Below are 56,957 nucleotides of genomic sequence, written 5' to 3'. Positions count from 1 at the left end.
AGAGGTTCAGACATCATGCGCCTTCAGGGCAAAGTCGCCATCGTGACCGGGGCGGCGTCCGGCATCGGGCGCGCGACCGCCGTCGCCTTCGCACGCGAAGGCGCGCGGGTCGGCGTCACCGACATCAATCTCACGGGCGCCGAGGCGACCGCGGCCACGATCGGCGAGGCGGCGCTCGCGCTTCGGCTCGACGTGACGGACGAAGCGGCGTGGGCGCAGGCGACCGCCGCCACGATCAAGCGCTTCGGCAAGCTCGACAGCCTCGCGAACGTGGCGGGCATCGGCTTTCCCGGCACGATCATGGACCTGACGATCGACCACTGGAACAAGATGATCGCGGTGAACCTGACCGGCGTAATGCTGGGGTGCCAAGCGGCGATCCGGGCGATCTCGGAGACGGGCGGTTCCGGCGCGATCGTCAACGTCTCGTCGCTCGCGGGGCTGGTCGGCATTTCGGACGTCGCGGGGTACTGCGCTTCGAAGGGCGGAGTGACCACGCTCTCGAAATCGGTCGCGCTTTACTGCGCGGAACGAAGGCTGCCGATACGGTGCGTGTCGGTGCATCCGACGTATGTGGACAGCGAGATGCTGGATCCGATCGCCGACGCAATCGGAGACCGCGCGGCGATGGTGGCGGCGATGGCGAGCCTTGTGCCGATGGGCCGGATCGCGAAACCCGAGGACATTGCAAACGCCATTCTCTTCGCGGTTTCCGACGAAGCCGCCATGCTGAGCGGGTCGCCGCTGATCATCGACGGGGCGCAACTCGCCGGCCCCTCCAGCGCGCATACGAAAGGCTGAACATCATGGGACGTGTTTCAACCAAGGTCATCATCGTCACCGGCGCGGCGGCGGGCCTCGGCGCGGCGATCGCAGAGCGTCTGACGGAAGAAGGCGCCACCGTGATCCGCACCGACATCGCGGACGGAGAGGGCATCATCCGGCAGGACGTCGCCGACGAAGCGGGCTGGAAGGCGCTGATCACCGAGACGATGGCGAAACACGGCCGCATCGACGGGCTCGTCAACAATGCGGGCATCTCGTCGAGCAAGAGCCCGATGGACCCGGAAGGCGCCGAGCTTGAAGACTGGCGCCGCATCAACACGGTGAACGTGGAAAGCGTGTTCCTGGGGTGCAAATACGCGATGCCCGCCATCGCGAAGGGCGGCGGCGGCGCGATTGTCAACATGTCGTCGATCGGTGCGCTCGTCCCCACGCCGTTCATCGCGGCCTACGGCGCATCGAAGGCGGCGGTGGCGCAGTTCACGCGCTCGCTCGCGCTGCACTGCTGCGAAAAGAACTACGCGATCCGCTGCAACAGCGTTCACCCGGGTCAGGTGCGAACGCCGATGCACGACGTGCTGATCGCGCGCACCGCCGCCGAACACGGCATCAGCGCGGAGGATGCCGCGCAGGCCTTTCTCACCAAGGTGCCGATGAAGACGTGGCAGGAGGCCGTGGATATCGCGAACGCCGTGCTGTTCCTGGTGTCGGACGAGGCGCGCTTCATCACCGGCACCGCCGTCATCGTCGACGGCGGCATGAGCCTGACCAATTAGGAGAACTGCCGTGAGAACTCTCGACTTCGGCCAGCCGATGGGCGGCATCATGCAGATCGCCTACATCGTGCCCGACATCACCGCCGCGATGAAACACTACATGCCGCGCCTCAACTGCGGCCCGTGGTTCGTGATCGAACATTTCCCCCTGCTCGACGCGCAGTATCGCGGCGCGCCAACCGAACTCGACATCACGCTCGCGATCGGCTTTTCGGGTTCGATGAGCTTCGAGCTCATTCAGCAGAACAATTGGGAGACGCCTTCGGTCTACACCGAAGTGCAGCAGAAGCGCGGCTGGGGCTTCCACCACTTCGCGGTCTCGTGCGCGGATTTCGACGCGGACGTTGCGAAATACAAGGCGCTTGGCCACGAGATGGCGCTGTACGGCGTCGCGGGCGTCGGCGCGCGCGCGGCCTATATGGATACGTCGGACGTGCTGCCGGGCATGATCGAGCTCATCGAGATGACCGACCAGACCGAGGCCTTCTTCACGATGATGAAGACCGCGTCGGAAAACTGGGACGGCAGCGACCCGATCCGCGTGTTGCAGCCCCCGGCCGAATAAGGGCACATTGAACCCATGACAGACAAGGTTGGTCTCGACGCCATTGAGATGGCGAGCCGGGACGAGATATCGGCGCTGCAGCTTGAGCGTCTGCGCGGGAGCCTTGCCCATGCGTATGCGGGGAACCCCGCGTACCGCGCGAAGTTCGACGCGGCGGGTGTGCATCCTGACGACCTGAAATCGCTCGGCGACCTCGCGAAGTTCCCGTTCACGACGAAGGCGGATTTGCGCGACGCGTACCCGTTCGGCTTCTTCGCAGTGCCGCAGGAGAAGCTCTCCCGCATCCACGCCTCTTCGGGGACGACGGGGAAGGCCACTGTGGTGGGCTACACGAAAGCCGACATCGCGACATGGTCGGGGCTCGTCGCGCGGTCGATCCACGCGGCGGGCGGACGCCCGGGGATGAAGGTGCACGTCGCCTATGGCTACGGCCTGTTCACCGGCGGTCTCGGCGCGCACTACGGCGCGGAGGCGCTGGGCTGTACGGTGATCCCGATGTCGGGCGGGCAGACCGAGAAGCAGGTGCAGCTGATCACGGACTTTGCGCCGGAAATCATCATGGTGACGCCGAGCTACATGCTGGCGATCCTCGACGAGTTCCGGCGGCAGGGCATCGACCCGGCGAAGTGTTCGCTGAAGACGGGCATCTTCGGCGCCGAGCCGTGGACCGAGGCGATGCGCGCCGAGATCGAGAGCGCGTTCGCGATCGATGCCGTCGACATCTACGGCCTCTCCGAGGTGATGGGCCCCGGCGTGGCGCAGGAGTGCGTGGAGACCAAGGACGGTCTCACGATCTGGGAGGATCATTTCTACCCTGAGGTGATCGACCCCGAAACGGGGGCGGTGCTTCCCGACGGCGAAGAGGGCGAGCTCGTGTTCACCTCGCTCACCAAGGAGGCGATGCCGATCGTGCGCTACCGCACGCGCGACCTCACCCGGCTTCTGCCCGGCACGGCGCGATCCATGCGCCGCATGGCGAAGATCACGGGCCGCAGCGACGACATGATGATCATCCGGGGCGTCAACGTGTTCCCAAGCCAGATCGAAGAGCACATCCTTTCCGTCCCCGCACTGGCGCCGCACTTCCTGATCGAGCTGACCCGCCCGGACCGGATGGACATGGTGCGCCTCTCGGTCGAGGCGCGCGAGGACACCGACCAGAACACCCACGCCGAGCACGCCTACACGCTCGCCCACCGCATCAAGACCATGGTCGGCATCAGCGTGAAGATCGACGTTCAGCCTGCGGGGTCGCTCCCGCGGTCACAGGGTAAAGCAGCACGGGTGGTCGACAAGCGGTCGCGTTAAGGTCGCGTGCAGTTACAGAAGTCTCTTCAAAGTCTGCCGTGCGGATCACAACATCGGGACGTGCCATTGGGTTTCGGGAGAGTTGCGGGTAGGATATCCCTATGGCGAAGCTCGTCTATGCCCTGAACCAATCGCTAAACGGCTATGTCGACCACACGGCGTTTGCGCCCGATCCTGTGCTTTTCCGTCATTTCATCGACGACGTTCGTGGACTGGCCGCCACGGTCTACGGTCGCCGCATGTACGAGACGATGCGGTACTGGGACGAAGACCATTCCGATTGGGATGACGCACGGCGAGACTATGCGGCGGCGTGGCGTAGCCTGCCGAAGTGGGTGGTGTCGCGCACATTGAACTCTGTCGGTCCGAACGCCATGCTTGTCGACAATGACGTAGAGACGACGATCCGTGCGCTGAAAGATCGGTTTGACGGAGAGATCGAAGTCGCCGGGCCGGAACTGGCCGCGAGCCTGACCGAACTGCGTCTTATCGACGAATATCGCGTTTACGTTCATCCCGTCGTGATCGGCGAGGGAAAAACGTTCTTTGCCGGATCGCGGCCGTCGCTGCGGCTCTTGGCGCACGACCGTATCAGCGAGCAGGTGGTCAGGCTGACGTACGCTCCGGCATAGCCACGGCGTTGTCATACGGGCGGAAATTCACCAGACGAACCCGTTGCGGGCACCGCGCGCACCGCCTAGACACGAACGCTCTGTTATTCCCGAACGAAAGGCACGTGAGTGGCCCGGACACAGGCGGCGGATTATGACGAGCGGCGGATGGCCGTGCTCGACAAGGCTGCCGAGCTTTATGCGCATTCGGGGTTTCACGGCTGCTCGATCGCCGACCTTGCCGCCGCGTGTGGCATGTCGAAGTCGCTGCTGTATCATTATTTCGCGTCCAAAGAGGACATCCTGTTCGAGATCATGGACGGGCACATCGGCGCGCTTGCTGAGGTGGCGGACGCGTATCGGGGCGAGGCCGATCCCGTCGCTCGGTTCGGCAAGCTGACGCACGGCTTCCTTGAGCTTTATGCCGACGCTTCGGCGCGGCACCGCGTGCTGGTGAACGATCTCGACAAGCTGCCCGAAGAGCGGCGGCGGCATATCGTGGATACCGAGCGGATGCTGGTCGACCTTGTCGCGCACACGATCGGCGAGATCGCGCCCGCGCTTTCGAAGCAGGACGCCCGCGTGCGCGCCATGCTCTATTTCGGCATGATCAACTGGTCGCACACGTGGTTCCGCCCCACGGGCCGCTTCACTGTGGAGGCGCTGGCCGGGACGGTGATCGACCAGATGCTGGACGGGCTTCGCTGACAGGAGCGCCCCTGTCATCAGAGCTAATGACAGACGCTTGCCTGCGCTTCCGCTAAACTTCTCCTCAAGGTCCGCGAATGCGGCATGACATTTGAGGAGGTTTACCTGTGGCAAAACCATTCGCGTCGTCGGCGGACACCGCCGAGAAGACGGAGACGCTGGAGATCCTGGCGGACGGCGTTTACGCGCTGACCGCCGAGGGCGACCCGAATGTGGGCGCGTTCGAAGGCGAGGATTTCGTTGTCGCCATCGAGGCGCGGGCGACGCCGGTCGCCGCGCGCGACTGGCTGGCGAAGCTGCGCGAGCACACCGACAAGCCGGTGAAATACCTGATCCTGACGCACTATCACGCCGTGCGCGTTCTGGGCGCGAGCGCGTTCGAGGCGGAGCACATCATCGCGAGCGAAATGACGCGGAAGCTGATCGAGGAACGCGGCATGGAGGACTGGGCGAGCGAGTTCGGCCGGATGCCGCGCCTGTTCAAGGAGCCGGATTCGGTGCCGGGGCTCACCTGGCCGACGCAGACCTTCACCGATACGTTCAGCATCGAGCTTGGCGGAAATCGCGGCAAGCTCGATCTCGCCTTCTGCGGGCGCGGGCACACGGCGGGCGACATCGTGGTGTGGCATGAGAAATCGAAAACGCTGTTCGCGGGCGATCTCGTGGAGGCGGAAGCCGCTCTCTACACGGGCGATGCCTTCCACATGGACTGGGCGGCGGACACGCTCGACAAGGTGAAGGCGTACCGCGCGGAGAACCTTGTGGGCGGACGCGGGCGCGTGCCGCGGGGCCTCACCGAAACCGATGCCGCGATCGAGCAGACGCGCGAGTTCCTGAAGACCATGATCGAAAAGGTCGGCACCGTGCACCGCGCGGGCGGCACGCTGAAGCAGGCGTTCGAGGCGACGCACGAGGCGCTGTTCCCGAAATTCGGCCGCTGGCCGATCTTCGAGCACTGCCTGCCCTTCGACGTGCAACGGCTGTGGGACGAATTCGAGGGTATCGACTGGCCGCGCATCTGGACGATGGAGCGCGACCGCGAGGTTTGGGCTGAACTTCAGGACTGACACCATGACGACAGCAATTCCGGTCCACCGCCCCATCGGCGCTTCGCCGGTGGGGACGGATGGCGCACATCTTGAAACATTGATCGTCGGCGCAGGCCCGGTGGGGCTTTCGATGGCGCTCGACCTCGCGCGGCGGGGGCGCAAGGTGACGGTGCTGAGCCGGCTGGACTTCATCGCCGCCGGCTCCAAGGGCATCTGCTATTCGAAGCGCAGCCTCGACATCTGGGACCGGCTCGGCGTCGGGCAGGCGATGGTGGACCGGGGCGTCGTGTGGAACCTCGGCAAGGTATTCTGGGGCGAGAACACCACGCCGATCTATGAATTCGACCTGCTGCCGGTGAAGGACCAGCGGCGGCCGGCATTCATCAACCTGCAGCAGTATCATGTGGAAGCGATCCTGGTGGATGCGCTTGCCGCCTATCCCAACGTCGACATCCGCTGGGGGCACGAGGTGACCGGGCTCGATGTGCGCGCTGACGGCGTCAGCGTCACCGTGGAGACGCCGGACGGGCGCTATACGCTCAACACGGATTGGCTGATCGCGTGCGACGGCAACAAGTCCACCGTGCGTGGGCTGATGGGCCTCGATTTCGAAGGGCGCGTGTTCGAGGACAATTTCCTCATCGCCGACATCAAAATGAAGGGCGAGCACCCGGCCGAGCGCTGGTTCTGGTTCGATCCGCCCTTCAATCCCGGCCAGTCCGCGCTGATGCACAAGCAGCCCGACGACGTGTGGCGGCTCGATTTCCAGCTCGGCTGGAACATCGACCGCGAGGCGGCGATGCGCCCCGAGAATGTCGAGCCGCTGGTGCGCGCAATGCTGGGCGACCAGATCGAATTCGAGCGCGAGTGGTACAGCGTCTACACCTTCCAGTGCCGCCGGATGCAGCGCTTCGTGCACGGGCGCGTGCTCTTCGCTGGAGACAGCGCACACCTGGTGTCGCCATTCGGCGCGCGCGGGGCGAACGGGGGCCTCGCCGACATCGACAACCTCGGCTGGAAGCTGGAGCGGGTGCTGGAGGGCAAGGCGCCCGAGAGCTTCCTTGAAAGCTACAACCACGAGGCGATCACGACCGCGGACGAGAATATCCTGAATTCGACGCGCTCGACCGATTTCCTGACGCCGAAATCGACTGCGAGCGCGGCCTATCGCGACGCGGTGCTGAGCCTTGCGGGCGAGTATCCGTTCGCACGGCCGTTCGTGAACAGCGGGCGGCTTTCGACGGCGGTGTCCTATCCGGCGAGCCCGCTTTCGACGCCCGACGAGGATGGGGATTGGGACGGTGTCGCGCCGGGATCGCCCGCGCTCGATGCGCCCATCGGAGAGGACTGGCTGCTCGGCAGGCTCGGCGGCGGCTTCCGGCTGATCGCGAACGGCTGGCAGGGCGAGGCGCCCGTGCCGGTGATCGACGTGACGGGCGAGGCGCTGATCGTGGACCGCTATGACCTTGCGCCCGGCAGCGCCTGCCTGATCCGGCCCGACCAGTATGTCACGGCGCGCTGGCGCAAGCCCACGCCGCAGAAGATCAGCGCCGCGATCGCGCGCGCCGAAGGAGCCGCCGCATGAGCCTTGAAACGAAGCCGAACGTCGCGCGGCCCGACGACATCTACGAGGCGCTGATCGCCGCGCAGGCGGGCATGAGCGAGGCGGAAAGCCTGCGCTTTTCGGCGCGGCTCATCCTGCTGCTCATCAATCAGATCGGCAATGACGCGCTGGTGAAGGACGCGATCAGAGCGGCTCGGGCTCAGGCTCAGGCAGCGGGATCGGGTCGGCGAGCGTAACCGTATCGAGGACGCGCGCCGTCTCGTCGCGCACCATCACCATCAGGCGGTGCAGGCGGCATTCCGTTTCGGTGACGCAGTTCTCGCAGGGCTTGTAGTCGAAACGGCTGGCGCAGGGCACGAGCGCGAGCGAACCGCGCGTCAGCCGCACGATATCGCCGTAGCGCACGTCCACCGGCGGCACCGCGAGCCAGTAGCCGCCATCTGGCCCCCGCTTGGTGCCGACGATGCCGAGCCGGGCGAACTCCGACAGGATCACGGTCAGGAACTTTTTCGGGATGTTCTGCGCCTCGGCGATGTCGAAAAGACGGATCGGCCCCTCGCCGTAATGGTCAGCAAGGTGCTGGAGCGCGCGAATTGTATACCGCGTCCGTTGAGAAAGCATATTCCTCCTATGACGGCGCAATGCGGCAATGCAAGGGCAGACGAGAATTGACATGCGCTTGCTGCGTGCGTCTTGTTGCCGCCCATGCGTATCCTGTTGATCGAAGACGATGAACGCGTCGCCGCCTATGTGGTGAAGGGCCTCGGCGAAGCGGGCCACATCGCCGAACATATCGCCGACGGGCGCGAGGGGCTCTACCGCGTGGCGGGCGAAGCCTATGACGTTGTCATCCTCGACCGGATGCTGCCCGGCGTCGACGGGCTCACCATCCTGCAGACGATGCGCGCGGCGGGAAACCGCACGCCGGTGATCATCCTCTCCGCGCTCGGCGAGGTGGACGAGCGCGTGCGGGGGCTTCGCGCCGGATCGGACGATTATCTGACGAAACCGTTCGCGATGTCGGAACTGCTCGCGCGGATCGATGCGCTCGGGCGGCGGCCCGCCGCGGCGCCTTCGAAATCGACGCTTGTCGTCGCCGACCTTGAAATCGATCTTCTCGCGCGCACCGTGGCGCGCGGCGGCAGGCGCATCCCGCTCAGCACGCTCGAGTTCCGCCTGCTCGAATACATGGCGCGGCACGCCGGGCACGTGCTGACCCGCACCATGATCCTGGAGGCCGTGTGGGATTATAATTTCGACCCGCAGACCAACATCGTCGACCAGCATGTGAGCCACCTGCGCCAGAAGATCGACAAGGGCTTCGACGTGCCGCTGATCGAAACCGTGCGCGGCGCTGGTTACAGCCTGCGGCGGCCCCAGTGATACAGCACCCGGCCCTTCGCTTCACGCGCGGCATGACGTTCCGCCTCGCGCTCGCCTACAGCGCGTGGTTCGTGGTGTCCTACGCGGCAATGGGGGCGATCGCGTGGCGGATATTCGTGACCGCGCCGCTTGCCGAGGTGCGGGCGACCGTTCTTGCCGAGGTGCGCACGCTCTCCGCTCTCCACGAAAAGCATGGCGACGATGCGCTGGTCGATGCGCTCGACGTCCGCCGGGAGAGCCCCTCCAGACGGCGGGCCTTTCATGCCCTCGTCGCGCCCGACGGCGAATGGATCACGGCCAACATGCCCGCGCCGCCACCGCTCGTCCAAAGCCCGTGGTTCCGCTTCGAGTTCGAAACCTTCGACGGCGGCGTCGCGCGGGAAAACGAGGCCTACACCTATGAGCAGCGCTTCCCCGACGGCACCCGCCTGCTGATCGCGCGCGACACCGAGGATGTCGATGAGCGCGAGGAGCTGATCGGGCAGGCGATCGGCTGGGGCACCGCCGTAGCGCTGGCGCTGGGGCTCATCGGCGGCGTGCTGACGAGCCGCGCGGTCGGCCGCCGCATCGATGCCATCGCCGGAACGGCGGAGCGCGTGATGGCGGGCGACCTCACCGGACGCGTGGCGCTTCGCGGCACCGGCGACGACTTCGATCACCTCGCCGAAACGCTGAACGCGATGCTGGATCGGATCGAGAACCTGATCCAGTCCGTGGCGCGCGTTTCCGACAGTATCGCGCACGAACTCCGCACGCCGCTTGCACGCATCCGCGCGGATCTGGAGGAGCTGGACAGCGCGGACGATGCCGCGACCCGGGAAACGCTGATCGCGCAGGCGAACGAAAGCGCCGCACGCCTGCAAGCGACGTTCGATGCGCTGCTGCGCATCGCGCGCATCGAGGCCGGGCGTCACACGCTTGCGGCGGAGAGCGTCAACCTTTCGGCGCTCGTCAGCGACGCCGCCGAACTTTATGCCCCCGCCACCGAAGTGGGTGCGTTGCACCTCGCCACCGACATCGCGCCAGGCATCCGCGCGCGCGGCGACCGCGACCTTCTGTTCCAGGCGGTGACGAACCTGATCGACAACGCCGTGAAATACACGCCGCCGGGCGGCACCGTGCGCGTCGCTCTGGCCCGCGAGACAGCGAGCGCGCGGATCGACGTGACGGACGACGGACCGGGCGTCGACGCCGCCGACCTGCCGCGCATCACCGAGCGCTTCTTTCGCGCGCCCGCGCAGGCCGCCGCCGCCGGACAAGGCCTTGGCCTCGCGCTCGTGGAGGCCGTGGCGCGCTGCCACCATGCCGAGCTTGGCTTCCAGAACAGGAGTCCCGGTCTCGCCGCCACACTGCGGCTGCCCATCGCCAACTGAACACGCGCGGCGCCCGCGCCGCCGCAACATGGACATATCCAAATCTTCGGCCAACGCCGCCGCCATCCCCGTCGCGCAGGGGGTCTCCGTAGCTTTCGGAGACCCTTATGCAGAGTGCCGGCACCCTTCGCCGCGTGGAGACCGACACATGGCGTCCGCTGCGCGCGCCCGATGCCCCGGTTCGCCGCAGCACGGTCGCGGTTCAGGCGGCGATCCTCGTTTATGACCTGCGCGCAAGCGGTGTCGTTCGCAATGCGATCAGGATCGCCAGAGCCGCCGCCGCATCGGGGCTTGCCGCCGAACTGTGGGTGGTGCGCCGCAGCGGCGCCTTCGCCGAGGATACGGGCAGCCTGCCCGTGCGCGTGATCGCGGGAGGCCCGCCGCGCCTCTCACGCGCTGCCGACAGTCTCCGGGCGGTGCCGGCGCTCGCCGCGGCGATCCGGCGGCTCCGGCCCGTCGTGCTGTTTTCCTCGGGGAACCACATGCACGCCTTCGCCTGCGCCGCGCACCGCCTGTCCGGCGCTTCCGGGACGCGGCTGGTGGCGCGCGCGAGCAACGCCCTCGCCGCAGCCACGCCGCCGAAGCGCGCCGGTCTGGCGGCGGGGCTGATCCGGCGAAGCGCCGCCGCGCTCGAACGCGCGCAGTACGGCATGATGGACGGCGTGATCGCCGTATCGCGCGAGCTGGGAGACGATCTGCAATCGCAGGGCGTTTCGCCCGAGCGGCTGGCCGTGATCCCGAACGGCGTCGATATCGACGCGATCGTGCGGGAGGCGCAGGCGCCCGTCGATCACCCGTGGTTCGCCGCCGGCGCGCCGCCCGTCGTGATCGCCGTGGGTCGGCTGAGCCCGCAAAAGGATTTCGCCACGCTGATCCGCGCCTTCGCTGCCGCACGGCAAGTGCGCCCGATGCGGCTCGTCATCCTCGGCGACGGCCCCGCCGCGGAACGCGCGCGGCTCAAGACGCTTGCCGGAGCGCTCGGCATCGGCGGCGACCTGTGGCTCGGCGGCTATCAGGCGAACCCGCACGCCTTCGTCGCGCGCGCAGCGCTTTCAGTGCTGTCGTCGCGCTGGGAAGGCGCGAGCAACGTGCTGATTGAAGCGCTTGCCTGCGGCACGCCGGTCGTCGCCACCGCCTGCCCCACCGGTGTGCGCGAGGTGCTGACCGAACGCTGCGGCACCCTGGTGCCCGTGGGGGACGCCGCCGCGATGGCCCGCGCGATGCTGGCGCGCCTCGCAGGCCCGCGCGGCGAAACCGCGTGCCGGTCGCGCGCCGCCGATTTCAGCCTGCGCGCGATGATGGATGGATACGCCGCGTACCTACACGCGGCCGTTCGGGAGACAGTGCAATGAAGCACGAATATTCGAAGCAGTTCTACACGCGCCGCGCCGATCGCGCCGCCCGCTCCGCGCAGGCGCTGGTGCCGCTTGTCGTCGATCTGATCGGCCCATCGTCGGTGGTCGATATCGGCTGCGGCGACGGCATCTGGCTGAACGGATTCCGCGCCGAGGGCGTGGAGACGGCGATCGGCCTTGACGGTCCATGGGTGCCCGCGAAAAGCCTGCGGATCGCCGAAAGCGACTTCGTGCGCTTCGACCTCGGCAGCGCGCCGACACCATTCCGTCCGCCGCTGCCGCAGGCGCGTTTCGACCTTGCCATGTCGTTCGAGGTCGCCGAGCATCTGGATGAAACGCGCGCCGACGCCTTCGCGGACCTGATGGCTTCGCTTTCGGACACGCTGCTGATTTCCGCCGCCGCGCCGCATCAGGGCGGCACCGGCCATGTCAACGAGCGCTGGCCCGAATACTGGGCGGAAAAATTCCGCGCGCGCGGCTACCGGCCGTTCGACTTCCTGCGCTACGCGCTGTGGACCGACGCGCGCATCGCGCCGTGGTATCGCCAGAACCTGATCGGCTATTTCCGCGGCGAGATTCCCGAGGCCGTACAGCGCTTCGGCGAGGCCTCGCTGCGCGGCCTGCTCGAACGGCCACTGCCGCTCTCCCACCCGGGCGTCCATGCCTACAAGCTCGGCAAGCTGCGCGGCTGGCTGACGCGCCCCATCGCCACGGGCCTTGCCGAATATCGCCGCCGGCGCGGCTGAAGGTTCATTCGTGGCGGAGCGCGTCGATAGGGTTGAGCGACGCCGCGCGGCGCGCGGGGAAATAGCCGAACACCACGCCGATTGCCGCCGAGAAGATGAACGCAAGCACGTTGATCTTCGGATCGAAGATGAAGGGCACCTGCATCAGGGGCGCGATCGCGATCGAGGCGAACAGCGCGATGACGAGGCCGATGAGCCCGCCGAGGCACGAGAGCACCACGGCTTCGACGAGGAACTGCATCAGCACCTCGCGCGCCACCGCACCGATCGCGAGGCGGATGCCGATCTCGCGCGTGCGCTCCGTCACCGACACCAGCATGATGTTCATGATACCGATGCCCCCGACGAGCAGCGAGATCGCGGCGACCGCGCCGACGATCTGCGTGAGAATCGTGGTGGTGCCGGTCAGCGTGTCCGAAATCTGCTTGGTATCGAACACGTTGAAGTTGTCGGGATCGCCCGGCTTGATCTTGCGCCGCTCGCGCATCAGGTCTTCGAGCGAGGCCTGCACGGTCTGCGTATCATAGGCATCGTCCACCGCGACCATGATCTGGCCGATCTCGCGGTCGCCCGTGAACCGCCGCTGCACGAACTTGATCGGCATGACGACGACATCGTCCTGATCCTGACCGAAGCCGCCCTGCCCGCGCGTGCCGAGTACGCCGATTACCTGGCAGGAAACGCCCTTGATGCGGAAGCGCTTGCCGAGCGGGTCGGTCTGCCGGAACAGGTTGTTCTTCAGCGTGTTGCCGATGATGCAGACGGGCTTACCCGCCTGCTCCTCTTCCGGCATGAACAGGCGGCCACTGTTCAGCGGCCACTGCTGCGCCTCGAAATAGGAGGCGGAGGTGCCGTTCACGGTCGTGTTCCAGTTGTTGCCTTCGTAGATCGCGGTGCCCGAACTTTGCGCCATCGGCGCGACCGCACGCACGCCGGTGAGCTGGTTCGCGATCGCGGTGACATCCTCGGGTTTGAAGTCCGGCGGGCGCGGCCCGCCGCCGCCACGGCCGAAGCCCTGACCGGGGCGAAGCTGCAGGATGTTCGCGCCGAGGCTTGCGATCTGCTCGCGCACCGCGGCGGTCGCGCCGTTGCCGAGCGTCGTCATGGTGACGACCGCGGCGACGCCGATGATGATGCCGAGCGTGGTGAGGAACGAGCGCAATTTGTGGCGCATGATGGCGCGGAAGGCGAGCGTGATCGTGGTGCCGAGCATCGGTTACACCCCCGCCTTTCCAGTGTTTTCGACGCGTTCGACGAGGCCGTCGCGGAAATGCACGATGGTGCGCGCGTAGGCGGCCATGTCGGGCTCGTGCGTCACCATCAGCACGGTGATGCCGCTGCGGTTCAAATCGGTGAGCAGCTCCATGATCTCGAACGAGCGCTCCGTATCGAGGTTGCCGGTCGGTTCATCGGCGAGCAGCACGTCGGGGCTCGTCACGATCGCGCGTGCGATCGCAACACGCTGCTGCTGGCCGCCCGATAGCTCGGCGGGCGTGTGGTCCCACCACGGCTTGAGCCCCACCTTGTCGAGCGCCGCCATGCCGCGTTCGTAGCGTGTCCGCCGGTCCTCGCCGCGGTAAAGCAGCGGCAGCTCGACGTTTTCGAGCGCGGTGGTACGCGACAGCAGGTTGAAGCCCTGGAACACGAAGCCGAAATAGCGGCGGCGGAGCAGCGCGCGCTGATCGCGGTCCAGCGTTTCGACGTGGTGGCCGCGGAACAGATATTCACCGCTCGTCGGCACATCGAGGCAGCCGAGGATGTTCATCGCCGTCGACTTGCCCGATCCCGACGGGCCCATCACCGCGACGAAATCGCCGCGCGTGATATCGAGATCGATGCTTTTCAGCGCCTGAAAGGCGGTCGCGCCTGTGCCGTAGGTTTTGGTGATCCCGCGCAGGCGAATGATCGGATCATCGGCCATTGCCGGCCTTTTCCGCCGAACGCCGGTTGCCCCGCGCAGGCGGCGCTTCCTGCCCGGCGACGAGCTGGCCGACGATGACCTTCATGCCTTCCTTGATATCGCCGCTCAGGATCGCCGTGTTGGCCCCGTCGCTGTCGCCGACGACGACCTCGACCGATTTGGGCTGGCCGTCCGCGCCGACGACATGAACGGTCTGCGTGCTGCCCGCGCCGAAGCCCACCGACTTCTGCGCATTGCCGCCGCGGCGCGGGCGCATGACCAGCTGGCTGGTGATGCCGCCGCCCTGCGACGCGCCCGCTTGCGTCGCCGGATTGAAGCGCAGCGCAGCATTCGGCACGAGCAGCACGTTTTCCACGCGGCTCGCGACAATGTCCGCCGTCGCGGTCATGCCGGGGCGGAGCGTTTCGTCGCGGTTGTCAACATTGAGCACCGCCGTATAGGCGACGACGGTGTTGGTGCTGGCACCCGAGGACGAGGACGACGAACCGCTGCTGCTCGAACTCGCGTTCGAACCGACGTTCACGCGGGTCACCTTCGCCGGAAACGTGCGGCCAGGAAACGCATCGACACTGAAATTCGCGCTCTGGCCGTCCTTCACCTGGCCGACGTCCGCCTCGTCGACGGAGACCTCGACCTCCATCTGCCGCAGATCCTCGGCAATGGTGAACAGCACCGGCGCGTTGAACGAGGCGGCGACGGTCTGGCCGGGCTCGATATCGCGCGAGAGCACGACGCCGGTGACCGGCGAGACGATGCGCGCCTTGGAAAGATTGGTTTCCGCCGAAGACAGCTGCGCGCGCGCGACGAGAAGCTGGGCTTCCGCCGAGCGCAGACTCGCGATGGACTGACTGTAACTCGCCCGCGCGCTGTCCAGCTCTGTCTTCGAGGGCACACGGCCGCCCGACAGGCGGGAGACCTCTTCCTGCCGATCGAGCGTCGCTTTCGAAAGCGAGACGCTCGCCTTCGCCTGCGCGATGCCGGCTTCGGCGGACGCGACCTGCGCGCGCGCCTGCGCCACCGCGTCCTGAAGCCGCGAGGGATCGAGTTCGGCAAGCTGCTGGCCGCGCGTGACGCGGTCGTTCACGTCGACGAACACCTTGGTGATGAGACCCGACTGTTCGGAACCGACATCGACCTGGTTGATCGGCTTCAGGTTTCCCGTCGCCGCGACGGTGACGGTGAGGTCGCCGCGCTCGACAGGCCGCGTGTCGTATTGCGGCGTGTCGTCGGAGAGGAAGTTGCGGATGACGAGGACAAGAACGACCAGCGCCACGGCCACGCCCGCGTAGATCGCCCATTTGCGCCACGGCTTTTCCGGCTGTGCGCCCAGGAAGTCATCGAGTGACTGGGTGTTCGTGTCGTTCATTCGGGCTGCCATCCGTCGATCGTGTTCATTGTCTGCCATCCGCCCCCGAGCGCGCTGTAAAGCTGCGCCGCCGCGAACACCTCGTCCGCGTCCGCATCGGCAAGACCCTGCCGCGCCGACAGCAGCGACTGTTCGGCGCTGAGCAGCGTCCGGAAATCGGTGAGACCCGCCTGATACTGGCTGCGCGCCAGAATGGCGCTGTTGTTCGCCGCGTCATACGCGTCGGCGAACTGCACTTGCCGCTCCCGCGCGGCGCGGAGCGCAACGAGCGCGTTCTCCACGTCTTCAAGCGCGCCGAGCACCGAGCCCTTGTAGGCCGCGAACGCGCCTTCCGCCGCCGCTTCCTGCGCGCGGACACGCGAAGCCGTGGCGCCGCCGTCGAAGATGAGCTGGCCGATCGAGGCGAACAGGCCGCCCGTGATGACATCGCCGAGACCGCCAAGCGAGAGCGCGCTGGTGCCCACGTCGCCGCTGATGCGAAGCGACGGGTAAAGCGCGGACTCCGCGACGCCGATGCGCGCCGTGGCGGCCGCGAGCGCGCGCTCCGCCTGCCGCACATCGGGCCGCTGACGGAGCGTATTGGCGGGGATGCCCACGGTGATCGTATCGGGCGCATCCGGGATCGGCGCGGCGGTTTCAAGTGCGCGCGTCGCCTCGCCGGGCGCATCGCCCGTCAGGACCGCGATGCGGTTGAGCGCGCCTGCGAGGCTCTGTTCGATCGACGGGATCGAGGCGCGGTTCTGCGCAAGCTGGGCGCGCGCCTGTTCCTCGTCGAGCGACGAGACAAGACCCGCCTGCACGCGCCAGCGCGCGATATCGTAGTTGTCCTCGACCGTTTTCAGCGTGTCGCGCGCGATGCGCAGCCGTTCCTGCGCCAGGCGCGCGGTGACATAGTTGCGCACCGTTTCCGCGACGATCGCCGCGCGCACGTTCGCAAGGCTGTAGCCGGCGGATTGAAGATCGGCGCGCGAGGCTTCCACCGAACGGCGGGTGCCGCCGAAGAGGTCGATCTCCCACGACGCATCGGCGCCAAGCGAATAGCTGCTGTTGTCGGACGAGCCTTCGCGGAAATTGCGCCCGCCCCTGCCCGATGCGCTGACCGATGGCAGGAAATCGGCCTGCGCCTGCCGAAGCGATTCGCGCGCCTGCCGCAGCCGCGATGCCGCCTGCGCGATATCGAGGTTGCTTTCGACGGCGCGCGCGACGAGCCCATCGAGCACCGGATCATTGTAGACGCGCCACCATTCGGCAAGCGCGGCATCGCCCTCCGGCGCGGCACTGCCGTCGCTCCATGCGGCGGGCACGCCGAGCGCTGTTGGGACGGGCGCCCGGTAGTCCGGCCCGGCCGCGCACGCGGCGAGCGCCAGCCCGGAAAGGAGGGGAAACAGCTTCTTCACGCGCACCTTTTCGATATTCGGCGGCAACGGAGCATCGCCACAGACGCCATACGTGCGACGTACAGCGTATTCCCTGCAGCCCACATGAATATATTGAAGAAATCTCTGGAAAAGCGGCCGCCCCGTTTCACGGTCGGTAGTGGCGGAGCATCACGTCGCGGCAATGCTCGGCGAGCGCCTTGCGCGTTTCAAACGCGGAAGGCGCGACCGGCTCGTGGAAATGGAGAACGATACCGGCGCGTTGACGCGCAAGCGCGAGCGCATTGGGCAGCATGTCCTCGTCACCGATCCACGCGATCGCATCAAGCGCCGCCGGATCGAGCGGCGCACCGCCCGGCGCGGTATACCGGATCGTGACGGGCTGCACGGCGACAGCCGCATCCGCCGCCGCAAAGAGGCTGCTGCGGAACGGCAGCAGCCCGCGCCCGTCGGACGTCGTGCCTTCCGGGAACATGAGCACGCGCCGCCCGGCGAGCAGACGCTCGCGGATCGCCTCCATCTGGCTTCCGGCCTGCGATCGCCGCTCGCGCTCGACGAAGATCGTGCCCGTGCGCCCCGCGAGCGCACCGATGCCGGGATAGGCGGCGACGTCCGCCTTCGCTACGAAATCCGTATCCACCACCGCCGCGACGCTGATGATATCCGCCCAGCTGATGTGATTGGCGACAAACATGGTGCCCGCCGCGCCCGGGGTTCCGACGACCTTTGGGCGAAGGCCGAAGCCCGCTGCGATCATGCGGTGGAAGCGGCGTTCGAGCGCCTTGGCGGGGAGGCTCGCGGGCGGCATCAGGAGCCAGGGCGGAACCAGCAGGGCGGCACTTGCAAGACCGAGCGCGGCGCGCGAGCGCCCGAAGAAGCGGTGGCTCATATCATCCCGGTGTAACGCGCTTCGGCCTCGGCCATGTAGTCGCGGGTGGTCGGCAGCGCATCGCGGCGGCGCGTGAGCTGAATCTGGAAATTGACGTGGCCGTCGTGGCGGAAGGCGCCGCGCGCGGCTGCAAGATAGAAGGTCCACATGCGGTAGAAGCGCTCGTCATACAGCGCCACGATCTCCGCCTTGGCGGCCTCGGTGCGGCGCAGCCATTCGTCCAGCGTCTTCGCATAGTGGAGCCGCAGCACTTCGATATCGGTGATCCACAGCATTTCACGCTCGATGACGGGCACGATTTCCGAAAGCGCGGGCGAATAGCCGCCGGGGAAGATGTATTTCGCGGTGAACGTGTCGGTCGCGCCCGGACCGTCCGCCCGTCCGATCGTGTGGAGCAGCGCTACACCGTCCTCGGCAAGCAATTCGCGCACGCGGCGAAAGAAAGTGCGGTAGTTCGGGATGCCGACATGCTCGAACATGCCGACCGAAACGATGCGGTCGAACGCGCCTTTGACATCCCGGTAGTCGATCAGTTCGAAGCGCACACGGTCCGCGACCCCGGCCTCGGCGGCGCGGCGGCGCGCGACCTTGAGCTGTTCCTCCGAAAGCGTGATGCCGAGCACGTCCACATCGGCGACGCGGTTGAGGTACAGCGCCATGCCGCCCCAGCCGCAGCCGATGTCGAGCACGGTCTGCCCCGGCTTCAGGGCCAGTTTCGCAGCGATGTGCGCCTTCTTGTCGGCCTGAGCCTGTTCGAGCGTCTCGTCCCCGGCGCGGTAGTAGGCGCAGCTGTATTGCCGGTCGGCATCGAGGAAGAGGTCGTAGAGGCGATCCGAAAGGTCGTAGTGGTGCGCGACGTTGCGCTTCGCGGCGCGGCGGTAGTTCAGCTGATAGAGGTAGGCGCCGATGCTCTGCGCGCGGCGGGTTTCGCTGCGGATCGTATTGTCGTCCGACCAGCGCGCGTTCCACGCGACGAGGTCGAGCAGCTCCGATATTCCACCCGCCGTGAACTGCATCCGCCCGTCCATATAGGCTTCCGCAGCCCCGATCGCGGGATTGAGCGCGATGCGGAGCGGCGTGCGCGCATCGGTGAAATGCAGGGAGACGGGCACCCGTGCCGGGTGCGGCCTGCCGTAACGGCGCACGCGCCGATCCGTGGTCGTGACCGTCAGTTCGCCGTCGCGGACGAGCCGCTTCAGCATGCGATCGAGCAGCAGCATGATCTGACCCTAATCAAGAACTTGGCGCGTGCAAATCCCCGTTGAACGGCTCGCCGGAACGCAGGGACAGAACGCTTCGTCGCAGGCGAGTGGATGCGGTGAAGCGAAGTCGTCAGTGAAAAACCGCGATGGGGGCTACTCTCGTTCAGATTCGCGGACGCTGGATCCGCGCTGCTGCTGCGGCGGCCACGGCGCTTGCGCTGTGCGCCTTTGCTGACGCCTCATCACCCGCTCCGCTCTCCGACGAACTTTCCGCGACGCTCGACGCCGAAGATGCGGTTTTTGCGAGCGAAACCCAGCTTATCGGCGCCGGCCGCGCGAGCTATTATGCCGACAAGTTCGATGGCCGCCGCACCGCCAGCGGCGAAATCTTCGACCAGGACGAACTGACCGCCGCGCACCGTACGCTGCCGATGGGCAGCCTCGTGAAGGTAACCTGTGAAAAGACCGGCCGCAGCGTGACCGTACGCGTCAACGACCGCGGCCCCTTCACCGGCAGCCGCGTGATCGACGTCTCGAAAGCGGCGGCACGCGAACTCGGCATGCTCAACGCCGGGCTCACCGAGGTGACGCTGGAACTGCTCCCCACCGCCTGATTTTTTGCTGACAGGACTGCCCTACGTCCCTCGACTTTGCTCGGGATGAAGGCCTTTGTACCTTGCAAAAACGTGCATCATCCCGAGCGAAGTCGAGGGGACGCACCAGACTGATGTCGGCGCTCAGGCGAGCGCAGCCTGCTTTTCCGCCGCGATCCGATCGAGCTCCGCGCGGGACAGCTTCTCGCTTTCGCTTTTCAGCTGGCCGCAGGCAGCCATGATATCGCGCCCGCGCGGCGTGCGCACCGGCGCCGATATGCCCGCCTTGAAGATGATGTCCGAAAAGCGCGCGATGCGGTCGTCGTCGCTGCATTCGTAAGCGACACCCGGCCACGGGTTGAACGGGATGAGGTTCACCTTCGCGGGCAGCTTGTACTTGCGGATGAGGCGCACGAGTTCGTGCGCATCCTCGTCCGAATCGTTCTTGTCCTTCAGCATCACGTACTCGAACGTGATGCGGCGGGCGTTGTTGGCGCCGGGATACGCGGCGCACGCCTTCAATAGCTCCTCGATGCCGTACTTGCGATTGATCGGCACGATCTCGTCGCGCACCTCCTTCGTCACGGCATGGAGCGAGACGGCGAGGTTGACCCCGATCTCCTGGCCCGCGCGCGCCATCATCGGCACGACACCGCTTGTCGACAGCGTGATGCGGCGGCGGCTGAGCGCGAGGCCCGTTTCGTCCATGACGATGCCGAGGCCCTTGGAAACATTGTCGAAATTATAAAGCGGCTCGCCCATCCCCATCATCACGATGTTGGAGAGCATCCGCGCTTCGCCCGTCAAATCCTCGCCCGGCTGCGGCCATTCGCCGAGCGTGTCGCGCGCGAGCATCACCTGCCCGACGATCTCGCCCGCCGTCAGGTTGCGGACGAGCTTCATCGTGCCGGTGTGGCAGAAACGGCAGTTGAGCGTGCAGCCGACCTGGCTCGACACGCAGAGCGTGCCCCGGTCCGCATCCGGGATGAACACCATCTCGTATTCGTTGCCGTCATCGGTCCTCAGCAGCCATTTGCGCGTGCCGTCGGTCGACACCTGCAGCGTCGTCACCTCCGGGCGGCCGACGACGAAGCGCTCGGCCAGCAGCACGCGCGTGTCCTTCGCGATGTCGGTCATGCCCGAAAAATCGGTGAGGCCGCGGTGGTAGATCCAGTGCCAGACCTGCTTGGCGCGCAGCTTCGCTTGGCCTTGGGGAACGCCCGCAGCGATCAGCGCCGCCGCCATTTCGGCCTTGTTCAGGCCGACGAGATCGACGCGTCCGTCCTCACGCGCAGTGGGTGCGCGCGGCACGGGGACGGGATCGGCCCCGCCGGGAATCGTCATGGCTGCAGTCGGCATGGCGCGCCATGTAAGGCTTTTCGGGCGTTTTGCCTAGAAGCCCTTCGATTTACCGTCGACCGAGCCGTGGCCGACGTGGATCGGCTCCTCGCGGCCGGCTTCGATGCGGAACACCGTGCCTTGCGGCGCATCCTGTGCGAGCGGCACGCATCCAGGCTCGAACGGGGTGCCGCCGACAAGCGCGCCGCGCAGCACGCGGGCGGTGATGCCGTGGCTGATGACGAGCGCGGGGCGTGCGGGGTCGAGGTCCGCGATCCAGCTTGCAAGGCGCTGCGCGATATCGGGATACCATTCGCCGTTCGGCGGCTTCCTCAGGAACACGCGGCGGTCCGGACAAACGATCGGCCCGGATTCCGCGACGATGTCCTGATAGCTGCGGCCTTCCCAGTCGCCGACGTCGATTTCGAGCAGCCGGTCGTCGGCGCGGATATCGAAGAAGTCGCGCTCCAGATGCTCGGCGATGATCGCGGCGGTCTGCATCGTGCGGCCCGATCGCGACGCCCAGAGATCGATGTCGGGCTTCGGGCCGAGGATGTCGCGAAGCGCGCGGCCCATGTCTTCCGCCTGCCGGATGCCGTTTCGGGTGAGCGGCGTGTGCCCCATGTGCCCCTGCATCCGGGCGGCGGCATTGAACACGGTTTCCGCGTGGCGGGCGAGATAGAGCGTGGGTGTCATGGTGCGCGCTTATGCAAAGAATTTTACAGAAAACCTACTCTTTCCTAAGCGAAGCGCGTGCGCTAGCAGGGCCACATTCTTTGCTGCAGCGCGGGAGGTTCCCCTTGGCGAACAAGCTTTACGACGACGCGGTGAGCGCCCTTGATGGCCTGCTTTTCGACGGTATGACGGTGATGTCCGGCGGCTTCGGGCTGTGCGGCATTCCGGAAAACCTGATCGCGGCGCTCCGCGATTCGGGCACGAAGGGCCTGACGTTCATCTCCAACAACGCCGGCGTCGACGATTTCGGGCTCGGCCTGCTGCTGAAGACACGTCAGGTCGCCAAGATGATCTCGTCCTACGTGGGCGAGAACAAGGAGTTCGAGCGCCAGTATCTTTCCGGTGAGCTGCAGCTTGAATTCAACCCGCAGGGCACGCTCGCCGAGCGCATCCGCGCGGGCGGCGCGGGCATTCCAGGCTTCTACACGAAGACCGGCGTGGGCACGCTCGTTGCAGAGGGCAAGGAGCATAAGGAGTTCGGCGGCGAGACGTACATCCTCGAAACCGGGCTCGTTGCAGACGTTTCCATCGTGAAGGCGTGGAAGGCGGACCCCTACGGCAACCTCGTGTTCCGCAAGACCGCGCGCAACTTCAACCCGATGATGGCGACCGCGGGCAAGGTGACGGTCGCCGAGGTGGAAGAGCTTGTCGGCCCCGGCGAGCTCGACCCCGACCACATCCACACGCCGGGCATCTTCGTGCAGCGGCTGATCGTCGGCAAGAATTACGAAAAGCGCATCGAACAGCGCACCGTGAGGCAGGCGGCGTGAACCGCCTCGCAGCGGTCTGCCTGATGGCGGCGCTGCATGGCTGCGCGGCAACGGGCGTGCCGCGCACGACGCAGCCGCTCGCGTGGACGCTGGGTTCGGCGGAAGCGAGCGCGATCACGACGCAGACGTACCGCGCGCTGGTGCGTGCGGTGGAGGCGCGGCTGCCGGTCGCGGCAGGCACGCCTTCCGCGATTCTTGCGGCGGACGGAACGCCGCTGCCTTGCACGGCCGAGACGGCGCAGCGCCCGGCGGCCGTGTTCGACGTGGACGAAACGCTTATCTGGAATGTCGGCCACGCGTATTATGAAGCGCGCGGCGATGCGCCGTTCGACGAGAAAGCCTGGGGCGCGTGGGAACGCGAAGGTGCCGAAAAGGCCGTGGCGGTCCCCGGCGCGAAGGCCGCGCTCGATGCGCTGCGCGCGATGGGCGTGACGCCGGTGTTCAACACCAACCGCAACGCCGAAAACGCAAAGCACACCGAAGCTGCGCTCGCGCATACGGGTCTCGGCCCGGCCGTCCACGGTGAGACGCTGTTCCTGAAGGGCGACGTCGACGGCAAATCCGGCAAGGACGGCCGCCGCGCGGAGATCGCCAAGCGCTTCTGCGTGCTCGCGCTCGCGGGCGATCAGAACGGCGACTTCACCGACGGCATCGACAACGGCGCCGCCGGCAAGCGCCCGATGGCGGAGCGGCGCGACATCGCCGCCGCGCGCCATGGCGCACACTGGGGCGCAGACTGGTTCGTGTTCCCCAACCCCCTTTACGGCGGCTGGAACAACCCGCCGATGAACCGCGACGACGTCGTCGCGCCCGACCAACGCTGGACGTACAAAGGAAACCACTGATGCCCTGGAACCGCGACGGCATGGCGGCGCGCGCCGCGAAGGAACTGAAGGACGGCTTCTACGTGAACCTCGGCATCGGTATGCCCACATTGGTCGCGAACCACGTGGAACCCGGCATCGACATCACGCTGCAGAGCGAGAATGGCATGCTCGGCATGGGGCCGTTCCCGACCGAAGATGAAGTCGACGCCGATCTCATCAACGCGGGCAAGCAGACGATCACCGAACTGCGCCGCACGAGCTATTTCAGCTCCGCCGACAGTTTCGCGATGATCCGCGGCGGCCATATCGATCTTTCGATCCTCGGCGCGATGGAAGTCGCGGAGAACGGCGATCTCGCCAACTGGATGATCCCCGGCAAGATGGTGAAGGGCATGGGCGGAGCGATGGACCTCGTCGCGGGCGTGAAGCGCATCATCGTACTGATGGACCACACCAACAAGGCGGGCGAATCGAAGTTCCTGAAGGCCTGCACGCTGCCGCTGACCGGCAAGGGCGTGGTCGACATGGTGATCTCCGATCTCGGCGTGTTCGAGCGCCCGGCAAAGGGCCAGCCGTTCCGCCTGATCGAACTTGCGCCCGACGTGACGCTCGAGGAGGTCGCCGCGAAGACCGAGGCGCACTACGAGGTCGCGCTCCAACAGTAGCGGCAATTTGATCCAGGTCGTTGCGACGCAAGGGCTTTCAGCCTAGCAATCGCACATGCGCGCGCGCTGGATCTTCCTCGGGCTTCTGGTGGCACTCGTCGCCACGGCCTTCGCCTATCGCACCCTGCGGCCGACGCCGGTCGAAACCGCCGAGGTGACGCGCGGCAAGGCCGTGGAGGTCGTTTACGCGACCGGTTTCGTCGAGGTCGAGGAACCCGTCGAGATCGCCGCGCGTGTCACTGCGCCCATCGTCGACATCCGCGTGAAGGAGGGCGACCGCGTGACGCGCGGCACGCTGCTCGCCACGCTCGACATCGCCGATCTCAATTCCGAAATCGCCCGGCTGGCCGCGCAGACACGCGGCGCGGAGGCCGAAGCGCGGCGGACGCTGGTGCTCGTCGAACGCGGCTTCGCTTCGAAAGCGGCGCGCGACAACGTGATCGCCGCACGCGACGCCGCGCGGGCTGCCGAGAGAGCCGCACGCGACCGACTGGAGAATTATACGCTGCGTGCCGGCGTGAACGGCGTCGTTCTGCGCCGCGATGCCGAGCCCGGCGACCTCGCGAGCCCGAGCCGCACGCTCTTCGTGATCGGCGACCCGGCGCGCATCAAGATCACCGCAACCGTCGACGAGCGCGATATTCCGCGCGTGCGCGTCGGCCAGCAGGCGCTGATGTCGAGCGATGCCTATGCGGGGCGCATTTTCCCGGCGCGCGTGCGCGAGATCACGCCCGGGGGCGACCCCGATCAGCGTTCGTTCCGCGTGCGGCTGGAGCCGCTTTCGAACGATCCGCTGCCCGTGGGGATGACGCTGGAGGTCAACATCGTCACCCGCGAGAAGGAAGGCGCGCTGCTCGTGCCCGACAGCGCGGTCGAAGACGACCACGTCTGGCGCGTCGCGGACGGGCGGGCAAAGCGCACGCCGGTGAAAACGGGCATCGTCGGCACCGACCGCACCGAGGTGACGGAGGGCCTCTCCGCCGGAGACACGATTCTCGCGAACCCGCCGGAAGGCATGGCAGACGGAACGCGCGTGCGCAGCACCGTGAGCGCAGAGACACGCTGAGCCGGTGCTACGCCGCTTTTCCCTGCTGCTCGGGATCGCGCTCCGCCACATTTCCAAGCGCAAGCGGCAGACGCTGGTCGCCATCGCGGGCGTCGGCATCGGCGTCGGCTTCTTCCTCGCCGTCTCGGCGCTGATGATCGGCAGCCAGAACGACTTCGTGGAAACGCTGATCGACGCGGCGCCGCACATCATCATTTCCGACGAGATCCGCAGCCCGACACCGCAGCCTGCGGTCCTTGCCTTCCCGGATGCCGCAGTCGAAGTACGCCACTACAAAACGCGCAACGAAGTGCGGGGCATCAAGGACTGGCAGGGGATCATGCGCACGATCGGCGCACGGTCCGACGCCGTGGCGTCACCGTCGCTGTCGGGCGCGGTCACGCTGCGCGTCGGCGGCCGCGAGGAGGCACTCGCCATCGTCGGCGTCGAGCCGGGCATCGAGGCGCAGGTCTCCGACGTCGAGCAGTATCTGAAGGAAGGCCGCCTCCGGAACCTGGAAACCACGCAGGGCGGCGTCATCATCGGCGAGGAAATGGCGAGCCGCCTCGGTGTGCGCATGGGCGACATCATGGCCGCGACTTCGGCGCGCGGAGTGACGCGGACACTGAAGATCGTCGGACTGTTCGAGCGCGGCCGCGGCCAGTTCGGCGGTTCGTCCGGCTATGTGCTGCTGCGCGAGGCACAGTCGCTGACGAGCCAGCCGTTCGTCATCAACCGCATCGGCATCCGGCTCGACGACCCTTACGCCGCCGAAGACATCGCGAAACGGCTGGAGGCGCGCTACGGCTACAAGGCGGAAAGCTGGCAGGAGCGTTCCGCCGATTTCCTCAGCCTCCTCGTGACCCGCAACGTCATCATGTACACGGTGATCTCCGCGATCCTGCTCGTCGCCTCGTTCGGCATCTACACCGTCGTGTCGACGAGCGTCGCCGACAAGCGCCGCGACATCGCGATCATGCGCTCGATGGGCTTCTCCTCGGGCGACCTTCAGGCCGTGTTCGTGATGGAAGGCTTCACGCTCGCGTGCATCGGCGTGCTCGCCGGCTGGGCGCTCGGCTTCGGGCTGATGCAGGTGCTCGGCGGCATCGAGTTCAACATCCAGGGCGCGACCGAAACAATACCGCTCGACCGCTCGTTCTTCCAGTACGCGATTTCGGCCGGCGCCAGCCTGTTTTCCGCGATCATCGCGGCGTGGCTGCCGGCTCGGAAGGCCGCGCAGGTGGATCCGGTCGATATCCTGCGGGGCGCGGTATGACGCCCGCGCCGCTGATCCGCGCCGAGGGGCTGACACGCGTGCTCGCCGTCGAGCCGCCGGTCACGCTGATCCGGGACGTGTCGTTCGAGATCAGGCAGGGCGAGTTCGTCGCGGTGATCGGCCCTTCGGGGTGCGGCAAGTCCTCGCTGCTCTACCTGCTCGGCCTGCTCGACCGGCCAACGGAGGGCCGGCTGTTCTTCGACGGCGAGGACACGACGGATACGGACGGCAATGCGCGCGCGAACATGCGCCTCGCGCGCTTCGGCTTCGTGTTCCAGTTCCACTTCCTGCTGCCCGAGTTCACCGCGCTTGAAAACGTGACGCTCCCCATGCGGCGGCTCGGGCGTCTCACCGACCGGGAGGCAGCCGCGCGCGGCCGCGACCTGCTGGGCGCGATGGGCCTCGATGGGCAGGAGCACAAAACGCCCGACAAGATGTCCGGCGGGCAGCGCCAGCGCGTCGCTATCGCCCGCGCGCTTGCCAACGACCCCGCGCTGATCCTCGGCGACGAGCCCACCGGCAACCTCGACAGCGTCAATTCGGCGCGCGTCATCGAGATCTTCCACGATCTTGCCGCGAAAGAGGGCCGCACCATCGTCTGCGTAACGCACGACCCCGAAGTGGCCGCGTCGGCACACCGGCGCATCCACATGCTCGACGGGCGCGTGGAACGCATCGATTGAGGACGCGGGGGGCTTGCATTCTAGGCCGGATTCACCCTACCGAAGGCTGGCGCAGGCGCTATAGTCTCGCGCTCACAATCGGGGGTTTGAAGGGAAACGCATGAAGGCGACGGTCGAGCGGGCGACGCTGCTCAAATGCCTTGGTCACGTCCAGTCGGTGGTGGAGCGTCGCAACACGATCCCGATCCTGTCGAACGTCCTTATCGAGGTCGAGAACAGCGGCCTCAAGCTGATGGCGACCGACCTCGACCTGCAGGTGGTCGATTCGATCGCCGCGCAGGTGGAAACGGCGGGCGCGACGACGGTTTCGGCGCACACGCTGTTCGACATCGTGCGCAAGCTGCCCGAAGGCAGCCAGGTCGAGATCGCGGTTGCGGGCGACAAGATGTCAATCGCGGCGGGCCGCGCGCGCTTCAACCTCGCGACGCTGCCGCGCGACGACTTCCCGATGATCGCCGAAAGCGACCTGCCGACGAAGTTCCAGCTTCCGGCCGAAACGCTGAAGCAGATCATCGGCAAGACGCGCTTTGCGATCTCCACCGAAGAGACGCGCTATTACCTGAACGGCATCTTCATGCATGTCGTCGACGGCAAGCTGCTTGCGGTCGCGACCGACGGCCACCGCCTGGCACGCGTCGCGCTCGACGCGCCTGCGGGATCGGACGGGATGCCCGACATCATCGTGCCCCGGAAGTGCGTCGCCGAAGTGCGCAAGCTCCTCGACGAGGTGACGGGCGAGATCGAGATTTCGCTCTCCTCCACCAAGATCCGCTTCCGCGCGGGCACCGCCGTGCTCACCTCGAAGCTGATCGACGGCACCTTCCCCGATTATTCGCGGGTGATCCCGACGAAGAACGACCGGCTGCTGAAGGTGGATACGAAGGCGCTCGCCGAGGGCGTGGACCGCGTGGCGGCGATCGCCACCGAGAAGACGCGCGCGGTGAAGATGAGCATCGACCGCGATCGCATCGTGCTTTCGGTGACGAGCCCGGAAACCGGCACCGCCGCCGAAGAAGTCCCCGCCGACTACGCGTCCGAGAGCCTCGATGTGGGCTTCAATGCGCGCTATCTGCTGGATATCCTCAGCGAGATCGAGACCGACGAGATCGAGATTCACCTCGCCGACGCGGCTGCGCCCACGCTGATCCGCGAAGGCCAGTCCTCGCCGGCGCTCTACGTGCTGATGCCGATGCGCGTCTGACGCGCAAGTGCCATCCTCGCCGGACGTGACCGCTGCCCCGCAAACTTCCGTATCACGGAAGAGGAAGGTGCTGCGGTTTGTGCTGCGCTACCTTGTTTTGCTGCCGGTGCTGCTTCTTGCGGTCGCTGTCGGCTCTGTGCTCGGCGTACGGGCGTTCCTGCAAAGCGCCAATTCTGCAGACGCGCGCATCGTTTCGCCCCGCGGCATCAACGAAGCGGGATACGTGCAGCTGGGCGGTGCCCGCCAGTGGGTGACGATTCGCGGACAGGACCGCCGGCAGCCGATCCTCGTCTATCTTCACGGCGGTCCCGGCGGAACGACGAGCGATCTGGCCTATAGCTTCCAGCGTCCGTGGGAGGATTATTTCACCGTCGTGCAGTGGGACCAAAGGGGCTTTGGTCGATCCGCGATCGATGGCGAAGCCCTGCGCGGTACCATAACCAAGACCCAGCTCGTCGACGACGCCATCGCGCTCATCGAGCATCTGCGTCGCCGCACCGGCCAGCAGAAGGTGATCCTTCTTGGGCACAGCTGGGGCACGGTGCTGGGCGCCGAGGTCGCCAAACGCCGGCCCGACCTGCTCTATGCCTATGTCGGCTTCGGGCAGCTGACCGGCTGGAAACGCAATATGGAGGAAACGCGGGCGGCGCTTGCCGAGATCGGCCGCACCACGGGCAATGCAGCGCTTGTAAAAGCCATGGCCGATGCGGGTCCGGCGCCGGACGCCCATGACACCGAAGCCTTTTCGGCGTGGATTGCGAAGATACAGACGCATCTCTCCGCGGCACGCGGCTCCTGGTACAACAGCGCCGGTGCGAAAGATATCGCCAGCCGGATGCTCATGACGGCATTTGCCTCGCCCACGCTGTCGCTCCGCGGCATGTGGCGCATGCTGAATACCGACGCGGAACTTGCCCTCGATCCACTGATGGCCTCTGTGGCAGACTGGGATTTCCGCGAGACACTGGGCCACGATTTCGATGTGCCGATGATTTTCGTCTCCGGCCGCCATGATCTGCAGACGCCGATGGCGGCAGCGGCCCGGCTCGCCGCCGAGCTGTGCGCGCCGCACACGGAAATGATCGTGATCGAAAATTCCGCGCACTTCCTTGTGACGGAAGAACCGGGCCGCGTGCTCGGCGCGCTGCTGAAGGTTCGCCCCTTCGCTGAAGGCGCTGCGCCTGCAGCCGAACCGGAATGCAAGGCAGAGACCGCGCGCGGCCGTCACCTCACTGTGCCGGCATCCCCGCCTTCATCTCGTTCAGCAGCGCCGCGCGGCTGATCGGTTCGGCCGGCAGCTTGAAGCGGGCGGGATCGACGGCACCGTCCTTCACGCTGACCAGCTCGAATTTCGTCCCCGCGCGGAGGGGCGTGCCGAGCGCGAACGCCTGTCGCATTTCGCCGATCATCTCCGGCGCCGCCTCGCCGAGGAACGGCACGGCGAGCACCATCGTCGCCTCTATGAACTGCTGCATCGCCTTTCCGGCGGGGGCGAGCGCGGGATCGCGCGTCGCGATCCATTCGACCGCCTCGTCCGGCTTCTGATCATCGAGGCCCTTCACGCGATAGCGCTCGCCGGTGAAGCCCGCGACACTCGCCGTACCGGCCGCCTCGATGACAAGCGGGGCTTTCGGCTTGGGGTCGGCCTTCGCCGCCGCCTCGAACAGGCCCTTGAAGATCGGCCCTATCGCTTCATCGACCACCGCGGCGAAATCGGCGATCCGCATGACGCGCGCCTCGGGACGCGTGGTATCGACGAGATAAAGCTCGCCATTCAGGATCACCGCCGTCTGCCCCGGTGTCGGCCCGCCGACGTGCACGGCGCCACTGTCCGCGATCTCGAGCGTCAGGTTCTTGCCGTCATCGCCCTTGTAGACGACCGTCTGGTCGGCGAGCGCGGCGGACGAAAACAGCAGGACGGCGGCAAACGCGGCGGCACGGATCATGGACGTCTCCCTTTCGCCCGAGACTAGCACGCGATAGACGGGGCCGCCATGCCGACGCAGGGCCATCCCTTCATGCGCGACCAGCTGATTTACTTATTGGATCGAGATGTGGGGTATCCGAGGGTTTGTCATTTCTTCCAGTAACTGCGCACGGCTAATGGGATCAGCCGGTAGGACGAAGCGTGCGGGATCAATCTTCCCTGCCTTCATACTGACGAGTTCATATCTCGCAGTACGAAGCGGCGTTCCAAGCGCAAACAGTTGAATTTCCATGTCCTGCTTGTTGGCAGCGGCCGTCCCCTGGAGTGATGACCTCACCGTTCTCATGCTGCGCATCAATTTTTCCCATGCGGCACCTACCCTGGCGAACTTCGGATCGCGCGTAGCAACCCATTCCAGTTCGTCCTCTCCGAGTTCGTCCGATCTATCCACGATATACCGTTCGCCCGAAAATCCCGCGACCCTTGCCGTTCCCATATGTTTGATAACAGGCGCTGGGGATGGCTCGGCTTCTGACTTGCCCAACCTTTCGCGAATTTGCCGCATCCGAGCGCCGATTGTTTTTTCCATAACCGCGGCCCAGTCCGTGCTGCGAATTACACGAACCGCGCCCTTATGATGAAAAATGAGAAAAAACTCTCCATCGCGAACAATGCCGGACCCGCCTGGTGCCATTCCCGTGACATGAACAAGACCGCTATCTGCGATTTCCAGCGTCATTTGGCTCCCGTCCTTACTCTTGTAGACGGCGGTCTGGTCGGCAAATGCGGCAGGCGAAAACAGCAGGATGGCGGCCAACGCGGCGGCACGGATCATGGACGTCTCCCTTTCGCCCAAGACTAGCACGCGATAGACGGGGCCGCCATGCCGACACAGCCCCGCACCATAGACCGGCTGCGCCTGACGGATTTCCGCAGCTATGCGCTTGCAGACATCACCGCCGGGCCAGGCGCGGTCGTGCTGACCGGCGACAATGGGGCGGGGAAAACCAATCTTCTCGAAGCCATCTCGCTGCTCGCACCCGGGCGCGGCCTTCGGCGCGCGGGACTTCCTGAAATGGCGCGTATCGGCGGCAGCGGCGGCTTCGCCGTATCGGCGACGCTCGGCTGCGGCGCGGAGGCACCCGTCGAGATCGGCACGGGCACGCAGGCCGAGGCGCCGGGGCGGCGGCTGGTGCGCGTGAACGGCGCGGGCGCGGCGGCGAACGCGCTGTCCGAATGGCTTTCCGTGCTCTGGCTGACCCCGGCGATGGACCGGCTGTTCCTGGAAAGCGCGGGCGGGCGGCGGCGTTTCCTCGACCGGCTGACGCTGGCGCTGGTGCCGCAACACGCCGGACACACGCAGCGCTACGATGCCGCCATGCAATCGCGCAACAAGCTGCTCGGCGGCGAGCGCGCGCCCGATACGGACTGGCTCGCCTCGCTCGAAAAGCAGATGGCCGAGCATGGCGCCGCCGTGGATGCTGCGCGGCGCATGGCGATCGAAGCGCTTGGGCATGAGATCGCGGCCTCGGATACGGGGCCGTTCCCCAAGGGCGCGCTGCTGCTGGAAGGCGAGGCGTGGCAGGCCGGGGCGCTGGCGGAAGCGCTTGGGGCCGCGCGCCGCGCCGACACGGCGGCGGGTCGCACCACCGTGGGGCCGCACCGCAGCGACCTTGCCGTAACGCACCTCGCCAAGGATCAGCCCGCCGCGCGCGCCTCCACGGGCGAGCAGAAGGCGCTTCTCCTCGGCCTCGTCCTCGCCCACGCCCGCGTCGTCGCCGCGCGCACCGGGCGGCGACCCGTGCTACTGCTCGACGAGGTCGCCGCGCACCTCGACGAAACGCGGCGCGCAGCGCTTTTCGCGATGCTGGAGGCCGACGCGATGCAGGTGTGGATGACGGGCACGGACGTGTCACTTTTCCGTGCAATCGGCGCGCACGCTACCTATATAGACGTGTCAAACGGTCGCCTGAGCAGACTTTAAGGAAATCATGAGCAGCAACGCGTCTTCCGGCGAATACGGCGCCGATTCGATCAAGGTCCTGAAGGGGCTCGACGCCGTGCGCAAGCGGCCGGGCATGTACATCGGCGACACCGAGGACGGTTCGGGCCTGCACCACATGGTGTTCGAGGTTTCCGACAACGCGATCGACGAGGCGCTCGCAGGCTATTGCGACACGGTGACGATCACGCTTAATGCCGACGGCTCGGTGACGGTGACGGACAACGGGCGCGGCATCCCCACCGACATTCACCCGAGCGAGGGCGTTTCCGCCGCCGAGGTCATCATGACCCAGCTGCACGCAGGCGGGAAGTTCGACCAGAACAGCTACAAGGTTTCAGGCGGCCTGCACGGCGTCGGCGTTTCCGTCGTGAACGCGCTTTCGGACTGGCTCGACCTCCGCATTTTCCGCGACGGCAAGGAGCACTACATGCGCTTCGAGCGCGGCGATGCCGTCGCGCCTCTGAAGGTCGTCGGCGATGCGAACGGCCGCAAGGGCACGCACGTCACGTTCTTCGCCTCGGAAGAGACGTTCAAGGTCATCGAGTTCGATTTCGAAAAGCTGGAGCACCGCTACCGCGAGCTGGCGTTCCTCAATTCCGGCGTGAAGGTGGTGCTGACCGATGCCCGCCACACCGAGCCGAAAACGATCGAGATGTTCTACGAAGGCGGCGTCGCGGCCTTCGTGAAGTACCTCGACCGCACCAAGACGCCGCTGATCCCCGAACCGATCCTGATGCAGGGCGAACGCGACGGCATTTCCATCGATGTCGCACTCGAATGGAACGACAGCTATTACGAGCAGGTCCTGCCCTTCACCAACAACATCCCGCAGCGCGACGGCGGTACCCACCTCGCGGCGTTCCGCAGCGCACTGACGCGCACGCTCAACAACTACGCCGAAAGCTCGGGCATCCTGAAAAAGGAGAAGGTGTCGCCGACGGGCGAAGACATGCGCGAGGGGTTGACCGCGATCGTTTCGGTGAAGGTGCCCGACCCCAAGTTCTCGTCGCAAACCAAGGACAAGCTCGTCTCCTCCGAGGTGCGACAGCCGATCGAATCGCTGATGGGCGAGAAGCTTGCCGAGTGGCTGGAGGAAAACCCCGGCCCAGCGCGCGTGGTTGTCGAGAAGATCGTTTCCGCCGCCGTGGCGCGCGAGGCTGCCCGCAAGGCGCGCGAAGCGAGCCGCAAGAACGTGCTGCAGATCTCCTCGCTGCCCGGCAAGCTTGCCGACTGCCAGGAGAAAGACCCGGCGAAATCCGAGCTCTTCCTCGTCGAGGGCGATTCGGCCGGCGGCTCCGCCAAGCAGGGCCGCGACCGGCATTTCCAGGCGATCCTGCCGCTTCGGGGCAAGATCCTGAACGTCGAGCGCGCACGCTTCGACCGGATGCTCGCATCGCGCGAGATCGGCACGCTCATCCAGGCGTTCGGCACTGGCATCGGACGCGACGACTTCGATATTTCGAAGCTGCGCTACCACAAGATCGTCATCATGACCGACGCCGACGTGGACGGCGCGCACATTCGCACGCTGCTCCTCACCTTCCTTTATCGGCAGATGCGCGAGCTCATCGAGGCAGGCCACGTCTATATCGCGCAGCCGCCGCTCTACAAGGTGAGCCGCGGCCGCTCCGAGGTATACCTGAAGGACCAGGCGGCGCTCGACGATTATCTGATCCGCACCGGCCTCGACGGGCTCGTCGCCGAGACGGCGGACGGCCAGCGCACCGGCGAGGATCTGCGCGGCCTCGTCGAGCAGGCGCGCAAGCTCCGCGCGCTCATGGCCTACGTGCCGGGGCGTTATGATTCCCGCATCGTCGAGGCGCTGGCGATTTCCGGCGGGCTCAATCCCGAACGCGATGCCGCGGCAGATGTCGCCGCGTGGCTGAACGGCCACGACGACGCCCAGTGGAGCGCCGAGCGTGTCGATGGCGGCTACAAGCTCGCCCGCACCTTCCGCGGCGTGACCGATCACTACGCGATCGACCGCGCGTTCATCGTTTCGGCGGAGGCGCGCAAGATCAACCAGTTGCTTGCGGGCGAAGCCGCCGCCTACCGCACGCCGATCCTGCTCGGCGACCGGCAGGTGACGCGTCCTTCCGCGCTTCTGGAGGCGATTTTCGAGATCGGGCGCAAGGGCCTTGCCATTCAGCGCTACAAGGGTCTCGGCGAAATGAACGCCGAGCAGCTCTGGGAAACGACGCTCGACCCCACCGTGCGGTCGATGCTGAGGGTGGAGATCGCGCAGGCCGACCTTGCCGACGATATCTTCACGCGACTGATGGGCGACGTGGTGGAACCGCGCCGCGAATTCATTCAGGAGAACGCGCTGAACGTCGCCAATCTGGACGTCTAGGCGGCGCGCACTCCTTCTTGATCTGCCGCAATGTTGCTTGCGTTGGCGGTGGTACCACCCTTTCCGGGTGAACAGCAGGAGAGCGGAAGATGAAATCGATTCTCGTCCATATCCATGACGATGCCGGACAGAACGCGCGCCTTCAGGCGGCGCTCGACATGGCGCGCTACTACAGCGGACACCTGACCTGCCTGCAGGCCATGCCCTTCGCGGCCTATGCCGGCGAACCCTTCACGGGCGCGATGATCGCCTACGAGGCCTACGCCGAAACGATGGAGGCGACGCGCACGCGCATCGAGGCGCAGCTCCAGAAGGAAGGCGTGCCTTGGGATTGGATCGATTCGCGCGGCAGCGGATCGGTCGCGGTGATGATGCACAGCCAGCTCACCGACCTCATCGTGCTGAGCCCGAGCGGCAAACTTACCGATCCCGACGCGGCGCTGCCGATCGTCGGCGAAATCGCCACGAAAGTCCGCGCGCCGGTGCTCGCGGTTCGTGACGACCAGATCGGCTTCGATCCCTCGGGCGCCGCGCTCATCGCGTGGAACGGTTCGCCCGAGGCGGCGCAGGCCGTGCGCAACGCGATGAGCATGCTGAGCGTCGCGAAGGGCGTTCATATCGCCTGCATCGAAGAGGATTTCGCGTCGCACATCCCGGCGCGAGAGGCGGCTTCCTACCTCTCCCGCTACGGGATCAAGGCCGATGTCCATGCCCGCGCGAAGGGCGGCAGCGTCGCGGATACGCTCTGCAGCATCGCCGCCGAGATCAGCGCCGGTTATCTGGTGATGGGCGCGTATGGCCGCTCGCGGTTCGCGGAGTTCATCCTGGGCGGCGTCACCCGCTCGCTGCTGGCGGACGCGCCGCTGCCGCTGGTGCTGTCGCACTGACGGGCGACACCTTGCGGATCAGGTAGCGGTAAACACCGACGACGTTGATGACGAAGAGCACGGCGTTCTGCGTCGAGAGCGCCGCCTCCTCGTCGAGCAGCCCGACTGTGATCCACGCCGCGCTCGACAGCAGGAACAAGACGAACCCCCAGCCGGTGACACGCCGGCCGAGATCGGCGGCAACCGCGCACGCCGCAATCATGCCGCTGATCGACGCCGTCCACTTCACCACCTCGAGCACCGCGTTCTCCTTGCTTCCGAAGGTTCAAAGCCATGCCCAGCCGATATGTTCCGGCGCCCACCCCGAATCTGTGATCTTTCGGCAACAGAAAGCGGGGATGCAGGACAGCAACACGGCTGCATCCGAAACGGGCGGTTGCAGCTTTGTGCGCTTCGTCCCAAGTTAGGTCTTTACGCGAGAAGACGCTCTCGGCAGGTTTCGCGCGTGCGTCCGGCTGTAGTTCCGGTTTTGCAGCCGTGATGGGGAAATTCGGAGACACTCCACGCTGACCCGGGGAGTTGGACCCGTGCCCTGAGGGGCGCGGGTCCTTTTTCAGGCGGCGGCCTTCGCCTCAATGTCGCCCGAGGCCACGGCCAGCAGCTTGCGCGTAATGCTCTTCAGCCGCTGCGCGTTCTCGATCTTGTCGCCGGTGAGATCGGTCACGTAGAAAACGTCGACCGCGCGCTCGCCGTAGGTGGCGATATGCGCCGAGCTGATCGAAAGCCGCGCATCGAACAATGTGCGCGTCAGCCCATAGAGCAGCGCCGGGCGATCGAGCGCATGCACTTCGATCACCGTGTAGCGGTTCGATGCCTTGTTGTCGGCAAGCACGTTCGGCTCGACCTTGAACACATCGGCACGGTGCCGCGTCAGCGGCCGCGCCGCAAGCCGCTCCGCAAGCTTCACCTGCCCCGAAGCCGCCTCAATGATCGTCGTCTTCAGCCGCTCGAGCGCGTGCGCCTCCTCGAGCGCGCGGCCCGCGGGCGTCTGCACGACGAGATTGTCGATCGCCATGCCGTCGCGCGTCGTATGGATGCGTGCATCGACGATGTTCGCGCCGCAGAGCGTGATGCCGCCCGCGATCCGGTAGAAAAGGCCGGGATGGTCGGGTGCGTAGACCGACACCTGCGTAGCGCCGAGCGCGTCGTCGCACGTCATCGCAACCGAAATCTCGTCTTTCGCCTCCGCGATCTGCCGGGCGTTGGCGAGCAGCGAGCCGGCGGGCTCAGCGACCCAGTAGCTGTCGAAAAACCGCTTCGCATGGGTGTTGAAGACCCGGTCGCTCCAACCCAGCGCGGCCTTCAATTCGTCCTTCTTCGCGGCGATGCGCTCGGCGCGCCCGCGCTGCTGGTGGCCAAGGCGCAGCATCTCCTCGGCGGCGACATACAGGTCGCGCATCAGCTGCGCTTTCCATTCCGTCCAGCGGCCGGGGCCGACCGCGCGGATATCGACAACGGTGAGGATCATCAGCAGCCGCAAGCGCTCCACGTCCTGCACCACCGCGACGAAATCCTGAATCGTCTTGAAATCCGAAAGGTCGCGGCGCGTCGCGGTTTCCGACATCAGCAGGTGATAGCGCACCAGCCACGAGACGGTTTCGGTCTCCGCCGGCGTAAGGCCAAGGCGCGGGCAGAGCGCCAGCGCGACATCGGCGCCGAGCAGACTGTGATCGCCGCCGCGCCCCTTGGCGATATCGTGCAGCAGCACCGCCGCGTAGATGACCCGGCGCGAGGCGATCTGGTGGATGATCACCGCGCTCGTCGGATGCTCCGCCGTCAGCTCGCCGTTCTCGATGCGTGCGAGCAGGCCGATGGCGCGGATCGTATGCTCGTCGACCGTGTAGTGGTGATACATGTCGTATTGCATGCGCGCGACGACGCGGCCGAAATCGGGAACGAAGCGGCCGAAGACGCCGGCCTCGTTCATCCAGCGCAGCACCGTGTCGGGCGCGCGGCGGCTGGTGAGCACATCCATGAACAGCGTGTTCGCACGCGGATCGCGGCGGACCCGCGCGTCGATCAGCTTCGCATCCCGGCCCGCCTGCCGCATCGCCTGCGGATGGATTTCAAGTTCATGCTTTTCGGCAAGCGCGAACATTTCGAGAAGCCGCACGGGGTCCTTCGCGAAAAAGTCGTCACTCGGCACGCCGAGGCGGCCCCGCTGCACGGTGAAGCCGTTCAGCTTTTTGGGCGCGCGGCGCATGCTCGGCAGGCGGATGCGGCTTTCCGCATATGTCTCTTCAAGGTGCGAGAGGAACAAGCCGGTGAGATCGCCAACCTGCCGCGCGATAAGGAAATAATGGCGCATGAAGCGCTCGACGGCCGACATGCCCGCGCGGTCCTGATAATGAAGCCGCTGCGCAAGCTCGCGCTGCATGTCGAAGGTCAGCCGTTCCTCGCCGCGTTTCGCGATGTCGTGCAGGTTGATGCGCACCGCCCACAGGAAATTCTCGGCCTTGTTGAACTGGCGGTATTCGCGCGGGGTCAGCAGGCCCTTGTCGACGAGATCAGCAGCGCGTTCCACGCGCAGCACGTACTTGCCGATCCAGAACAAGGTATGGAGATCGCGCAGCCCGCCCTTGCCTTCCTTGATGTTGGGCTCGACGACATAGCGGCTGTCGCCCATGCGTGTGTGGCGCGCGTCGCGCTCGGCGAGCTTGGCCTGCGTGAAGTCGCGTTCGGTGCCGGAGACGACATCCTTCAGGAACCGTGCGTTCGACTCGTCGTAAAGCGCCTCGTCGCCCCACACGTAGCGCGCCTCCAGCATCGCGGTGCGGATCGTCACATCTTCGCGCGACAGACGCACGACATCCGCGATCGAGCGCGTGGCGTGGCCGACCTTCAGCCCGAGATCCCACAGCGTGTAGAGCATCGTCTCGACGACCTGCTCGATCCAGCCCGTGGATTTCTGCGCGGTGAGGAACAGGATGTCGACGTCCGAAAACGGCGCCATCTCGGCGCGGCCGTAGCCGCCGACCGCGCACACCGCGATGCGCTCGGCGGCGCTGGGGTTGCTTGCGGGATAGAGCCGCTGCGTCGCGAAATCGAAAACGAGCCGCACCAGCTGGTCGGTGAGGAACGCGTAGCCGTTCGCAAGCTCCAGTCCCTTGTTGGGTGCTGCTTCCAGGCGCCGCTTGAGTTCGGTGCGCGCGTCCGCAAGCGCGATGCGAAGCACGCCGACGGCAGCGGCGCGGTCGGCGGGAATCGCAGCCAGAGCCTCGGCTATCTCGCGGCGATCGATGATCGCGCGGCGGTCGGTAACGCGGTGAAAACGGTCGGTCATGCTCATGATATCGCCCCTCAGCCCCCGTCTGCCAAGCGCTTGAGGTCGTAGAGCGCATCGAGCGCGGCGCGCGGGCTCATCTCGTCGGGCCGGAGCGCGGCGAGTGCATCGCGCAGCGCATCGCTGGCCGGGGCGGACGGCGCGGCGGCGCTGAACAGCGGCAGGTCGCCGAGGCCCGCGGCAATGCCGCCAGTCTTCGCCTTGCCCTGCTCCAGCCGCGCGAGCACTTCGGACGCGCGGTGCGTCACGAGTTCGGGAAGACCCGCAAGGCGTGCGACGGCAAGGCCGTAGCTGCGATCCGCCGCACCTGCGATCACCTCGTGGAGGAACACCAGATCGCCCTTCCATTCGCGCACCTTCACGGTGGCGAGATGCACGGCGGAGAGGCGATCGGCGAGCACGGTCAGCTCGTGATAGTGCGTTGCGAACAGGCAGCGGCTGGCAAGGCTGTCGTGCACCGCCTCCACCACCGCCCACGCGATGGCGAGCCCGTCGTAGGTGGAGGTGCCGCGTCCGACCTCGTCGAGGATGACGAGCGAGCGCGCCGTCGCCTGGCGCAGGATCGCCGCCGTCTCCACCATCTCGACCATGAAGGTGGAGCGTCCCTCGGCGAGATTGTCCGATGCGCCGACGCGACTGAACAGCCGGTCGACGACACCGATATGCGCCGACTGCGCGGGCACGAAACTGCCCGTTTGCGCGAGCACCGCGAGCAGCGCGTTCTGGCGGAGGAAGGTCGATTTGCCCGCCATGTTGGGGCCGGTCAGCAGCCAGAGGCGGCGTTCGGGACCGAGGTCGCAGTCGTTCGCAACAAAGGCCTCGCGCTTCGCACCGAGCGCCGCCTCCACAACCGGATGCCGGCCGCCGCGAATATCGAAAGCGGTGCTGCTATCCACCTCCGGGCGCGCCCAGCCGCCGCGTGCGGCGAGCTCGGCGAGCGCCGCCGCGACATCGATGCGCGCGAGCGAACCGGCGGTTTCGCCGGCGGCTTCGGCCTCTGCAAGCACGGTGTCGCGAAGCGCTGCGAAATGCGCGGTTTCAACCGCCAGCGCCTTCGTCGATGCCTCTGCGATGCGCGCGGCGAGATCGGCGAGATCGACGCTGTTGAAGCGCACGACACCTGCGAGCGTCTGCCGGTGCGTGAAGCCGCTGTCCGCCGCCATCAGCGGGTCGGCATGGCGCGCCGAAACCTCGACATGATAGCCGAGCACGTTGTTGTGGCGGATCTTGAGCGCGGCGATCCCGGTCGCATCGCGGTAGCGTGCCTCCAGCGCGGCGATGTGGCGGCGCCCGTCCTGCGCGAGCCCGCGCAGCTCGTCGAGCGCCGGGTCGAAGCCTTCGGCGATGAAACCACCGTCGGACACCGAAAAGCCCGGCTCGGGTACGAGCGCGGCGGCAAGGCCTTCGACAAGCGCGCCGTGCGGCCCGATACGCTCCAGGCAATCCGCGAGCATCGCCGGTACGCCGAGCTGGCTTTCCGAGAGCAGGCGTTTGAGATCGAGCGCGCCCTGCAGCGCATCGCGGAGCAGACCAAGGTCGCGCGGACTGCCCCGTCCGGCGGAAAGACGACCAAGCGCGCGTTCGATGTCGGCAATGCGTTTCAGCGCAGCGCGGACGCGTTCACGGATGGTCGGCGCGCCGACGAACCAGCCGACGAGATCGAGCCGCCGCGCAATGGCTTCAGGATCGGTGAGCGGCGCGGCAAGGTCGGCGGAGAGGCGCCGCGCGCCCGCGCCGGTGACGGTGAGGTCGATGCAATCGAGGAGCGAGCCCTTGCGGCTGCCCGCCATGGTTTCGGCAAGTTCCAGGCTGGCGCGCGTCGCCGCGTCGATCAGCATGGCGCTTTCAGGCAGGTGCCGCGCGGGCGGGCGCAGTCGCACGGCGGCGTCTTTCTGCGTCGCCTCGACAAACGCCATGAGCGCACCCGCGGCCGCCAGCTCGGCGCGCGTGAACGCACCGAACCCGTCGAGCGTGCCGACGTCGAAGCGGCGGCACAGCTTTCGCTCGCCCACCGTGCTGTCGAAGTCGCTGCGCGGCCGTACGGCGACGAGCTGCCCGGCGGGCGCCGTCTTGCCGTCCGCGACCAGAAGCTCGGCAGGCCGCAGCCGCGCCAGCTCGGCGCCGACGAGCGCGGTGTCGACAGGCGCGGTCATGAACTCGCCCGACGACAGGTCGCACCACGCAAGACCCATGCGCCCCTCCGCTTCGCCCACCGCGGCGAGCCGGTTCGCGCTTCGCGCGTCGAGCAGGTTTTCCTCGGTGAGCGTACCCGGCGTCACGACACGGATCACCGCGCGGCGCACCACCGATTTCGAACCGCGCTTCTTCGCCTCCGCGGGGTACTCCACCTGCTCGGCGATGGCGACGCGGAAGCCCTTGGAGATCAGCCGCGAAAGATACGTCTCGTGGCTGTGTGCGGGGACGCCGCACATCGGGATGTCCTCGCCCAGGTGCTGGCCGCGTTTCGTAAGCGCGATATCGAGCGCGCCGGCCGCCGCGACAGCATCCTGAAAGAACATCTCGTAGAAATCGCCCATGCGGAAGAACAGCAGGCTGTCCCCGGCCTCTGCCTTCAGCGCGAGGTACTGCTCCATCATGGGCGAAGGGGAATCCGCTTTTACAGATTTCACGGATTGGGGACTGGCGTCGGCGCACATGCGGACGCTAATAGCGATCTCAGGCGCCTTGGTGGAGAAAACATTTGTCAAAAGGCAGTTCGATCAAGTTCAGCGATCAGGAGGCCCTGCAATTCCATTCGCAGGGCCGCCCGGGCAAGATCGAGATCATCTCATCGAAGCCGATGGCCACCCAGCGCGACCTCAGCCTCGCCTATTCGCCGGGCGTCGCCGTGCCCGTGGAGGCGATCGCCGCCGACCCCGTGCTCGCCTACGACTACACCGCCAAGGGCAACCTCGTCGCCGTCATCTCCAACGGCACCGCCATCCTCGGCCTCGGCAACCTCGGCGCGCTTGCTTCGAAGCCGGTGATGGAAGGCAAGGCCGTCCTCTTCAAGCGCTTCGCCGACGTCGACGCGATCGATATCGAGCTTGCGAGCGAGGACGTCGACGCGCTGGTGAGCGCCATATCGCTGATGGAGCCGAGCTTCGGCGGCATCAACCTTGAAGACATCGCCTCCCCCGACTGCTTCATCATCGAAAGCCGCCTGCGAGAGATGATGAACATCCCGGTGTTCCACGACGACCAGCACGGCACCGCGATCATCTCCGCCGCGGGCCTCATCAACGCGCTCCGGATCACCGGCAAGTCGATCAAGGACGTGAAGATGGTGGTGAACGGCGCCGGCGCCGCCGCCATCGCCTGCGCCGAGCTCATCATCGCGATGGGGATGCCGCGCAACCATGTGCGCATGTGCGACCGCGAAGGCGTGATCCACAAGGACCGCACCAATCTCAACCAGTGGAAATCCGCCTACGCGATCGAGACCGACGAGCGCACGCTGATGGATGCCATGCAGGGCGCGGACGTGTTCCTCGGCCTCTCCGCCGCAGGCGCGCTCAGCCCCGAGATGGTGAAGGCGATGGCGCCCAATCCGATCATCTTCGCGATGGCGAACCCCGTTCCCGAAATCCTGCCCGAAGACGCGCACGCCGTCCGCTCCGACGCGATCATCGCGACGGGCCGCTCGGACTATCCGAACCAGGTCAACAACGTCCTGGGCTTCCCCTACATCTTCCGCGGCGCGCTCGACGTGCGCGCGACGACGATCAACGAGGAGATGAAGATCGCGGCCGCCGAAGCGCTTGCCGATCTCGCACGCGAAACGGTGCCCGACGAGGTTGCCGTCGCCTACGGCAAGCAGCCGGTGTTCGGCCCCGAATACATCATCCCCGCCCCGTTCGACCCGCGCCTCATTGAGGCGATCCCGCTCGCCGTCGCCCGCGCCGCGATGCGCACGGGCGTCGCGCAGCGCCCGATCATCGACGAGGAGGCGTACCGCACCGAGCTTCGCGCCCGCCTGAACCCGACGACCGCCGTGCTTTCGAACAGCTACGATGCCGCGAAAGCGAACCCGAAGCGCATTGTCTTCGCCGAGGGCGAGGAAGAGACCGTTCTGCGCGCCGCGATCACGATCAAGAACGCCGGCTACGGCATCCCCGTGCTCGTCGGCCGCGACGACCGCGTGAAGGACGGGCTGCGCAAACTCGGTGTCGACGACGCCGCCACCTTCGAAATCCACAACAGCCGCATCAGCCCGCTGGTGCCCGGCATGGCCGAGCATCTCTATCGCCGCCTGCAGCGCAAGGGCGTGCTCTACCGCGATGCGCAGCGCATGGTGAACCAGGACCGCAACATCTTCGGCGCGCTCCTCGTCGCGCTCGGCCACGGCGACGTGCTCGTCACCGGCGTGACGCGCCATTTCAGCCAGACGCTGAGCCAGGTGCAGCAGGTGATCGATCCCGCGCCGCGCCACGTGCCCTTCGGCATCCACCTCATCGTCGGCCGCTCCGACAGCTTCCTCATCGCCGACACGACGGTGAACGAGCGCCCGACCGCCGAGCAGCTTGCCGACATCGCCGAGCAGACCGCGAGCGTCGCCCGCCGCATGGGCAAGACGCCGCGCGTCGCCTTCCTCTCTTATTCGAACTTCGGCAATCCGCCGGGCGACATCACCAACGTGCTGCGCGAAGCCGTCGCCGTGCTCGACGACCGCCGCGTCGGTTTCGAATATGAAGGCGAGATGTCGGCCGACGTGGCCCTCAACCGCGACATGGCGAAGCTCTATCCGTTCAGCCGCCTCACCGGCCCCGCCAACGTGCTGATCATGCCGGGGCTGCATTCGGCGAACATTTCGGCAAAGCTGCTGAAGGAACTCGGCGGCGGCCGCGTGTTTGGGCCGCTGCTGATGGGCATGTCGAAACCGGTGCAGATCGTACCGATGACCTCCACGACGAGCGACCTCGTAACGATGTCGGTGCTGGCGGCAAGCGGCGTTGTCGACTAACCTGCCCCTGTTCGGCGAACCGGAGGGCCCGTCCATGAGCAAGCCGCCGCTTCTCTTCATCCACGGCATGTGGTCGACGCCGCATGTGTGGGACTGGTTCGCGGATCGCTATCGCGCCGCCGGACATGACGTCCATGTGCCCGCGCTGCCCTATCACGACGTCGATCCCGCCGAGCCGCCGTCGCCCATTCTCGCCACCATCGGCGTGCAGGACTATGTCGACGCCGTCGCCGCCGTCGTGCGCACGCTGCCCGAAAGCCCGGTGATCGTGGGCCATTCGATGGGCGGTATGCTTGCGCAGAAGGTCGCGGAGGCCACCGGCGCGCGCGGCCTCATCCTGCTGTCGCCGGGACCGACCGCCGAAACGCAGAGCATTTCGCTCGCGCCGCTGCGCACCGTGTTCGGCATCGCGGTCAAGCGCCAGTGGTGGAAGCAGCCGACGAAGATCGACGCCGAGCGCGCGCGCTGGGGCATATTCAACGAAGTGCCCTTTGATGTCGCCAGCGCGGAAATCGCAAAGCTGGTGTGGGATTCGGGCCGCGTGCTCTTCCAGATGTCGATGCCGTGGGCCGACAAGACGCGCGCGACGCGGGTGGACTACGGCAGGCTTTCGATGCCCGCGCTGGTGGTCGTCGGAGACCGCGACCGCATCACCCCCATCGCCGTCGCCCGCGCGACGGCACGCGCGCTCACCGGCCACACCGACTACCGCGAGATCATGGGCGCAGGTCACTGGCTGTTCCACGATCCCGTCCGCGACAAGGTCGCGGCGGAGATGGACAGCTTCCTCAGGCAGTTCGGCTAGCGCGCCACATCGGCCAGACCGGCGGACAGCCGGGCGGTGGAGCGAGCATGGGCAGGTCCTGAAACCCGAAGTGTCGGTAAAGCGGCAGGTTCCGCTCCTTCGTGCTTTCGAGATAGCAGGGCAGGCCGGCGGCATCGATGCGTGCGAGGCCCGCCCGAATCAGCGCGCCGCCAAGCCCTTTGCCCTGCGCCTCCGGCACGACGCCGACCGCGAACAGGAAAGCGTGCGGCTCCGGCGGATGCGCCTTGCTGAACACGGCATCGAGCGCGAGCCCGCGTCGCATCGCGGCGAACCCTGCGCTCCGGCCGAGCACCGCTGCGACCTTCAGCGTGGCGATCAGCCCCGCATCCTTGTCGCGCGCATCCATCAGCCAGAGCGTCGCCCCATCGCCGCCGGCGACGTGTCCGAAACCCCGCGCCAGATAGAGGTGGCGTGCAAGCGCCGTGAATGTCGGCGCCATGGGCCGCGCGCCGAACACCCAGCGGTTGACCGGGTCGTCATCGAACGCGCGCGCAATGATCGCGCCTGCCGCATCGGCATCGCGTGCGTCGGCGATCAAAACGCGCTGCCGTCCTTGCGCGTAAACGGGCCGTCATTCCGCGGCAGGTGCATGTCGATATCGGGATAGGTGCACGTATCGTCCGGAACGTTGCTGCCGACGACGAGCAGCACCGCGTCTGCATTCGATCGGTTCACGAAATGGTGCGCATCGCCGTCGTTCTTCGGAAACGCCGCGCAGTCGCCGGGGCGCATCACGGTCTCGCCCGCGTTCGTCACCAGCACGGCCTCACCCGAAATCAGAATGGCGAACTCGTCTTCCTTGCTGTGCCAGTGGCGCTGGCTCGACCACGCGCCGGGTTCGAGACGGCAGAGATTGACGCCGAAGTCGGTAAGCCCGCCCGGACCGGTGAGGCGGCGATAATGACGCCCCGCGACATCGGCATTGTAGGGGGCGGGATAGCCGGTGCGGCAGACTTCCGGAATCGTATCGAGATCGAGTTTGGGCATGGCGCTTCCTTAACCTGGCAGCGCCATTATAAGCACCTCTCATGTCTGCTGCCATCGACCCGCTCGCGCTTGCCCGCGCGCTCATCCACTGCCCCAGCATCACCCCGCGCGACGAGGGCGCGCAGGCGGTACTCGCCGAAGCGCTGGAGGCGATCGGCTTCAGGGTGTGGCGTCACGTGTGGGGCGAGGCACCCGATGGCCCCGTGCACAACCTCTTCGCGCGCATCGGCAGCGGCGCCCCCCATTTCGCCTTCGCCGGGCACACCGATGTCGTGCCCGTGGGCAATCGCGACGGCTGGTCCGTCGAACCGTTCGCCGCCGAGGTGCGAAACGGCCAACTCGTCGGGCGCGGCGCCGCCGACATGAAGGGCGCCATCGCCGCGTTCGTCGCGGCGGCAGCCGGGAATATTCCCGCTGTGGGCTCGCTCAGCCTCATTATCACTGGCGACGAGGAAGGCCCGGCCACGTTCGGCACCAAGCCGCTGCTGGACTGGATGGAGGCGACCGGCAACGTCCCCGATCACTGCCTCGTCGGTGAACCCACCAGCCGCCACCGGCTCGGCGACATGGTGAAGATCGGACGGCGCGGTTCGGTGAACGTGTGGATTCGCGTGGCCGGCGCGCAGGGACACGTCGCCTATCCGCACATGGCCGACAATCCCGTCCGCCACCTCGTCAACATTCTCCACGCGCTGCAGGCGCGCGAACTCGATACCGGCAATGCGTGGTTCGATCCGTCGAACCTCGAAATCACCGACATGACCGTCGGCAACCCGGCGACGAACGTGATCCCGGCGCATGCGGAAGCGCGGCTCAACATCCGCTTCAACGACGAGCACACCGGCGCGGAGCTGGTCCAGTGGATCGAGACGGTCGCCGCGCGCGAGACTGCCGGCGCCAGCGTCGAGGCGAAGATTTCGGGCGAGGCGTTCCTCACCGAGCCCGGCGAATTCAGCGCGCTTCTCGCCGATGCGATCCGCGCCGAAGCGGGGATCGAAACCGAATTTTCGACCAGCGGCGGCACATCCGACGCGCGCTTCATCCGGCGCCTGTGCCCGGTCGTCGAGTTCGGCCTGCCCGGCCAGTCGATGCACAAGACCGACGAGCATGTTGCAGTGGACGATCTCCATGCGCTCACGCGCATCTACGGGCGCATCTTACAGGCGTATTTCACGTAAGGGCGGTGCCCACTCTACCCGCTGTTCCGAAGCCCCGCCGCGATGCCGTTGATCGTGAGGTGGATACCCTCGCGCACACGGGCGTCCGTCTCGCCGCGCCGGTAGCGGCGGATGAGTTCCACCTGCAGCGCATTCAGCGGTTCGATATACGGCAGCCGCATGCGGATGCGGCGGGCGAGCACCGGATCGTCACCGAGCACGTCGGACTCCCCGGTGATTTCCAGCAGCGCGTCGCACGTGCGGTGCCAGCCCGCGCTGATCGCGCCGAATACCTTCGTCCGCAGCGCCTCATCCTCCACGAGATCGCTGTAAAGCGCAGCGATATCGATGTCGGATTTCGCGAGCACCATCGCCATGTTCGAAAGCGTCGCCGCGAAGAACGGCCACTCGGCATTCATCGCGCGCAGTAGCCCCTTGTCCTCGAACCCGGCGAGCGCCGCGCCGACACCGTACCAGCCGGGAAGCATCACGCGCGACTGCGACCAGCTGAAAACCCACGGGATCGCGCGCAGATCCTCGATCCGGTCGGACTTCGTGCGCGACGAGGGCCGTGATCCGATCTTGAGTTCGGCGATTTCGCCCACCGGCGTTGCGGCGCGAAAGTAAGTGTTGAAACCGGGCGTCTCGTAAACGAGCCCGCGATACGCCGAGCGCGCCGTGCCGCTCAGCGTCTCCATCGCGGTGCGGAAGCGCGCGAGATCGGCGGGATCGGTTTCGGGCGGCGCCAGCGTCGCGAGCAGCGTCGCTGACGTCATCGTCTCCAGGCTGAGCGCGGCGAGCGCGGGCGTGCCGTATTTGGAGGCGATCACTTCGCCCTGCTCCGTGATGCGGATGCGTGCGCCGACCGTACCCGGCGGCTGCGCGCGGATGCCCGCGAACGCCGAGCCGCCGCCGCGCCCGACCGTGCCGCCGCGTCCGTGGAAGAGTTGCAGCCGCACGCCCGCCTCGGCGAACACGGCGGCCAGCGCGCGCGAGGCCTCGAAGAGCGCCCAGCTCGACGTGAGATAACCGCCGTCCTTGTTGCTGTCCGAATAGCCGATCATCACTTCCTGCACGCCGCCGCGCGCTTCGGCGAGCGCCTGCGCCTCCGGCATCGCGAGGAAGTCGCGCATCACCGCGGGCGCGGCTTCGAGATCCTCGATCGTCTCGAACAGCGGCGAGACCATGACGTCACATGCGGGCACGTCGCCGGGGCGGTAGAGGCCGACCTCCTTCAAAAGCAGGTACACCTCGAACAGGTCGGCGACGCACGTCGAATGCGAGATCAGGTAGTTGCGGACCGACGCAGGGCCGTAGCGCGCGTGCGCGTCGGCTGCGGCGCGCAGGATGGCGAGTTCGCTTCGGGTCGTTTCCGAATAGTCCGCGAACGGACTGGCGAGAAGACGCCGGTGCGCGAGCTCGCGGCGCAGCAGCGCGGTGCGCGCCTCTGTGCTCAGCGCATCGTAATCGTCGCAGACGCCCGCCTCCCGCAGCAATTCGGCAACCACGGCGCGGTGGACGCCGCTGTTCTGCCGCATGTCGAGCGAGGCGAGGTGGAACCCGAAAATGCGTGCCGCACGGATCAGATCGTCAAGGCGGTTGCCGACCAGCCGCTCCCCGCCGTGCGCGACAAGGCTCGCGCGCACCACCTCAAGGTCGGCGATCAGTGCGTCCGGTCCCGGATAGCTCTCCGCGATCAGCGCGGAGGCGCGCGGCGCGCGGCTGCCGGTCCGCTCCGCATGGGTCTCCGCGAGCCGCGCGTAGATGCCCGAAAGCGCGCGGCGATAGGGCTCATCCTGCCGGTGTGGGGATTCGTCGCCGCTTTCGTCGGCAAGCGCGGCAAGGTCCGGCGTGATGCCCGCGATCGAGGCGCTGATCGAAAGCTCGGCACCCAATCGGTGCACTTCGTCCAGATAATATTGCAGCACGGCGCGCGCCTGCCCCGCGAGCGCGGTCCGCAGCGTTTCGGCGGTCACGAACGGGTTGCCGTCGCGGTCGCCGCCGATCCAGCTTCCCGGCTTCAGAAAGCTGCCGACCGCCGCGCCCATCAGCGCTTCGGCGCGGCGGTGCAGCGCGGGCAGCACCGGCAGCAGGCTTTCGCGCATGACGCTGAGCGCGTTCGCGATTTCATCGACGACGAGCAGGCGCACCGCACGCAGCGGGCGCGTCTGCCAAAGCAGCGCGATCTGGCGGTAAAGCTCCGCGTCCACCGCCCGTTTATCACCCGCCGACGGCCGGTTCGCGACGAGTTCGGCGATGGCGCTTTCCCGGTCGATCACGCTCTTGCGCCGCACCTCGGTCGGGTGCGCCGTGAGCACGGGCGAGATCAGCGCGCCCGCGAGCGTCGCGGCGACTTCCCCCGGCGCGATGCCGTGGCGCGCGAGTTCGGCGAGCGCGCCTTCCAGGCGTTCGGGCCGCGTTTCGGACCCCTCCGGCACGGTCGCCGCCTGCCGGTCTTCGGCGATGTTCGCGAGCAGCGAGAAGTTCAGGAAGCCGCGAATGAAGCGCACCGCGTCGTCGAGGCTGAGCCCTGCGAGCAGCCGCGCCAGCTCCGCGCGTCGTTCCGGCCCGTCGTCGCGGTGCACCGCGACCGAAGCCTGCCGCAGCGCCTCGATCGTGTCGAACGCGGCCTTGCCGTCGAAATCGCGGATGACGTCACCGAGCAGGCGCCCGAGGTGGCGCACCTCGTCGCGGTCGGAAAGCGTGGCGGGCTGGCGATGCGGAACAGGGCTCATGCCGACAAGGCTATTCGCGCCGATGCTGCACCGCAACAGCAGAAGGCCTACGCCTCGAGTTCGGAGTCCCAATAGAGGTAATCGCGCCACGTTTCGTGGAGGTGGTGCGGCGGGAAGGCCCGGCCGTTCACCTGCAGTTCGTGCGCAGTCGGCTGGCGCGGCGCCGAGCGCAGCGCCATGTGCGCCTCCGCCGGGGTACGCCCGCCCTTGCGCAGGTTGCAGGGCGCGCACGCGGTGGTGACATTCGCCCACGTCGTGCGCCCGCCGTATGCGCGCGGCACGACATGATCGAAGGTGAGATCGTGCCGCCCGCCGCAATACTGGCAGCTGAACCGGTCGCGCAGGAACAGGTTGAAGCGCGTGAACGCGGGGTGCGACGACGGTTTCACATAATCCCGAAGCGCGATCACCGAAGGCAGCCGCATCGCGAAGCGCGGGCTGTGCACCACGCGGTCGTATTCGGCGACCACCGAAACCCGGTCGAGGAATGCCGCCTTGATCGCGGTCTGCCACGACCACAGGCTGAGCGGATAATAAGAGAGCGGCGTATAATCGGCGTTCAGCACCAGCGCCGGGCAACTTTCCGGCGAAACCACACGCGTATCAAGAAGTTCGGTCGTATACATTGAGCCCCAGTCCGCTTTTTCGCGGACTGCCGGGGCGCTACCCGTACCCTGTCGCACGCAAGGCGGCCGCACCGGCCGTCCGTAACCTTACTGCACGCACCATACAGCGTATTGTGTGTCGCCGCTATGACACCACTTGATCTGGGGTGAGGTCAATGCGCTTTGTGCAGACTGCGCCAAGAATTTCGGGGAGTCCATCATAACGGTCGTCACACGCTTCGCGCCGAGCCCCACGGGGCGCCTGCATCTCGGCCACGCCTTCTCGGCGCTCACGGCGTTCCGCTTCGCCGCCGCGCACGGCGGCCGTTTCCTGCTGCGCATCGAGGATATCGACACCGGCCGCTGCCGCCCCGAATTCACGGACGGCATTTTCGAAGATCTCGCCTGGCTCGGCCTTGCATGGGAAATGCCGGTGCGCCGCCAGTCCGAACACATGGACGATTATGCCGCGGCGCTTGCACGGCTGAAGGCGCTCAGCGTGGTGTATCCGTGCTTCTGCACGCGCGCCGACATCGCCGCAGCCGCAAGCGCCCCGCACGGCGCGCAGCCGCTCTACCCCGGCACCTGCCGCGCGCTGGACGCGGAAACGCGCGCGCGGCGCATGGCGGAACCGCACGCATGGCGCATCGACATCGCCCGCGCCGCCGCCCTTGCCGGGCCGCTTTCATGGCAAGACGCTGCACGCGGCGAGATCGCGGCAGCGCCCGAGGTCGAGGGCGATGTGGTGATCGCGCGCAAGGACGCCGGCACCAGCTATCACCTCTCCGTCACCGTCGACGATGCACTGCAGGGCATCACCGACGTCGTGCGCGGCGAGGATCTGTTTGCGGCGACGCATATCCACCGGCTGCTGCAGGCGCTGCTCGGCCTGCCGACGCCACATTACCACCACCACGCGCTGCTCACCGGCCCGGACGGCAAACGCCTCGCCAAACGCGACCGTGCCGAAACGCTCGCCGAACTTCGCGCACGGGGCGTCCCGCCAGAGGCGATAAAGCATCAACTCGGTTTTGCCTGACGCGGCAAGTTTTGTTAGGCGGTGCGCGCCGGGGGGCGAGAAACAAGGAGATCGACACGTGTGGCGTATCGCGCTCGCCGCTCCCATTTGCCTTGCATCCGCCGCGGTGCTCTCCCAGACGCCGCCGACAGAACAGCGGTCCGCGGAAGGCGTTCTTCCCGCGCCCGTTGCAGAGATGATCCGCGCCGCCGAGCCCGGCCAGCTCGATACCATTGCCGCACTCGCACGGCGAACGCAGCCGCAGGCGATGGCCGAGATCGATGCGATGGTTTCGGAAATCCGCGCCGCGCATGAAGCCGAAAAGCAACGCCGTCAGGCGCTCGCCACGCAGGGCTTCACCAACGGCTGGGAGGGCGAGGCCGCGCTCGGCGCGACCCTCACCAGCGGCAACACCGACGAGCGCGGCGCTTCCGGCAAGATCGATCTGGTGAAACAGGGCCTCACGTGGCGTCACCGGATCTTCGCCGAAGCCGATTTCCAGGAATCGGACGGCGAGCGCACGCGCGAACGCTATGGCGCGTCCTATCAGGCCGACCACCGTTTCAGCCCGCGTTTCTACACGTTCGGTTTCGTCGGCTGGGAAAGTGACCGCTTCGCCGGCTTCAACCGTCGTTTCACCGAATCCGCCGGTTTCGGCTGGATCGCTGCGGAAAGGCCGCGGGTCCGGCTTGCCTTCGAAGGCGGCCCGGCGCTCCGCCAGACGCGCTCCGTCTTCGACGAGCTGGAGCCGGATGCGGATCGCAACCGGAACGAGCTCAGTGTGCGCGGCAGGACGAATCTCCGCTGGACCGTGGTCGGCGACCTGATCTTCACCGAGGAAGCCGGCTTCGTCGTCGGTGACGGCAACGACACGCTGTTCGCGAACAGCGCGCTCACCACCAAGCTCATCGGCAATCTCTCGACGCGGCTATCGTTCGACGTGAAGCACGAAACCGATCCGCCCGACGACAAGGTGAAGACCGACACGGTGACGCGCGCCAGCCTCGTCTACAAATTCTGATTCTACAAATTCTGATCGCCGGCACGCTGCGGCGTGACATGGGCGCCGAAACCCGTATTACTCTTGCCTCATGACCGGACTCGTCATTGCCCTCATCGTTATCGGAGCGCTTGCGACCGCCGCCGTGCTCGTGCGCGGCATCATCGTGATGGCGCGCGGAAAGGACATCACCGGCCAGCAGTCGAACAAGCTGATGAGCTACCGCGTGCTGCTGCAGGGGATTACCGTCATCCTTGTCATCATCCTTATCATGATGACCCGGAACGGCGGCTGATTTCATGGTCAAGCTCAACAAGATCTACACGCGCACCGGCGACGACGGCACGACGGGCCTTGTCGACGGCAGCCGCCGCGCCAAGCACGACGCGCGCGTCGCCGCCTACGGCACCGCCGACGAGGCGAACAGCGCGATCGGTGTCGCGCGGCTCCATGCCGAAGGCGCGGACGATGCAATGCTCGCGCGCATCCAGAACGACCTGTTCGATCTCGGCGCCGACCTCGCGACGCCCGGAGAGATCACGGGCGCGCTCCGCGTCACGCAGGCGCAGGTTGACCGGCTGGAGCGCGAAATCGACGCGATGAACGTTGATCTGGAACCCCTCACCAGCTTCATCCTGCCCGGCGGATCCGCGCTTGCGGCCCAGCTTCACGTCGCCCGCACGGTCGTTCGCCGCGCCGAGCGAATCGCCGTGGAGGCGAACGAGACCGATGCGATCGGCGAGCTGCCCATCAAATATTTGAACCGATTGTCGGATCATTTGTTTGTCATGGCACGTCACTGCAACGACAAGGGCAGGGCCGACGTGCTCTGGGTTCCGGGCGCCAACCGGGAAGGCTGAACGCGGCCCTTCCCGAACAGGGAGGACGCATGGCTTCACAAACGATTTGCGCGCACGCCGCGCTCCGCCGGTTCCTTTCAAAGATTCGGCGACACAGCGTTGATCTCGTCGCGCCGCTTTCGGACACGGATGCGAGCGCGCAGTCGATGCCCGATGCGAGCCCGGCGAAATGGCACCTCGCGCACACGACATGGTTCTTCGAAACCTTCGTGCTTGCCCCGCATGTGCCGGGCTACAGCGTGTTCGATCCGGCATACGGCTTCCTGTTCAACAGCTATTACGAAGCCGCCGGGCCGCGCCTTCGCCGCGACCGGCGCGGGATGCTGACGCGGCCGGCGCTCGCCGAAATCCTCGCCTGGCGCGCTCACGTCGATGCTGCGCTCGACCGCGCGATCGATGATCTGCCGGACTCCGCGCGGACGCTGATCACACTCGGTTGCCACCACGAGCAACAGCATCAGGAACTGCTGCTGACCGACATCTTGCACCTGTTTTCGGAAAACCCCTTCGCGCCCGTTTATGCGGAGGACGCGCCCTTCCCTGCGTTGAACGCCGATGCCCATGATTGGCTGGCGCATCCCGGCGGCATCGTTTCCATCGGCCACGCCGGAGACAGCTTCGCGTTCGACTGCGAAACCCCCCGCCACCCCGAACTGCTGCAACCCTTCGCGCTCGGATCGCGGCTGGTAACGAACGCCGAATGGGCCGCGTTCATCGACGATGGCGGCTACCGCATGCCGACACTCTGGCTTTCGGACGGGTGGGCATGGGCCGAGCAGAATGACGTCACGGCACCACTTTACTGGCGGCGCGAGGACGGCGGCTGGTCCACGATCACGCTCGCGGGGCGGCAGGCAGTCGATCCCGCGGCACCGGCAACGCATGTCAGTTACTTCGAAGCGGATGCCTTCGCGCGCTGGGCCGGCGCGCGTCTGCCGCGCGAGGCGGAATGGGAAGCGATGGCCGAAAACGCGGCGCTTTCGCAGCTGTTCGGCACCTGCTGGCAATGGACCCAGAGCGCCTACGCCGCCTACCCCGGCTTCCGTCCGGCGGCCGGCGCTGTGGGCGAGTATAACGGCAAGTTCATGTGCGGGCAGTTCATCCTGCGGGGCTCGTCGTGCGCGACACCCGAAGGCCATGCCCGCCCCACCTACCGCAACTTCTTCTATCCCCACCAGCGCTGGCAATTCACCGGCGTGCGGCTGGCGAAGGACATTTAGGAACGGACACGTCATGACGTCAGCAACAGAAGACCTGGTGAAAGACGATTTCGCGGATGCCGTGGTGCGGGGCCTGTCGCAGACCCGCAAGGTGATTCCGGCGCGCTACCTTTATGATCGGCGCGGTTCGGAGCTTTTCGAAGCGATCACCACGCTTCCCGAATATTACCCGACCCGCACCGAAACCGGGCTTCTGGACGCGCACGCCGATGAAATCGGATGGATCGCGGGTGCGGGCAAGGTCGTCGTGGAATTCGGATCCGGATCATCGACGAAAACACCGATCTTCGTGGAGGCGGTGCGCGCCGCCGCTTATGTGCCCATCGACATTTCCGCGGGCTTCCTGCGCGATGCGGCGGCGCGGCTGGAGCAGGTGCTGCCCGGCCTCGATATCCTGCCGGTGGCGGCCGACTTCACGAAACCGATCATGCTGCCGCACGCCGCCCGGGACCGCCCGATGATCGGCTTCTTCCCCGGCTCGACGATCGGCAACCTCACCCATGCCGCCGCCGTTGACCTGCTGCGCGCGTTCCGTGCCACGCTCGGAGAGGCGCCGTGGCTCGCCATCGGCATCGATCTGCGCAAGAACCCGCGCCTGATCGAGGCGGCATATGACGATTCAGCAGGCGTCACCGCCGCGTTCAACCTCAACCTGCTGGCGCGCATCAATCGCGAACTCGGCGGCGATATCCCGCTGGATGCCTTCGAACACCGCGCACTGTGGAACGACGATCTGGGGCGCATCGAAATGCACCTCGCCGCGACGCGCGACGTCCGCTTTCATGCGGTCGGCGAAACATTCAGCCTCCGTGAGGGCGAGACGATCCACACCGAAAACAGCCACAAGTACACGATCGAGGAGGCGCGCCTGCTCGCCCGCGCCGCCGGGTGGCGACCAGTCCGCTACTGGATGGACGCGCGCGGCCTGTTCAGCCTGCATCTTTGGCGCGGCGGCGCGGACGAAATGGAGCCCTGACGCTCATTTCACTGGGTATGGTGGGGATTCGATCCAGCCCGGCATGGGCGAATCCCCGTACACCGCCCCGATTTGACGATGATCTGACGGAGCGTTCGCGCGGCCGCTGACGCTGGTGGCCTAGATGAGCACGTGTCGGTGGTGGTGGTCGCAGCCGCTGCCGGCACGGAATTTCATTCGAAAGCACGAAACCATGCCGTCCGATCTCAAGCGCGTCCTTATTACCGCCGCGCTCGCCGCCGCCGCGTTCAACGCCACCGCGCCCGCCAGTCGCGCCGTCCACATGCAGGGCGCGCCCGCGATGCTTGCGGGTGCCGATGCGGCGAAACAAACCTTCGTCGGCGAGCACCGTCCGAGCAGAATCCGGATCGGGAAGTGTGCAGGGGAGGAGGACGCGCCCTTTGCCAACCTCCTCGAAATATGATCTTCACCCTCTTTGTCTCTGGCGCTTTTCCGCGGCCGGACGTAGGCAATGCGGACTGAATCCATCAGGCAGGAGGCAGAACCCATGAGCATTCCCCCGACGATCACGCGCGTTGAGCTCGGCGGCTCCAGTGACCCGACCTTCATCATCAAGGATGGCGAGACGTATTACGTCACCCAGTCGGTCGCGACCTACGAACTCGCGAAGGCGACGACCGCGCAGGAAAAGAGCGACGTCGAAAACCTCGTCCGCATCTTCGAGGCTGCGAAGAAGGCCGGGGATTCTGTCGAGGCCGTGAAGCTGCCGAAGTCCAACAACGTCATGGCCTTCCAGCAGACCTGGGGCGGCGGCAGGTAAAGCGGGCAGCCGGTTCGTGATGAACGGTGACGCTGCCGGAGCCCGGCGGCGAGCGGATGGTCATGACCGATTGCTTCCCGAATGGCTGACGCTGGTACCGCCCTCGGACCGCTGGCGGCAGGTCGATGCCGCCGAAATGCTGGCACGCCTTGGCCCGGCGCTCGAGTGGGCGGGCGTCACCCGGATCGGCGAGGTGACGCACCTCGACCGCATCGGTCTGCCGGTGTTTCAGGCGGTGCGGCCGATGAGCCGGTCTCTCGCCGTGCATCAGGGCAAGGGGCGCTGCGAGGCCGATGCGCGCATTTCCGCAGCGATGGAAGCAATCGAGGGGGCCTGCGCGGAGTCGGTGCAGGCGGACGGGCCTTTCTGCCGTTTTGACGATCTTCCCGAAGAGGCGCGTCTGCCTCGCTTCCTCGATTATGGCGAGGTGCGGCCGAGCCGCACGCAGTGGCCGGACGCGCCGATCCGCTGGTACGCGGCCGAACGCTTCCCCGAAGGCGGCCGCGTCTTCGTTCCCTTCGACACGGTTTCGGTGGATTTCACCTTCGACGGCGACAGCCCGTTCGCGCGGTCGAGCCTCGGCCTCGGTGCGGGGGCAAGCCTTGAGGACGCCACGCGCGCGGCGCTCTTCGAACGCATCGAACGCGACGCGCAGGCGTATTGGCTGAAAAGCGGCATGGCCGGGCAGGCCCGCGCGCGCGTCGATCCAGAAACGATCGAAGCCCCGTGGTTCCACGCGCTGGTCGATCATCTCGCGGATCTCGGCATCGCCATTGCCGTCTACATCGTCGAAGGCGTCGGCCGGCTGCCCGTGGTGATGTGCCGTCTCGACGATCCGGGCTATGCGCCCTCGTTTCTCGGCGCCGCCTGCCGCCCCGATCCCGACGACGCGCTGTTCCGCGCCTTTGCGGAGGCGGCGCAGTCGCGCCTCACCATCATCAGCGGCGCGCGCGACGATATCACGCCCGAAGAGCCCACGCAGGCCGGCCGCCGCGCGCTCGGGGCGCCGACCGGTCAAAGCACGGACTGGCGCCGCGTGCGCGATGCCTATTACGCGCGCCCGTCCTTACCGGCGCTCTGCACGGGCCTTGCGGAAGACGGCGTGCGAAACATGCTGCGATGCGACCTCTCACTACCCGGCGTCAGCGTCGTGCGGCTCTGGATGCCGGGTCTGCTGGGCGCCGAACAATGCCTCTAAGCGTCTACATCGGCCCGACGCTCCCCCCCGAAAACCGCCCCGCCGCCGACAACATCATATACTTCCCC

The 56,957-nt window shown here is 66.7% G+C and carries 55 protein-coding genes; 37 read left to right on the top strand and 18 right to left on the bottom strand.

Features of this window, described 5'->3' with window-relative positions; genetic code table 11:
- Window positions 1-15 precede the first annotated feature (15 nt).
- The 9 genes from H2052_RS15050 (at window position 16) to H2052_RS15010 (ending at window position 7,600) form a co-directional block, all read left to right on the top strand.
- Window positions 16-801 carry an SDR family oxidoreductase gene (locus H2052_RS15050; protein WP_293783346.1) on the top strand — a complete coding sequence of 262 codons (786 nt, stop codon included), beginning with the start codon at window positions 16-18 and terminating at the stop codon, window positions 799-801.
- A 5-nt stretch (window positions 802-806) separates the two neighbouring features.
- Window positions 807-1,559, top strand: coding sequence for an SDR family oxidoreductase (locus H2052_RS15045; protein WP_293783343.1), 753 nt, complete (start codon window positions 807-809; stop codon window positions 1,557-1,559).
- 10 nt (window positions 1,560-1,569) lie between these two features.
- A complete protein-coding gene (locus H2052_RS15040) occupies window positions 1,570-2,124 on the top strand; it encodes a VOC family protein (RefSeq protein ID WP_243445542.1) in 555 nt (184 codons plus the stop codon).
- A gap of 15 nt (window positions 2,125-2,139) precedes the next feature.
- Window positions 2,140-3,432, top strand: coding sequence for a phenylacetate--CoA ligase PaaK (paaK, locus tag H2052_RS15035; protein ID WP_293783338.1), 1,293 nt, complete (start codon window positions 2,140-2,142; stop codon window positions 3,430-3,432).
- 101 nt (window positions 3,433-3,533) lie between these two features.
- A complete protein-coding gene (locus H2052_RS15030) occupies window positions 3,534-4,064 on the top strand; it encodes a dihydrofolate reductase family protein (RefSeq protein WP_293783335.1) in 531 nt (176 codons plus the stop codon).
- A 108-nt stretch (window positions 4,065-4,172) separates the two neighbouring features.
- Complete coding sequence (locus H2052_RS15025) at window positions 4,173-4,751, top strand: TetR/AcrR family transcriptional regulator (protein ID WP_293783333.1); 579 nt, start codon at window positions 4,173-4,175, stop codon at window positions 4,749-4,751.
- Window positions 4,752-4,858: 107 nt separating this feature from the next.
- A complete protein-coding gene (locus H2052_RS15020) occupies window positions 4,859-5,818 on the top strand; it encodes an MBL fold metallo-hydrolase (protein ID WP_293783331.1) in 960 nt (319 codons plus the stop codon).
- Window positions 5,819-5,822: 4 nt separating this feature from the next.
- Window positions 5,823-7,385 (top strand): FAD-dependent oxidoreductase, encoded by a 1,563-nt coding sequence (locus tag H2052_RS15015; RefSeq protein WP_293783329.1) that lies wholly within the window; start codon window positions 5,823-5,825, stop codon window positions 7,383-7,385.
- Window positions 7,382-7,600, top strand: a complete 219-nt coding sequence (locus H2052_RS15010; RefSeq protein WP_293783327.1) for a DUF2783 domain-containing protein — start codon at window positions 7,382-7,384, stop codon at window positions 7,598-7,600. The genes H2052_RS15015 and H2052_RS15010 overlap by 4 nt, the downstream gene beginning before the upstream one ends.
- Here H2052_RS15010 and H2052_RS15005 read toward each other — a convergent pair.
- Window positions 7,548-7,985 carry an Rrf2 family transcriptional regulator gene (locus tag H2052_RS15005; RefSeq protein ID WP_293783325.1) on the bottom strand — a complete coding sequence of 146 codons (438 nt, stop codon included), beginning with the start codon at window positions 7,983-7,985 and terminating at the stop codon, window positions 7,548-7,550. The genes H2052_RS15010 and H2052_RS15005 overlap by 53 nt on opposite strands.
- An 84-nt stretch (window positions 7,986-8,069) precedes the next feature.
- Here H2052_RS15005 and H2052_RS15000 point away from each other — a divergent pair, with 84 nt between their 5' ends.
- The 4 genes from H2052_RS15000 to H2052_RS14985 all read left to right on the top strand — a co-directional run bounded on the left by H2052_RS15000 (window position 8,070) and on the right by H2052_RS14985 (window position 12,221).
- Window positions 8,070-8,747 (top strand): response regulator transcription factor, encoded by a 678-nt coding sequence (locus H2052_RS15000; RefSeq protein ID WP_293783322.1) that lies wholly within the window; start codon window positions 8,070-8,072, stop codon window positions 8,745-8,747.
- Complete coding sequence (locus H2052_RS14995) at window positions 8,744-10,120, top strand: ATP-binding protein (RefSeq protein ID WP_293783319.1); 1,377 nt, start codon at window positions 8,744-8,746, stop codon at window positions 10,118-10,120. The genes H2052_RS15000 and H2052_RS14995 overlap by 4 nt, the downstream gene beginning before the upstream one ends.
- 107 nt (window positions 10,121-10,227) lie before the next feature.
- Window positions 10,228-11,472, top strand: a complete 1,245-nt coding sequence (locus tag H2052_RS14990; protein ID WP_293783316.1) for a glycosyltransferase — start codon at window positions 10,228-10,230, stop codon at window positions 11,470-11,472.
- Window positions 11,469-12,221 carry a methyltransferase domain-containing protein gene (locus H2052_RS14985; protein WP_293783313.1) on the top strand — a complete coding sequence of 251 codons (753 nt, stop codon included), beginning with the start codon at window positions 11,469-11,471 and terminating at the stop codon, window positions 12,219-12,221. Before H2052_RS14990 ends, H2052_RS14985 begins: the two co-directional genes overlap by 4 nt.
- 4 nt (window positions 12,222-12,225) lie before the next feature.
- On the opposite strand, the gene H2052_RS14980 is transcribed toward H2052_RS14985, so the two are convergent.
- The 6 genes from H2052_RS14980 to H2052_RS14955 all read right to left on the bottom strand — a co-directional run bounded on the left by H2052_RS14980 (window position 12,226) and on the right by H2052_RS14955 (window position 18,993).
- On the bottom strand, window positions 12,226-13,434 hold the full coding sequence (locus tag H2052_RS14980) for an ABC transporter permease (RefSeq protein WP_293783311.1): 1,209 nt from the start codon (window positions 13,432-13,434) through the stop codon (window positions 12,226-12,228).
- Window positions 13,435-13,437: 3 nt separating this feature from the next.
- Window positions 13,438-14,142 (bottom strand): ABC transporter ATP-binding protein, encoded by a 705-nt coding sequence (locus H2052_RS14975; RefSeq protein ID WP_293783309.1) that lies wholly within the window; start codon window positions 14,140-14,142, stop codon window positions 13,438-13,440.
- On the bottom strand, window positions 14,132-15,508 hold the full coding sequence (locus H2052_RS14970) for an efflux RND transporter periplasmic adaptor subunit (protein WP_293783307.1): 1,377 nt from the start codon (window positions 15,506-15,508) through the stop codon (window positions 14,132-14,134). Before H2052_RS14970 ends, H2052_RS14975 begins: the two co-directional genes overlap by 11 nt.
- Window positions 15,505-16,911: an efflux transporter outer membrane subunit gene (locus H2052_RS14965; RefSeq protein ID WP_293783360.1), complete on the bottom strand. Its 1,407-nt coding sequence runs from the start codon at window positions 16,909-16,911 to the stop codon at window positions 15,505-15,507. Before H2052_RS14965 ends, H2052_RS14970 begins: the two co-directional genes overlap by 4 nt.
- A 121-nt stretch (window positions 16,912-17,032) precedes the next feature.
- A complete protein-coding gene (locus H2052_RS14960; RefSeq protein WP_293783305.1) occupies window positions 17,033-17,773 on the bottom strand; it encodes a lysophospholipid acyltransferase family protein in 741 nt (246 codons plus the stop codon).
- The gene (locus H2052_RS14955; protein ID WP_293783303.1) at window positions 17,770-18,993 is read right to left on the bottom strand and encodes a cyclopropane-fatty-acyl-phospholipid synthase family protein; all 1,224 of its coding nucleotides are present in this window, start codon (window positions 18,991-18,993) and stop codon (window positions 17,770-17,772) included. The genes H2052_RS14960 and H2052_RS14955 overlap by 4 nt, the downstream gene beginning before the upstream one ends.
- Window positions 18,994-19,121: 128 nt before the next feature.
- Between H2052_RS14955 and H2052_RS14950 the strand changes: the two genes are divergently transcribed.
- A complete protein-coding gene (locus H2052_RS14950; protein WP_293783300.1) occupies window positions 19,122-19,589 on the top strand; it encodes a septal ring lytic transglycosylase RlpA family protein in 468 nt (155 codons plus the stop codon).
- Between the two features lie 123 nt (window positions 19,590-19,712).
- Here the strand turns inward: H2052_RS14950 and rlmN are convergent, their stop codons facing one another.
- Window positions 19,713-20,927 (bottom strand): 23S rRNA (adenine(2503)-C(2))-methyltransferase RlmN, encoded by a 1,215-nt coding sequence (gene rlmN / locus H2052_RS14945; protein WP_293783298.1) that lies wholly within the window; start codon window positions 20,925-20,927, stop codon window positions 19,713-19,715.
- 33 nt (window positions 20,928-20,960) lie between these two features.
- Window positions 20,961-21,602, bottom strand: coding sequence for a histidine phosphatase family protein (locus H2052_RS14940; protein ID WP_293783296.1), 642 nt, complete (start codon window positions 21,600-21,602; stop codon window positions 20,961-20,963).
- Window positions 21,603-21,706: 104 nt separating this feature from the next.
- On the opposite strand from H2052_RS14940, the gene H2052_RS14935 reads away from it, so the two are divergent.
- The 8 genes from H2052_RS14935 (at window position 21,707) to H2052_RS14900 (ending at window position 29,390) form a co-directional block, all read left to right on the top strand.
- Window positions 21,707-22,411 (top strand): CoA transferase subunit A, encoded by a 705-nt coding sequence (locus H2052_RS14935; RefSeq protein WP_293783294.1) that lies wholly within the window; start codon window positions 21,707-21,709, stop codon window positions 22,409-22,411.
- Window positions 22,408-23,256 carry an HAD family acid phosphatase gene (locus tag H2052_RS14930; RefSeq protein WP_293783291.1) on the top strand — a complete coding sequence of 283 codons (849 nt, stop codon included), beginning with the start codon at window positions 22,408-22,410 and terminating at the stop codon, window positions 23,254-23,256. Before H2052_RS14935 ends, H2052_RS14930 begins: the two co-directional genes overlap by 4 nt.
- Window positions 23,256-23,903: a CoA transferase subunit B gene (locus H2052_RS14925; RefSeq protein ID WP_293783289.1), complete on the top strand. Its 648-nt coding sequence runs from the start codon at window positions 23,256-23,258 to the stop codon at window positions 23,901-23,903. The genes H2052_RS14930 and H2052_RS14925 overlap by 1 nt, the downstream gene beginning before the upstream one ends.
- A 55-nt stretch (window positions 23,904-23,958) precedes the next feature.
- Window positions 23,959-24,969 carry an efflux RND transporter periplasmic adaptor subunit gene (locus H2052_RS14920; RefSeq protein WP_293783286.1) on the top strand — a complete coding sequence of 337 codons (1,011 nt, stop codon included), beginning with the start codon at window positions 23,959-23,961 and terminating at the stop codon, window positions 24,967-24,969.
- A 4-nt stretch (window positions 24,970-24,973) separates the two neighbouring features.
- Window positions 24,974-26,224: an ABC transporter permease gene (locus tag H2052_RS14915; RefSeq protein ID WP_293783283.1), complete on the top strand. Its 1,251-nt coding sequence runs from the start codon at window positions 24,974-24,976 to the stop codon at window positions 26,222-26,224.
- Entirely contained in the window at window positions 26,221-26,907 is a 687-nt protein-coding gene (locus H2052_RS14910) for an ABC transporter ATP-binding protein (RefSeq protein WP_293783280.1), read from the top strand. The genes H2052_RS14915 and H2052_RS14910 overlap by 4 nt, the downstream gene beginning before the upstream one ends.
- A 100-nt stretch (window positions 26,908-27,007) precedes the next feature.
- Window positions 27,008-28,108: a DNA polymerase III subunit beta gene (gene dnaN / locus H2052_RS14905; RefSeq protein WP_293783277.1), complete on the top strand. Its 1,101-nt coding sequence runs from the start codon at window positions 27,008-27,010 to the stop codon at window positions 28,106-28,108.
- 67 nt (window positions 28,109-28,175) lie between these two features.
- Entirely contained in the window at window positions 28,176-29,390 is a 1,215-nt protein-coding gene (locus H2052_RS14900) for an alpha/beta fold hydrolase (RefSeq protein ID WP_293783274.1), read from the top strand.
- Here H2052_RS14900 and H2052_RS14895 read toward each other — a convergent pair.
- Together H2052_RS14895 and H2052_RS14890 are read right to left on the bottom strand one after the other, a co-directional pair.
- Window positions 29,338-30,054 (bottom strand): hypothetical protein, encoded by a 717-nt coding sequence (locus H2052_RS14895; RefSeq protein WP_293783271.1) that lies wholly within the window; start codon window positions 30,052-30,054, stop codon window positions 29,338-29,340. The two genes, H2052_RS14900 and H2052_RS14895, sit on opposite strands and share 53 nt — an antisense overlap.
- A gap of 93 nt (window positions 30,055-30,147) precedes the next feature.
- Complete coding sequence (locus H2052_RS14890; protein WP_293783268.1) at window positions 30,148-30,870, bottom strand: hypothetical protein; 723 nt, start codon at window positions 30,868-30,870, stop codon at window positions 30,148-30,150.
- 48 nt (window positions 30,871-30,918) lie between these two features.
- Between H2052_RS14890 and recF the strand changes: the two genes are divergently transcribed.
- The 3 genes from recF (at window position 30,919) to H2052_RS14875 (ending at window position 35,280) form a co-directional block, all read left to right on the top strand.
- Window positions 30,919-32,019 (top strand): DNA replication/repair protein RecF, encoded by a 1,101-nt coding sequence (gene recF, locus H2052_RS14885; RefSeq protein WP_293783265.1) that lies wholly within the window; start codon window positions 30,919-30,921, stop codon window positions 32,017-32,019.
- Window positions 32,020-32,026: 7 nt separating this feature from the next.
- A complete protein-coding gene (gene gyrB, locus H2052_RS14880) occupies window positions 32,027-34,393 on the top strand; it encodes a DNA topoisomerase (ATP-hydrolyzing) subunit B (RefSeq protein WP_293783262.1) in 2,367 nt (788 codons plus the stop codon).
- An 89-nt stretch (window positions 34,394-34,482) separates the two neighbouring features.
- Window positions 34,483-35,280 carry a universal stress protein gene (locus tag H2052_RS14875; RefSeq protein ID WP_293783260.1) on the top strand — a complete coding sequence of 266 codons (798 nt, stop codon included), beginning with the start codon at window positions 34,483-34,485 and terminating at the stop codon, window positions 35,278-35,280.
- Here H2052_RS14875 and H2052_RS14870 read toward each other — a convergent pair.
- From H2052_RS14870 to mutS, 3 genes are all read right to left on the bottom strand, one after another.
- The gene (locus tag H2052_RS14870) at window positions 35,228-35,521 is read right to left on the bottom strand and encodes a hypothetical protein (RefSeq protein WP_293783258.1); all 294 of its coding nucleotides are present in this window, start codon (window positions 35,519-35,521) and stop codon (window positions 35,228-35,230) included. The genes H2052_RS14875 and H2052_RS14870 overlap by 53 nt on opposite strands.
- 312 nt (window positions 35,522-35,833) lie before the next feature.
- Entirely contained in the window at window positions 35,834-38,563 is a 2,730-nt protein-coding gene (locus tag H2052_RS14865; RefSeq protein ID WP_293783357.1) for a [protein-PII] uridylyltransferase, read from the bottom strand.
- A gap of 17 nt (window positions 38,564-38,580) precedes the next feature.
- A complete protein-coding gene (mutS, locus tag H2052_RS14860; RefSeq protein ID WP_293783256.1) occupies window positions 38,581-41,160 on the bottom strand; it encodes a DNA mismatch repair protein MutS in 2,580 nt (859 codons plus the stop codon).
- Window positions 41,161-41,264: 104 nt separating this feature from the next.
- Between mutS and H2052_RS14855 the strand changes: the two genes are divergently transcribed.
- Window positions 41,265-43,526 (top strand): NADP-dependent malic enzyme, encoded by a 2,262-nt coding sequence (locus H2052_RS14855; protein WP_293783254.1) that lies wholly within the window; start codon window positions 41,265-41,267, stop codon window positions 43,524-43,526.
- Window positions 43,527-43,560: 34 nt separating this feature from the next.
- A complete protein-coding gene (locus H2052_RS14850) occupies window positions 43,561-44,331 on the top strand; it encodes an alpha/beta hydrolase (RefSeq protein ID WP_293783251.1) in 771 nt (256 codons plus the stop codon).
- On the opposite strand, the gene H2052_RS14845 is transcribed toward H2052_RS14850, so the two are convergent.
- A complete protein-coding gene (locus tag H2052_RS14845; RefSeq protein ID WP_293783248.1) occupies window positions 44,315-44,890 on the bottom strand; it encodes a GNAT family N-acetyltransferase in 576 nt (191 codons plus the stop codon). The two genes, H2052_RS14850 and H2052_RS14845, sit on opposite strands and share 17 nt — an antisense overlap.
- Complete coding sequence (locus tag H2052_RS14840) at window positions 44,887-45,339, bottom strand: cupin domain-containing protein (RefSeq protein WP_293783245.1); 453 nt, start codon at window positions 45,337-45,339, stop codon at window positions 44,887-44,889. The genes H2052_RS14845 and H2052_RS14840 overlap by 4 nt, the downstream gene beginning before the upstream one ends.
- A 41-nt stretch (window positions 45,340-45,380) precedes the next feature.
- Between H2052_RS14840 and dapE the strand changes: the two genes are divergently transcribed.
- Complete coding sequence (dapE, locus tag H2052_RS14835; protein WP_293783242.1) at window positions 45,381-46,517, top strand: succinyl-diaminopimelate desuccinylase; 1,137 nt, start codon at window positions 45,381-45,383, stop codon at window positions 46,515-46,517.
- A gap of 14 nt (window positions 46,518-46,531) precedes the next feature.
- Here the strand turns inward: dapE and ppc are convergent, their stop codons facing one another.
- Window positions 46,532-49,231 carry a phosphoenolpyruvate carboxylase gene (gene ppc, locus H2052_RS14830; protein ID WP_293783240.1) on the bottom strand — a complete coding sequence of 900 codons (2,700 nt, stop codon included), beginning with the start codon at window positions 49,229-49,231 and terminating at the stop codon, window positions 46,532-46,534.
- Between the two features lie 47 nt (window positions 49,232-49,278).
- Complete coding sequence (locus H2052_RS14825) at window positions 49,279-49,857, bottom strand: HNH endonuclease (protein WP_293783237.1); 579 nt, start codon at window positions 49,855-49,857, stop codon at window positions 49,279-49,281.
- Between the two features lie 196 nt (window positions 49,858-50,053).
- Between H2052_RS14825 and gluQRS the strand changes: the two genes are divergently transcribed.
- The 9 genes from gluQRS to H2052_RS14780 all read left to right on the top strand — a co-directional run bounded on the left by gluQRS (window position 50,054) and on the right by H2052_RS14780 (window position 56,889).
- Window positions 50,054-50,875, top strand: a complete 822-nt coding sequence (gene gluQRS, locus H2052_RS14820) for a tRNA glutamyl-Q(34) synthetase GluQRS (protein WP_293783354.1) — start codon at window positions 50,054-50,056, stop codon at window positions 50,873-50,875.
- A gap of 58 nt (window positions 50,876-50,933) precedes the next feature.
- Window positions 50,934-51,875, top strand: coding sequence for a DUF481 domain-containing protein (locus H2052_RS14815; protein WP_293783234.1), 942 nt, complete (start codon window positions 50,934-50,936; stop codon window positions 51,873-51,875).
- Between the two features lie 70 nt (window positions 51,876-51,945).
- The gene (locus tag H2052_RS14810) at window positions 51,946-52,149 is read left to right on the top strand and encodes a twin transmembrane helix small protein (protein ID WP_293783230.1); all 204 of its coding nucleotides are present in this window, start codon (window positions 51,946-51,948) and stop codon (window positions 52,147-52,149) included.
- A gap of 4 nt (window positions 52,150-52,153) precedes the next feature.
- Complete coding sequence (locus tag H2052_RS14805; RefSeq protein WP_293783227.1) at window positions 52,154-52,714, top strand: cob(I)yrinic acid a,c-diamide adenosyltransferase; 561 nt, start codon at window positions 52,154-52,156, stop codon at window positions 52,712-52,714.
- A 29-nt stretch (window positions 52,715-52,743) separates the two neighbouring features.
- Window positions 52,744-53,934, top strand: a complete 1,191-nt coding sequence (gene egtB, locus H2052_RS14800) for an ergothioneine biosynthesis protein EgtB (protein ID WP_293783225.1) — start codon at window positions 52,744-52,746, stop codon at window positions 53,932-53,934.
- 13 nt (window positions 53,935-53,947) lie between these two features.
- Window positions 53,948-54,910, top strand: a complete 963-nt coding sequence (egtD, locus tag H2052_RS14795) for an L-histidine N(alpha)-methyltransferase (RefSeq protein WP_293783222.1) — start codon at window positions 53,948-53,950, stop codon at window positions 54,908-54,910.
- Between the two features lie 193 nt (window positions 54,911-55,103).
- On the top strand, window positions 55,104-55,334 hold the full coding sequence (locus H2052_RS14790; protein ID WP_293783219.1) for a hypothetical protein: 231 nt from the start codon (window positions 55,104-55,106) through the stop codon (window positions 55,332-55,334).
- An 84-nt stretch (window positions 55,335-55,418) separates the two neighbouring features.
- Window positions 55,419-55,691: a hypothetical protein gene (locus H2052_RS14785; protein WP_293783216.1), complete on the top strand. Its 273-nt coding sequence runs from the start codon at window positions 55,419-55,421 to the stop codon at window positions 55,689-55,691.
- A 19-nt stretch (window positions 55,692-55,710) separates the two neighbouring features.
- A complete protein-coding gene (locus tag H2052_RS14780) occupies window positions 55,711-56,889 on the top strand; it encodes a YcaO-like family protein (RefSeq protein ID WP_293783213.1) in 1,179 nt (392 codons plus the stop codon).
- Window positions 56,890-56,957 lie beyond the last annotated feature (68 nt).

Origin of the sequence: Sphingosinicella sp., from assembly GCF_013911755.1 — a bacterium.
Lineage (GTDB): Bacteria > Pseudomonadota > Alphaproteobacteria > Sphingomonadales > Sphingomonadaceae > Sphingosinicella.
Note: the sequence above shows the minus strand (reverse complement) of the source record. Positions and strands in the feature narration are given on the sequence as shown.

Excerpts from the sequence above, each read along its gene's own strand:
- H2052_RS15050 (WP_293783346.1), top strand. The coding sequence starts at position 16 with ATGCGCCTTCAGGGCAAAGTCGCCATCGTGACCGGGGCGGCGTCCGGC.
- H2052_RS15045 (WP_293783343.1), top strand. The coding sequence starts at position 807 with ATGGGACGTGTTTCAACCAAGGTCATCATCGTCACCGGCGCGGCGGCG.
- paaK (WP_293783338.1), top strand. The coding sequence starts at position 2,140 with ATGACAGACAAGGTTGGTCTCGACGCCATTGAGATGGCGAGCCGGGAC.
- H2052_RS15030 (WP_293783335.1), top strand. The coding sequence starts at position 3,534 with ATGGCGAAGCTCGTCTATGCCCTGAACCAATCGCTAAACGGCTATGTC.
- H2052_RS15015 (WP_293783329.1), top strand. The coding sequence starts at position 5,823 with ATGACGACAGCAATTCCGGTCCACCGCCCCATCGGCGCTTCGCCGGTG.
- H2052_RS15010 (WP_293783327.1), top strand. The coding sequence starts at position 7,382 with ATGAGCCTTGAAACGAAGCCGAACGTCGCGCGGCCCGACGACATCTAC.
- H2052_RS15005 (WP_293783325.1), bottom strand. The coding sequence starts at position 7,985 with ATGCTTTCTCAACGGACGCGGTATACAATTCGCGCGCTCCAGCACCTT.
- H2052_RS15000 (WP_293783322.1), top strand. The coding sequence starts at position 8,070 with ATGCGTATCCTGTTGATCGAAGACGATGAACGCGTCGCCGCCTATGTG.
- H2052_RS14990 (WP_293783316.1), top strand. The coding sequence starts at position 10,228 with ATGCAGAGTGCCGGCACCCTTCGCCGCGTGGAGACCGACACATGGCGT.
- H2052_RS14985 (WP_293783313.1), top strand. The coding sequence starts at position 11,469 with ATGAAGCACGAATATTCGAAGCAGTTCTACACGCGCCGCGCCGATCGC.
- H2052_RS14980 (WP_293783311.1), bottom strand. The coding sequence starts at position 13,434 with ATGCTCGGCACCACGATCACGCTCGCCTTCCGCGCCATCATGCGCCAC.
- H2052_RS14975 (WP_293783309.1), bottom strand. The coding sequence starts at position 14,142 with ATGGCCGATGATCCGATCATTCGCCTGCGCGGGATCACCAAAACCTAC.
- H2052_RS14970 (WP_293783307.1), bottom strand. The coding sequence starts at position 15,508 with ATGAACGACACGAACACCCAGTCACTCGATGACTTCCTGGGCGCACAG.
- H2052_RS14960 (WP_293783305.1), bottom strand. The coding sequence starts at position 17,773 with ATGAGCCACCGCTTCTTCGGGCGCTCGCGCGCCGCGCTCGGTCTTGCA.
- H2052_RS14955 (WP_293783303.1), bottom strand. The coding sequence starts at position 18,993 with ATGCTGCTGCTCGATCGCATGCTGAAGCGGCTCGTCCGCGACGGCGAA.
- H2052_RS14950 (WP_293783300.1), top strand. The coding sequence starts at position 19,122 with ATGGGGGCTACTCTCGTTCAGATTCGCGGACGCTGGATCCGCGCTGCT.
- rlmN (WP_293783298.1), bottom strand. The coding sequence starts at position 20,927 with ATGCCGACTGCAGCCATGACGATTCCCGGCGGGGCCGATCCCGTCCCC.
- H2052_RS14940 (WP_293783296.1), bottom strand. The coding sequence starts at position 21,602 with ATGACACCCACGCTCTATCTCGCCCGCCACGCGGAAACCGTGTTCAAT.
- H2052_RS14925 (WP_293783289.1), top strand. The coding sequence starts at position 23,256 with ATGCCCTGGAACCGCGACGGCATGGCGGCGCGCGCCGCGAAGGAACTG.
- H2052_RS14920 (WP_293783286.1), top strand. The coding sequence starts at position 23,959 with ATGCGCGCGCGCTGGATCTTCCTCGGGCTTCTGGTGGCACTCGTCGCC.
- H2052_RS14910 (WP_293783280.1), top strand. The coding sequence starts at position 26,221 with ATGACGCCCGCGCCGCTGATCCGCGCCGAGGGGCTGACACGCGTGCTC.
- dnaN (WP_293783277.1), top strand. The coding sequence starts at position 27,008 with ATGAAGGCGACGGTCGAGCGGGCGACGCTGCTCAAATGCCTTGGTCAC.
- H2052_RS14895 (WP_293783271.1), bottom strand. The coding sequence starts at position 30,054 with ATGATCCGTGCCGCCGCGTTTGCCGCCGTCCTGCTGTTTTCGTCCGCC.
- H2052_RS14890 (WP_293783268.1), bottom strand. The coding sequence starts at position 30,870 with ATGATCCGTGCCGCCGCGTTGGCCGCCATCCTGCTGTTTTCGCCTGCC.
- recF (WP_293783265.1), top strand. The coding sequence starts at position 30,919 with ATGCCGACACAGCCCCGCACCATAGACCGGCTGCGCCTGACGGATTTC.
- gyrB (WP_293783262.1), top strand. The coding sequence starts at position 32,027 with ATGAGCAGCAACGCGTCTTCCGGCGAATACGGCGCCGATTCGATCAAG.
- H2052_RS14875 (WP_293783260.1), top strand. The coding sequence starts at position 34,483 with ATGAAATCGATTCTCGTCCATATCCATGACGATGCCGGACAGAACGCG.
- H2052_RS14865 (WP_293783357.1), bottom strand. The coding sequence starts at position 38,563 with ATGACCGACCGTTTTCACCGCGTTACCGACCGCCGCGCGATCATCGAT.
- mutS (WP_293783256.1), bottom strand. The coding sequence starts at position 41,160 with ATGATGGAGCAGTACCTCGCGCTGAAGGCAGAGGCCGGGGACAGCCTG.
- H2052_RS14850 (WP_293783251.1), top strand. The coding sequence starts at position 43,561 with ATGAGCAAGCCGCCGCTTCTCTTCATCCACGGCATGTGGTCGACGCCG.
- H2052_RS14840 (WP_293783245.1), bottom strand. The coding sequence starts at position 45,339 with ATGCCCAAACTCGATCTCGATACGATTCCGGAAGTCTGCCGCACCGGC.
- dapE (WP_293783242.1), top strand. The coding sequence starts at position 45,381 with ATGTCTGCTGCCATCGACCCGCTCGCGCTTGCCCGCGCGCTCATCCAC.
- ppc (WP_293783240.1), bottom strand. The coding sequence starts at position 49,231 with ATGAGCCCTGTTCCGCATCGCCAGCCCGCCACGCTTTCCGACCGCGAC.
- H2052_RS14825 (WP_293783237.1), bottom strand. The coding sequence starts at position 49,857 with ATGTATACGACCGAACTTCTTGATACGCGTGTGGTTTCGCCGGAAAGT.
- H2052_RS14810 (WP_293783230.1), top strand. The coding sequence starts at position 51,946 with ATGACCGGACTCGTCATTGCCCTCATCGTTATCGGAGCGCTTGCGACC.
- H2052_RS14805 (WP_293783227.1), top strand. The coding sequence starts at position 52,154 with ATGGTCAAGCTCAACAAGATCTACACGCGCACCGGCGACGACGGCACG.
- egtB (WP_293783225.1), top strand. The coding sequence starts at position 52,744 with ATGGCTTCACAAACGATTTGCGCGCACGCCGCGCTCCGCCGGTTCCTT.
- egtD (WP_293783222.1), top strand. The coding sequence starts at position 53,948 with ATGACGTCAGCAACAGAAGACCTGGTGAAAGACGATTTCGCGGATGCC.
- H2052_RS14790 (WP_293783219.1), top strand. The coding sequence starts at position 55,104 with ATGCCGTCCGATCTCAAGCGCGTCCTTATTACCGCCGCGCTCGCCGCC.
- H2052_RS14785 (WP_293783216.1), top strand. The coding sequence starts at position 55,419 with ATGAGCATTCCCCCGACGATCACGCGCGTTGAGCTCGGCGGCTCCAGT.
- H2052_RS14780 (WP_293783213.1), top strand. The coding sequence starts at position 55,711 with ATGAACGGTGACGCTGCCGGAGCCCGGCGGCGAGCGGATGGTCATGAC.